53 protein-coding genes and 2 pseudogenes (1 of these 55 running past the window's edge) are annotated in these 55,685 nt (G+C 71.6%); 22 read left to right on the top strand and 33 right to left on the bottom strand.

Translation table 11 applies throughout. From position 1 onward, the window contains the following. Window positions 1-472: 472 nt before the first annotated feature. Both ABH925_RS30205 and ABH925_RS30210 read right to left on the bottom strand, forming a co-directional pair. Window positions 473-741, bottom strand: a pseudogene (locus ABH925_RS30205) (DUF255 domain-containing protein); the annotation flags it as partial. Window positions 742-1,075: 334 nt separating this feature from the next. Beyond that, complete coding sequence (locus tag ABH925_RS30210) at window positions 1,076-1,546, bottom strand: pyridoxamine 5'-phosphate oxidase family protein (RefSeq protein WP_370153194.1); 471 nt, start codon at window positions 1,544-1,546, stop codon at window positions 1,076-1,078. A 342-nt stretch (window positions 1,547-1,888) separates the two neighbouring features. On the opposite strand from ABH925_RS30210, the gene ABH925_RS30215 reads away from it, so the two are divergent. Then, on the top strand, window positions 1,889-2,095 hold the full coding sequence (locus ABH925_RS30215) for a hypothetical protein (RefSeq protein WP_370153060.1): 207 nt from the start codon (window positions 1,889-1,891) through the stop codon (window positions 2,093-2,095). A 366-nt stretch (window positions 2,096-2,461) separates the two neighbouring features. Here the strand turns inward: ABH925_RS30215 and ABH925_RS30220 are convergent, their stop codons facing one another. Then, a complete protein-coding gene (locus tag ABH925_RS30220) occupies window positions 2,462-3,091 on the bottom strand; it encodes a TetR/AcrR family transcriptional regulator (RefSeq protein ID WP_370153062.1) in 630 nt (209 codons plus the stop codon). A 119-nt stretch (window positions 3,092-3,210) separates the two neighbouring features. Here ABH925_RS30220 and ABH925_RS30225 point away from each other — a divergent pair, with 119 nt between their 5' ends. Next, window positions 3,211-3,666 carry a cupin domain-containing protein gene (locus ABH925_RS30225; protein WP_370153064.1) on the top strand — a complete coding sequence of 152 codons (456 nt, stop codon included), beginning with the start codon at window positions 3,211-3,213 and terminating at the stop codon, window positions 3,664-3,666. A 79-nt stretch (window positions 3,667-3,745) separates the two neighbouring features. Then, entirely contained in the window at window positions 3,746-4,612 is an 867-nt protein-coding gene (locus tag ABH925_RS30230; protein ID WP_370153066.1) for an LLM class F420-dependent oxidoreductase, read from the top strand. Between the two features lie 749 nt (window positions 4,613-5,361). Here ABH925_RS30230 and ABH925_RS30235 read toward each other — a convergent pair. The 4 genes from ABH925_RS30235 to ABH925_RS30250 all read right to left on the bottom strand — a co-directional run bounded on the left by ABH925_RS30235 (window position 5,362) and on the right by ABH925_RS30250 (window position 8,715). Continuing rightward, window positions 5,362-6,120: a hypothetical protein gene (locus tag ABH925_RS30235; RefSeq protein ID WP_370153068.1), complete on the bottom strand. Its 759-nt coding sequence runs from the start codon at window positions 6,118-6,120 to the stop codon at window positions 5,362-5,364. A 241-nt stretch (window positions 6,121-6,361) separates the two neighbouring features. After that, entirely contained in the window at window positions 6,362-7,255 is an 894-nt protein-coding gene (locus ABH925_RS30240; RefSeq protein WP_370153070.1) for an alpha/beta hydrolase, read from the bottom strand. A 15-nt stretch (window positions 7,256-7,270) separates the two neighbouring features. Next, the gene (locus tag ABH925_RS30245) at window positions 7,271-7,723 is read right to left on the bottom strand and encodes a nitroreductase family deazaflavin-dependent oxidoreductase (protein WP_370153072.1); all 453 of its coding nucleotides are present in this window, start codon (window positions 7,721-7,723) and stop codon (window positions 7,271-7,273) included. A gap of 56 nt (window positions 7,724-7,779) precedes the next feature. After that, window positions 7,780-8,715 (bottom strand): NADP-dependent oxidoreductase, encoded by a 936-nt coding sequence (locus ABH925_RS30250; RefSeq protein WP_370153074.1) that lies wholly within the window; start codon window positions 8,713-8,715, stop codon window positions 7,780-7,782. A gap of 87 nt (window positions 8,716-8,802) precedes the next feature. Here ABH925_RS30250 and ABH925_RS30255 point away from each other — a divergent pair, with 87 nt between their 5' ends. Then, window positions 8,803-9,315 carry a MarR family winged helix-turn-helix transcriptional regulator gene (locus tag ABH925_RS30255; RefSeq protein ID WP_370153077.1) on the top strand — a complete coding sequence of 171 codons (513 nt, stop codon included), beginning with the start codon at window positions 8,803-8,805 and terminating at the stop codon, window positions 9,313-9,315. 32 nt (window positions 9,316-9,347) lie between these two features. Here ABH925_RS30255 and ABH925_RS30260 read toward each other — a convergent pair whose 3' ends face one another. After that, complete coding sequence (locus ABH925_RS30260) at window positions 9,348-9,803, bottom strand: cupin domain-containing protein (RefSeq protein ID WP_370153079.1); 456 nt, start codon at window positions 9,801-9,803, stop codon at window positions 9,348-9,350. An 18-nt stretch (window positions 9,804-9,821) separates the two neighbouring features. Beyond that, on the bottom strand, window positions 9,822-11,447 hold the full coding sequence (locus tag ABH925_RS30265; protein WP_370153081.1) for a CocE/NonD family hydrolase: 1,626 nt from the start codon (window positions 11,445-11,447) through the stop codon (window positions 9,822-9,824). 305 nt (window positions 11,448-11,752) lie between these two features. Here ABH925_RS30265 and ABH925_RS30270 point away from each other — a divergent pair, with 305 nt between their 5' ends. Beyond that, window positions 11,753-12,367, top strand: a complete 615-nt coding sequence (locus tag ABH925_RS30270; protein ID WP_370153083.1) for a TetR/AcrR family transcriptional regulator — start codon at window positions 11,753-11,755, stop codon at window positions 12,365-12,367. On the opposite strand, the gene ABH925_RS30275 is transcribed toward ABH925_RS30270, so the two are convergent. The 8 genes and pseudogenes from ABH925_RS30275 to ABH925_RS30310 all read right to left on the bottom strand — a co-directional run bounded on the left by ABH925_RS30275 (window position 12,345) and on the right by ABH925_RS30310 (window position 18,434). Next, a complete protein-coding gene (locus tag ABH925_RS30275) occupies window positions 12,345-13,172 on the bottom strand; it encodes an alpha/beta fold hydrolase (RefSeq protein ID WP_370153085.1) in 828 nt (275 codons plus the stop codon). The two genes, ABH925_RS30270 and ABH925_RS30275, sit on opposite strands and share 23 nt — an antisense overlap. 509 nt (window positions 13,173-13,681) lie before the next feature. Continuing rightward, the gene (locus ABH925_RS30280; protein ID WP_370153087.1) at window positions 13,682-13,816 is read right to left on the bottom strand and encodes a hypothetical protein; all 135 of its coding nucleotides are present in this window, start codon (window positions 13,814-13,816) and stop codon (window positions 13,682-13,684) included. A gap of 60 nt (window positions 13,817-13,876) precedes the next feature. After that, window positions 13,877-14,032 carry a DUF255 domain-containing protein gene (locus ABH925_RS30285; RefSeq protein ID WP_370153089.1) on the bottom strand — a complete coding sequence of 52 codons (156 nt, stop codon included), beginning with the start codon at window positions 14,030-14,032 and terminating at the stop codon, window positions 13,877-13,879. 511 nt (window positions 14,033-14,543) lie between these two features. After that, window positions 14,544-15,055: pseudogene (locus ABH925_RS30290) on the bottom strand (tyrosine-type recombinase/integrase); the annotation flags it as partial. 400 nt (window positions 15,056-15,455) lie between these two features. Then, complete coding sequence (locus ABH925_RS30295) at window positions 15,456-15,866, bottom strand: PIN domain-containing protein (protein WP_370153091.1); 411 nt, start codon at window positions 15,864-15,866, stop codon at window positions 15,456-15,458. Further along, complete coding sequence (locus ABH925_RS30300) at window positions 15,863-16,084, bottom strand: type II toxin-antitoxin system VapB family antitoxin (protein ID WP_370153093.1); 222 nt, start codon at window positions 16,082-16,084, stop codon at window positions 15,863-15,865. The genes ABH925_RS30295 and ABH925_RS30300 overlap by 4 nt, the downstream gene beginning before the upstream one ends. Before the next feature lie 700 nt (window positions 16,085-16,784). Next, a complete protein-coding gene (locus ABH925_RS30305) occupies window positions 16,785-17,732 on the bottom strand; it encodes an alpha/beta fold hydrolase (RefSeq protein ID WP_370153095.1) in 948 nt (315 codons plus the stop codon). Window positions 17,733-17,981: 249 nt separating this feature from the next. Next, complete coding sequence (locus ABH925_RS30310; RefSeq protein ID WP_370153097.1) at window positions 17,982-18,434, bottom strand: MarR family winged helix-turn-helix transcriptional regulator; 453 nt, start codon at window positions 18,432-18,434, stop codon at window positions 17,982-17,984. Window positions 18,435-18,573: 139 nt separating this feature from the next. Between ABH925_RS30310 and ABH925_RS30315 the strand changes: the two genes are divergently transcribed. Further along, complete coding sequence (locus tag ABH925_RS30315) at window positions 18,574-19,113, top strand: hypothetical protein (RefSeq protein ID WP_370153099.1); 540 nt, start codon at window positions 18,574-18,576, stop codon at window positions 19,111-19,113. 90 nt (window positions 19,114-19,203) lie between these two features. Here ABH925_RS30315 and ABH925_RS30320 read toward each other — a convergent pair whose 3' ends face one another. The 3 genes from ABH925_RS30320 to ABH925_RS30330 form a co-directional block, all read right to left on the bottom strand. Then, a complete protein-coding gene (locus ABH925_RS30320) occupies window positions 19,204-20,037 on the bottom strand; it encodes a MerR family transcriptional regulator (RefSeq protein WP_370153102.1) in 834 nt (277 codons plus the stop codon). Between the two features lie 161 nt (window positions 20,038-20,198). Beyond that, window positions 20,199-20,975, bottom strand: a complete 777-nt coding sequence (gene uppS, locus ABH925_RS30325; RefSeq protein WP_370153195.1) for a polyprenyl diphosphate synthase — start codon at window positions 20,973-20,975, stop codon at window positions 20,199-20,201. A gap of 33 nt (window positions 20,976-21,008) precedes the next feature. Further along, window positions 21,009-22,085 carry a hypothetical protein gene (locus tag ABH925_RS30330; protein WP_370153104.1) on the bottom strand — a complete coding sequence of 359 codons (1,077 nt, stop codon included), beginning with the start codon at window positions 22,083-22,085 and terminating at the stop codon, window positions 21,009-21,011. Between the two features lie 162 nt (window positions 22,086-22,247). Between ABH925_RS30330 and ABH925_RS30335 the strand changes: the two genes are divergently transcribed. Next, on the top strand, window positions 22,248-22,547 hold the full coding sequence (locus ABH925_RS30335) for a PadR family transcriptional regulator (RefSeq protein ID WP_370153106.1): 300 nt from the start codon (window positions 22,248-22,250) through the stop codon (window positions 22,545-22,547). After that, on the top strand, window positions 22,544-23,323 hold the full coding sequence (locus tag ABH925_RS30340; RefSeq protein WP_370153108.1) for a hypothetical protein: 780 nt from the start codon (window positions 22,544-22,546) through the stop codon (window positions 23,321-23,323). The genes ABH925_RS30335 and ABH925_RS30340 overlap by 4 nt, the downstream gene beginning before the upstream one ends. A gap of 109 nt (window positions 23,324-23,432) precedes the next feature. On the opposite strand, the gene ABH925_RS30345 is transcribed toward ABH925_RS30340, so the two are convergent. Next, on the bottom strand, window positions 23,433-25,157 hold the full coding sequence (locus ABH925_RS30345; RefSeq protein WP_370153110.1) for a histidine decarboxylase: 1,725 nt from the start codon (window positions 25,155-25,157) through the stop codon (window positions 23,433-23,435). A 187-nt stretch (window positions 25,158-25,344) separates the two neighbouring features. Here ABH925_RS30345 and ABH925_RS30350 point away from each other — a divergent pair, with 187 nt between their 5' ends. Beyond that, window positions 25,345-25,836, top strand: a complete 492-nt coding sequence (locus tag ABH925_RS30350) for an Lrp/AsnC family transcriptional regulator (RefSeq protein WP_370153112.1) — start codon at window positions 25,345-25,347, stop codon at window positions 25,834-25,836. Window positions 25,837-25,955: 119 nt separating this feature from the next. Here the strand turns inward: ABH925_RS30350 and ABH925_RS30355 are convergent, their stop codons facing one another. Beyond that, window positions 25,956-27,812, bottom strand: a complete 1,857-nt coding sequence (locus ABH925_RS30355; RefSeq protein ID WP_370153114.1) for a SpoIIE family protein phosphatase — start codon at window positions 27,810-27,812, stop codon at window positions 25,956-25,958. 154 nt (window positions 27,813-27,966) lie between these two features. Then, the gene (locus ABH925_RS30360) at window positions 27,967-29,922 is read right to left on the bottom strand and encodes a glycoside hydrolase family 5 protein (RefSeq protein ID WP_370153116.1); all 1,956 of its coding nucleotides are present in this window, start codon (window positions 29,920-29,922) and stop codon (window positions 27,967-27,969) included. Between the two features lie 255 nt (window positions 29,923-30,177). On the opposite strand from ABH925_RS30360, the gene ABH925_RS30365 reads away from it, so the two are divergent. The 5 genes from ABH925_RS30365 (at window position 30,178) to ABH925_RS30385 (ending at window position 36,069) form a co-directional block, all read left to right on the top strand. Beyond that, window positions 30,178-31,602 carry a hypothetical protein gene (locus ABH925_RS30365; RefSeq protein WP_370153118.1) on the top strand — a complete coding sequence of 475 codons (1,425 nt, stop codon included), beginning with the start codon at window positions 30,178-30,180 and terminating at the stop codon, window positions 31,600-31,602. Next, window positions 31,599-32,207 (top strand): lysostaphin resistance A-like protein, encoded by a 609-nt coding sequence (locus tag ABH925_RS30370; protein ID WP_370153120.1) that lies wholly within the window; start codon window positions 31,599-31,601, stop codon window positions 32,205-32,207. Before ABH925_RS30365 ends, ABH925_RS30370 begins: the two co-directional genes overlap by 4 nt. Further along, complete coding sequence (locus ABH925_RS30375; protein WP_370153122.1) at window positions 32,204-32,968, top strand: hypothetical protein; 765 nt, start codon at window positions 32,204-32,206, stop codon at window positions 32,966-32,968. The genes ABH925_RS30370 and ABH925_RS30375 overlap by 4 nt, the downstream gene beginning before the upstream one ends. A gap of 167 nt (window positions 32,969-33,135) precedes the next feature. After that, a complete protein-coding gene (locus ABH925_RS30380; protein ID WP_370153124.1) occupies window positions 33,136-34,113 on the top strand; it encodes a metal ABC transporter solute-binding protein, Zn/Mn family in 978 nt (325 codons plus the stop codon). A 270-nt stretch (window positions 34,114-34,383) separates the two neighbouring features. Then, window positions 34,384-36,069 (top strand): SulP family inorganic anion transporter, encoded by a 1,686-nt coding sequence (locus ABH925_RS30385; RefSeq protein ID WP_370153126.1) that lies wholly within the window; start codon window positions 34,384-34,386, stop codon window positions 36,067-36,069. 13 nt (window positions 36,070-36,082) lie between these two features. Here ABH925_RS30385 and ABH925_RS30390 read toward each other — a convergent pair whose 3' ends face one another. The 4 genes from ABH925_RS30390 to ABH925_RS30405 all read right to left on the bottom strand — a co-directional run bounded on the left by ABH925_RS30390 (window position 36,083) and on the right by ABH925_RS30405 (window position 40,646). Further along, the gene (locus ABH925_RS30390) at window positions 36,083-36,586 is read right to left on the bottom strand and encodes a DinB family protein (RefSeq protein WP_370153129.1); all 504 of its coding nucleotides are present in this window, start codon (window positions 36,584-36,586) and stop codon (window positions 36,083-36,085) included. A 71-nt stretch (window positions 36,587-36,657) separates the two neighbouring features. Next, window positions 36,658-38,445, bottom strand: coding sequence for a SpoIIE family protein phosphatase (locus ABH925_RS30395; protein WP_370153131.1), 1,788 nt, complete (start codon window positions 38,443-38,445; stop codon window positions 36,658-36,660). Window positions 38,446-38,598: 153 nt separating this feature from the next. Continuing rightward, window positions 38,599-39,243 (bottom strand): response regulator, encoded by a 645-nt coding sequence (locus ABH925_RS30400; protein ID WP_370153133.1) that lies wholly within the window; start codon window positions 39,241-39,243, stop codon window positions 38,599-38,601. Further along, window positions 39,207-40,646 carry a histidine kinase gene (locus ABH925_RS30405; RefSeq protein ID WP_370153134.1) on the bottom strand — a complete coding sequence of 480 codons (1,440 nt, stop codon included), beginning with the start codon at window positions 40,644-40,646 and terminating at the stop codon, window positions 39,207-39,209. The genes ABH925_RS30400 and ABH925_RS30405 overlap by 37 nt, the downstream gene beginning before the upstream one ends. 236 nt (window positions 40,647-40,882) lie before the next feature. Between ABH925_RS30405 and ABH925_RS30410 the strand changes: the two genes are divergently transcribed. The 3 genes from ABH925_RS30410 to ABH925_RS30420 all read left to right on the top strand — a co-directional run bounded on the left by ABH925_RS30410 (window position 40,883) and on the right by ABH925_RS30420 (window position 44,412). Continuing rightward, window positions 40,883-41,632: an ABC transporter ATP-binding protein gene (locus ABH925_RS30410; RefSeq protein ID WP_370153135.1), complete on the top strand. Its 750-nt coding sequence runs from the start codon at window positions 40,883-40,885 to the stop codon at window positions 41,630-41,632. Next, entirely contained in the window at window positions 41,629-43,986 is a 2,358-nt protein-coding gene (locus tag ABH925_RS30415; RefSeq protein ID WP_370153137.1) for an FtsX-like permease family protein, read from the top strand. Before ABH925_RS30410 ends, ABH925_RS30415 begins: the two co-directional genes overlap by 4 nt. A gap of 138 nt (window positions 43,987-44,124) precedes the next feature. Beyond that, entirely contained in the window at window positions 44,125-44,412 is a 288-nt protein-coding gene (locus ABH925_RS30420; RefSeq protein WP_370153139.1) for a hypothetical protein, read from the top strand. A gap of 131 nt (window positions 44,413-44,543) precedes the next feature. Here ABH925_RS30420 and ABH925_RS30425 read toward each other — a convergent pair whose 3' ends face one another. Then, a complete protein-coding gene (locus ABH925_RS30425; RefSeq protein WP_370153141.1) occupies window positions 44,544-45,656 on the bottom strand; it encodes a PP2C family protein-serine/threonine phosphatase in 1,113 nt (370 codons plus the stop codon). A 152-nt stretch (window positions 45,657-45,808) separates the two neighbouring features. Here ABH925_RS30425 and ABH925_RS30430 point away from each other — a divergent pair, with 152 nt between their 5' ends. Then, complete coding sequence (locus tag ABH925_RS30430; protein ID WP_370153143.1) at window positions 45,809-46,060, top strand: hypothetical protein; 252 nt, start codon at window positions 45,809-45,811, stop codon at window positions 46,058-46,060. Between the two features lie 57 nt (window positions 46,061-46,117). On the opposite strand, the gene ABH925_RS30435 is transcribed toward ABH925_RS30430, so the two are convergent. The 3 genes from ABH925_RS30435 to ABH925_RS30445 form a co-directional block, all read right to left on the bottom strand. Beyond that, entirely contained in the window at window positions 46,118-46,861 is a 744-nt protein-coding gene (locus ABH925_RS30435) for a TIGR03943 family protein (RefSeq protein WP_370153145.1), read from the bottom strand. After that, entirely contained in the window at window positions 46,849-47,943 is a 1,095-nt protein-coding gene (locus ABH925_RS30440; RefSeq protein WP_370153147.1) for a permease, read from the bottom strand. Before ABH925_RS30440 ends, ABH925_RS30435 begins: the two co-directional genes overlap by 13 nt. A 76-nt stretch (window positions 47,944-48,019) precedes the next feature. Beyond that, on the bottom strand, window positions 48,020-49,873 hold the full coding sequence (locus ABH925_RS30445; protein ID WP_370153149.1) for an APC family permease: 1,854 nt from the start codon (window positions 49,871-49,873) through the stop codon (window positions 48,020-48,022). Between the two features lie 245 nt (window positions 49,874-50,118). Between ABH925_RS30445 and ABH925_RS30450 the strand changes: the two genes are divergently transcribed. The 3 genes from ABH925_RS30450 to ABH925_RS30460 are packed head-to-tail and all read left to right on the top strand — an operon-like array spanning window position 50,119 to window position 52,833. Further along, entirely contained in the window at window positions 50,119-50,997 is an 879-nt protein-coding gene (locus ABH925_RS30450) for a metal ABC transporter ATP-binding protein (RefSeq protein WP_370153151.1), read from the top strand. Next, window positions 50,984-51,934, top strand: a complete 951-nt coding sequence (locus tag ABH925_RS30455) for a metal ABC transporter permease (RefSeq protein ID WP_370153154.1) — start codon at window positions 50,984-50,986, stop codon at window positions 51,932-51,934. Before ABH925_RS30450 ends, ABH925_RS30455 begins: the two co-directional genes overlap by 14 nt. Then, window positions 51,931-52,833 (top strand): metal ABC transporter permease, encoded by a 903-nt coding sequence (locus ABH925_RS30460; RefSeq protein WP_370153156.1) that lies wholly within the window; start codon window positions 51,931-51,933, stop codon window positions 52,831-52,833. The genes ABH925_RS30455 and ABH925_RS30460 overlap by 4 nt, the downstream gene beginning before the upstream one ends. Here the strand turns inward: ABH925_RS30460 and ABH925_RS30465 are convergent. Next, a complete protein-coding gene (locus ABH925_RS30465; protein WP_370153158.1) occupies window positions 52,758-54,377 on the bottom strand; it encodes a PLP-dependent aminotransferase family protein in 1,620 nt (539 codons plus the stop codon). The two genes, ABH925_RS30460 and ABH925_RS30465, sit on opposite strands and share 76 nt — an antisense overlap. Window positions 54,378-54,423: 46 nt before the next feature. Here ABH925_RS30465 and ABH925_RS30470 point away from each other — a divergent pair, with 46 nt between their 5' ends. Further along, window positions 54,424-54,897, top strand: a complete 474-nt coding sequence (locus tag ABH925_RS30470) for a carboxymuconolactone decarboxylase family protein (protein ID WP_370153159.1) — start codon at window positions 54,424-54,426, stop codon at window positions 54,895-54,897. A gap of 137 nt (window positions 54,898-55,034) precedes the next feature. Here the strand turns inward: ABH925_RS30470 and ABH925_RS30475 are convergent, their stop codons facing one another. Then, window positions 55,035-55,685 carry the 3' portion of a hypothetical protein gene (locus ABH925_RS30475; RefSeq protein ID WP_370153161.1) on the bottom strand. The gene runs 543 nt beyond the window's last position, so the window shows 651 of its 1,194 coding nt (coding positions 544-1,194); the start codon falls outside the window, past its right edge — the gene reads right to left on this strand; it ends in the stop codon at window positions 55,035-55,037.

Consider the following 55,685-nt stretch of genomic DNA (forward strand, 5'->3'; position numbering starts at 1 on the left):
AAAGATCTACCCCGACCCGCACACCCCCGACGAACTACCGCCCACCGCATAACCGTTGGCATGCGACCGTTACACCACTCCAAGGGACATGACCGTGAATGGCGGGTGCAGTCGGCGGAGGAGGGCCTTGTCGTTGTGCCCAGAAGTGTCACCAGAGTCGCCCGCGCTTGGCTGGGTGTTGTCAGCGCTGTGGGCGATCCGCGCGTCGATGAGGAGCGTGTTGGATTGCTGGCGCGAGGGCTACTCGGAGTGACGGCGACGGCGACCATGACGGCGACGAGTGCGGGCAGGGCGGCTGCCAGCTGCTCTGGCGTCAACAAGGCGTAGTAGGAGCCTTCGGCGGGTCTGCAGGTGGGCGGGTCGAGGATGTCTGCGTTCGGCGCGCAGGCGAACCCGCCTCCCGGGGTGGGAAGTTCGCCGAGTGGGGGCGCAGCCGCCGCAGCCACCGCGCTTGTCGTCGAAGCTGCAGCCGAGCCCGGCCAGCGCCTGCCGCCACCTGTCGGAAGCCGGGCATACCGTGCCGGGGCTCGGCCGGGAAGTACGTCTCGAAGTAGAACGGCTCCTTCGCGGGCGTCAGGGACGCTGTCATCGGCTGCCCACCCTGCTCGCCGGCTAGCCTGCACCGCCTCCATGTACACCGCATCTACATCCGGCCGCTCCTCCCGGTCCACCTTGGCCGAGGCGAAGTGCTCGTTCAGGTTGTTGAGCGACGCCTTCGCCCTCGAAGGACTCATGCGCCATCACGTGGTGGATGCGGATCGCCCGGGATTCGAACCGACGACCGCCTGTAGCATCCCGGCTGGTCCTGCCCTGCCGTTGGGGCGTTCGGGGGTGCGGCGCTACGCCGCCGTGGTGACGGGCTGGGGCCGACGACTGGGTTCGGATTGCTCGCCTGGAGGTCAGGTGAGGAGTGGGGGTCCGTCCGCAGATCGCCGTCGAGGCCAACTGCGTCGACGCGCTCGTCGGGATCGTCCAACGCACCAGCCTCGCCACCGTGCTGCCCGACGCCATCACCACAGAACGCCGCCGCCCCCTCCTTCAGCGATCTCGAAAGGGCGGGTGGCTCGTGCGCAGTTCAGACTGTGAGTCGGCGGCCGGTGATCACTTCGGGGTAGATCCGGACCGCGAAGTCCATGGCCTGGTCCACCCACGGCTGCAGGCGCCCCCGGTAGTCGTCCAGTTCAGCCGGGTCGGTGACAAGGCGGGCATAGCCGACACCCACCACGCTCCACCCGAGGTGGGTGTCGGGATCGATGGCGTTGGCCTCGTAGGCGACCACGACACCGGGGTCGACGGTGCTGCCCTGGACGTGGGCAGCCAGGGCAGCACCTTGGTGGGTGTGCGCGACGATGTCGCTGTCGTGCACGATGCGGTTGACCGGGCGGATCGCGGGCAGGGCGTGCTGGGTGAACACGATCCGGCCCAGCGAGACGCTGCCGAGCAGCCGCAGGACCTCGTTCGCGTTCAGGTCGACGGGGCGCCGCGGCCGGGTGGTTGACGCATCGCCCGGGCCCGGCCCGGGGCCAGGGTCGTATGGCAGCGGCAGCGGGCCTGGATGGAGCTCTTCTCATGACCACGCGCACCCGCAGCCGGTACTCGGTCTTGTGGCCGTAGGCCATCTTCTTCAACCGCTCGCGCTCGGCAGCGGTCGGGAATATCGGGCGGGCCGGGGCAACGGGCATGGCAGGCGGGCCGATCGGGAGAAGTGGATCATACGGGTTGCGGCCTGCCGTATCCGCTGCCGGGACGATCCGGCCGGATGGCCGCCATGCCCACGACGCCGCAGTACACCCGGCTGTCACTCGCCCAGCGGCTGACCGAGCACGCCCGCACCGCCTGGCCGCAACTGACGGACCTGCACATCCGCCACCGCGGGTAGTTCGCCTACGTGGAAGGCGAACTGGCCGACGGCGAATGGGTCAAACTGATGCGCCTGCGCTACAGCGGCACCGCGAGCCGATGGGGCTTCGCCCTCTACTACGCCAGCAGCGACCGCTACCAGGACTCCCTGCTACCCACCGGCACCGTCGCCGGCACCCCCGAAGACGCCCTGGACTGCGCCTGCCAGCTCCACCTCGCCGGACCCGAACTCTGAATCCAGAGACACACACAACAGCGACTCCGGAGTTAACCCCCGAAGGACCTCCGGAGCCGACCACTAAGCGATCATGGAGTCGCGGCGCTAGGTGATCCGAGGAGACCCACAGTGCCGCGGCTCGAAGGGTCCGCGTTCCACCTTGACCATCCACTCGGCTGCCACCGCCGGCGCATCGGAGACCGGCTCATTGCGAGCGGCGCACCACGGTCATCGACGCGTTCCTCGGCATCGCCGAGGGATCGTCATCATGCGCAGCCTCGGGTCGGGATCTTCAGCCTCCGCGAGGCAGACCCCGACGAAGTGACCGGCATGCCCCGTCTCGCTCTGCCTCGCCGATGGGCGCGGGCCATATATGTCGAGTGGTCAGATCAGCGGTCCCGATCCGGGAGTGTGGCCGTGTACGGCGGACCTCGTGAGCGTCGTCGCGGTGCGCACGGCGCTGGCGATGGCGTCCTCGGGGGCCAGTGCGCACAGGTCGGTCAGGCAGAAGAGCGCTTCGGCGCTAACCACGACGGCGAGGTCGTTCTTGAGCTGCTGCAGGGCGGCGGCCCCGAGCGTGTCGGCCACCGGGGCCAGCGCGTGGTCGATCAGGCCGAAGCGCAGGCCGGGCCGGGCCGCGACAGTGTCGGGGCGGGTGATCGTCGCCGCGATCATCGCGCGGGTCGCCCCCTGGTAGACCAGTACAAGGCGCAGCAGGTGCTCGGTCGCGGCGGCGACGCGTTCGACCGGGTCGTGGGAGTCCGCGACCGCCGCGAGAGCCTCCTGCGGGGTGGGCATCTGCCCGGCCATCGCTTCCTGCAGCAAGCTGGCCAGGTCGGGGAAGTACCGGTAGGCCGTGGCCTCGGAGACCAGGGCGGACTTGGCGACCTCGAGCATGCTGACGTCTTGGCCGGTGCGCATCAGCTCGACCGCCGCGGCCAGGATCGCGGTGCGGGTGCGCAGCTTCTGATTGGCTCGGCCGGTCGTCGTCGATGGGGTGGTCGGTGCCGTCATCGGCTCGCCCTTCTGCGGGATCAGTATAGAAAGTGTACTCCAATGATGAGAGCAGACTTGTATCACGCGGTGCGCGCCGGATATTGTAATGAGAGTTTACTCTCACAAAGGAGCGGACCGTGAACGACGTCTCCATCGTCGCCCCGGACGGCGGCGAACTGATCGACCTGGGACCTGCGAAGGTGCGCATCCTGGAGGACGGGGCCACGACCTCGCACCGCCTGGGCATCGGGGAGATCACCCTCGCCCCGCACGGCGCCGGCCCGCCCCAGCACCGCCATGCCCAGCACGACGAGGGCTTCTATGTCGTGTCCGGCACCGCCAGGTTCACTGTCGGGCAGACCGACTACGACGCACCCCCCGGCACGCTCGTGATGGTCCCGCCAGGAGTCCCGCACACCTTCGCGAACCCCGGCGACCAGCCGGTCGTGATGGTCAACACCTTCACCCCGGACCTGTACGTGCAGTACTTCCGCGACCTGCGCGACATGATCGCCGGCGGCGAGACCATGGCCCGGGCCGCCGGCCAGGTGATGGGGCACTACGGCACCACCATCGCCGACGACCACGTCTGAGCCCAAGCGCTGAATGATTGTCAGCTCACACAAGCGCCGCCAGGACATCGCGGCCACGAGGACTCACCAGGGGGCACCGATGGACATCGGACTGCACATCTCGGAATTCACCTTTCCCGGCGGGCCGCCCCGGCTCGCCGACGATCTGACGCGAGTGGTGGTGGCCGCCGAGGACGCCGGGTTCGCGCGGGTCAGCGTCATGGACCACGTCTGGCAGATCGGCGTCCACGGCCCGCCCGAACTCGCGATGCTGGAGGCGTACACGACGCTCGGGTTCATCGCGGCGCGCACCTCGCGCGTCCAGCTGCTGGCCTGGGTCACGGCCGTCACCTACCGTGAGCCGGGAATGCTGGCGAAGCTGGTCAGCACGCTGGACGTGCTGTCGAAGGGCCGGGCCTGGCTGGGGATCGGCGCGGCCTGGAACTCCGACGAGGCCCAGGGCCTGGGCCTGCCATTCCCGGGCACGGCCGAGCGGTTCGAACGGCTGGAGGAGACGCTGCAGATCTGCGTGCAGATGTGGAGCGACAACGAAGCCCCCTACCAGGGCAAGCACTACCGGCTGGGCCGCACCCTCAACTCGCCGCAGCCGATCCGGCGCCCGCCGATCCTGATCGGCGGCGGCGGGGAGAAGAAGACCCTGCGCCTGGTCGCGCGGTACGCGCAGGCATGCAACCTGTTCGCAACCCCGGACCTCGAGCGGAAGCTCGACATCCTGCGCGCGCACTGCGAGACCGAGGGCCGCGACTACAACGACATCGAGAAGACCGTCATGACCGGCTTCGACATCGGCGAGAAGGGAGAGAAGATCGACACATTCCTCTCGCAGTTGCAGCAACTGGCCGTACTCGGCGTCACCGTGGCGCACGGCCGCGTACCCCAGGTCTGGAAACCCGGGCGGTTGGAGCTGATCGGCCGCGAGGTCATCCCAGTGGCCGCAGCGTTCTGACGTCGGAGATCAGAAGCGGACGCAACCCTGCCGTGAGCGTGCCGACGCACGAGCCCCGCGAAGGCGTCGTCGACCCGGTCCAGCGAATACGGGGCCGCGACGGGCACCTCGACGAAGCCGTCCACGCCCAGCCCGGCCGCCTCGGTCGGGAGTTCGCGCACGAGGCGCCCAGGCGACCACCTGCTCTGTCGAATTCGACAGGAGTGCCGTCCAGCCGTGTGGAACATGGCATTGACGAGCTTGCGGCCACCCATACCCCGTTGGTGAGGGCACGCCCGAACCGGCACCGGCAGCATCAACGACGCGGCCAACTTCTCCCCCGCACCGCCGGCCACCCCGCCGCACAACGTGATCCACTGGGCCGGCGACTACCCCTACCGCATCCCCGGACCGGTCGCCCCGTAGCACCGCGCCCCTGACGGCATGCGATCGCCTCCGCCGGTACCCCCGTCCGGAGGCGTTCTCACGCCCGTGGTGGCGTCCCCTCATCCGGTTCCATATGACAGGCCCTCACGGTGACCACGGTCCCAGTCGTCACGTCAGCCACTGGTGAATCCCCTCCTCCTAGCCGACCAACCGGCCGCCCGGAACACCGGATGACCTACCGTCAATCGGACCTCCCCACCACTGCCGCGAGGGAGGCAGAGGTCACCGGAGAGTGGGCAGCGCTCGCGGCGAGGCAGCCGCCCCGGCACTCTCCACCTCATCAAGCGATCGGCGTGGCGGGATCGCCGCGCAACAGCGAAACGTCAGATGGCAGCGTGGGTCGCCGGTAGCAGTGCTTTGCTCTGTCGCACCATTCTCTCGTAGGTGAGGTGATGCTCCTCATTCTCGGTCGCGAATCGCAGAAGCGAGCTGGACCAGTCGTCAAACCGCGCGAAGACCTTGTCCACCATCAGCTTTGATTCTTTGCGCTGAGCCGCATCAAGAGCCGGCAGGTTTGATTGGGCTATTTCCGGTGATTTGATGCTGTGTGACGCCTCCGCATTGTAGTGCTTTGTGCCGAAGAACTCACATTCCTGCCCGTCCTGCACGGTGATTCCTTGGCAATGCTCGAAGATCGTTATCGAGACGGCTTCGATGGACTCGACCATCGCGAAGACGACATATGTCGGCGAGCCGGACGCAAGCGCAGCCAGCTCAAGACAGAGGCGCCGGGAATGCTTGAAGTCTGCTCCCCACAGCACGCGAGCGGCGTCCGACAGCGGCATCCGACTGTCGGCACCGAGCCTGGTCAGGTCGTTCAACATCCACTGCCAGTGGAAGTCTTCTTCGTAGGTGTGGGCATTCAACAGAACCTGCAGATGGTCGATTTTGGCATCACCTTCATCCTTGCGGAAGACGTATTTATTCAGGTCGGAGTAGCCCATGATGAAAGGAACGACGCTTGGGGCCCACGCCAGACGCTTCTCTCCGGGCAGCGATTCATTGGCTAACAGCTGGGCAAAGAAATCGTGCCGCTCGTATCGCCTCCGCTGCTTTTCTATGTAATCGAGAACTTCTTGCATCTTGAACTCCGTCCGGGCTTGAAGTGGTATGCCGTAATATCAAGGATCGGCTTCAGCCTAAAATCTGGCTCGTCGGCCGACTGCCGTCCTGTCGCCTGCGGCAGATCACCGAGATTCCGTGGTTGTACTCAGTCGCTGTGGTGGCGGCGTGCGCCGGGTCACTTCTGCGGGGGTGCACGCTGGGGCGCCTTCCCCTGAGGGCGGGGGCATCGTGGTCGCGTCCGGACGTGGCGTGCGGTCGTCAGTCGGCCCAGGCGCGCTTGAGGAACGCGGCGGCAGCATTCAGGGCGCGGTCCGCGTCGTCCAAGACGGCCGCGAAGCCCTGGAAGACGTGCGGAACCTCGGGCCAGACCTGCAGCTCCACCGCAACGTCGGCGGCGGCAGCGCGGGAGGCAAGGCGGACGGCGTCGTCGAGCAGGATCTCGTGCGAGCCGACCTGGATGAGCAGCGGTGGCAGCCCGGTGAGGTCGGCAAAGATGGGGCTGGCCAGCGGCGTGGCGGTGTCGCGCTCGCCGAGGTAGTCGAGGGCGCGTCGGCGCAGGGCCTCGGGGGTGAGAGCCGGGTCGAGGGCGGCCTTGGTGGTCGCGCTGGCTCCGGACACGGTCAGATCGGCCCAGGGGGAGAAGAGCGCGGCCGAGGCGGGCTGCGGCAGGTCGGTGTCCTTGAGCGCGACGAGGGTCGCGGCGACCAGTCCGCCGCCGGCGGACTCGCCCACGAACGCGATCTTCGAGCTGGGCACGTCCTCGTCGAGCAGCGCGCGGTAGGCGGCCACCGCGTCGTCGAGGGCTGCGGGGAACGAGTGCTCGGGGGCGAGACGGTAGTCGACCGATACGACCCTGGCCCCGACACGCCGGGAGACGTCGGCGGCCAGGCCCACGGAGTCGGATGCCGAACCGAGGGCGTAGGCGCCGCCGTGGAAATAGAGCACGACGACTGACGGGTCGTTCTCAGGGGTCTGCACGGTGACGACGGGTACGCCGCCGAGTTCGCCCGGCTTGGCCGAGACGTCCGCGGGCAGGGGGATGGACGCGATCATGTCGTGGAAGACCGCGCGCTGTTCGGTGACATCGCCACCCACGTCGAGCGGGCCGTGGCGCAGGAGGTCGTCGAGGGCTTGGCGTTGCTGCTGGGACATGGCAGTGCCTTTCAGCTACTCAGGCAGGTCAGAGGCGCGGGGTACAGCCGGCCCGCCGGTCGGCATCAGGGAGACGACGGGAATGATCCGGTCGGTCTTGCGCTGGTACGCGGCGAAGCCGGGGAACCGGCGGGCCTGTTCGGCGAAGAAGCCGTCGCGCTCGGCACCGTGCAGCTCCTCGGCGTGCACGGTGAGGATCTCCTCGCCCACCTCGATCCGGGCATCGGGGTGAGCGAGGAGGTTGTAGTACCAGTCGGGGTTCCGGTCGGAGCCGGCTTTGGAGGCGAACACGAGGAAGCGTCCCCGGTCCGGTAGGTACATCATCGGATTGATCCGCGGGGCGCCGGACCGGGCGCCGACGGTGTGCAGCAGGAGCAGCGGTGCTCCGGCGAAGCCTGCGCCGACCCGCCCGTGATTGGCGCGGAACTCGGCGATCGTGCGTGCGTTGAACGAGGTTGCGTCGGGCATCGTTCACTCCGTTTCGGTCTCGCCGGGCCGTGGGATCCGGGACGGGGAAGAGGGAGTCAGGAAGCCGGGGTGAGCAGAACCTTGCCGCGGATCCGGCCGGCGGCGCTGAGTTCGTGCACAGTTGCGGCCTGCGAGAGCGGGTAGGTGGCGCTGACCTCGACGCGGAGCTCTGCGGCGTCGACCATCTTGGCGAGGTTCGCGAGCTGGTCGGCATCGGTACGCAGTTGCATGCCGACCGCGCGCACGCCGCGGTCCGGATCGCCTGCGGCGGGCGTCGCTGTGGTGACGATCACTCCTGCGTCTCGGATCAGCCCGGTCAGCGCGGCCATGTCGGACTCGCCGACCGCCACCAGGTTGAGGATGGCGTCGACGGGCTCGGCGAGCGCGTCGGCCAAGGTGGTCACGGTGTAGTCGATGATCTGGTCGGCGCCCTGGGTGCGGACGGCGTCGGCGCTGCGGGGGCTGGCGGTCGCGATGACGAACGCTCCGGCCTGCTTGGCCAGCTGCACAGCGTACCCGCCGACGCCGCCGCCCGCGCCGTTGATCAGCACCCGCTGCCCCGCGCGCAGATCGGCGTGCTCGAACAGGGCCTGCCACGCGGTCTGGGCCGCCGCGGGGAGCGCGGCCGCCTGCGTCAGCGCAATGGTCGTGGGGGCCGGCGCGAGGATCTCGGCCGGTACGGTGACGAACTCGGCTGCGGCCCCGTCGGGGACCATCGGCAGGAATCCGATCACCCGGTCCCCGACCGTCCAGCGCGTCACGCCCGCGCCGAGGGCCACGACCGTCCCGGCCACGTCGATTCCCGGGATGTGCGGGAGCGAGACCGCGAAGACCTGCCGCAGGTAGCCCGCGCGGATCCCGGCATCGACCGGGTTGAACGAGGTCGCGGCGACCTCGACGAGCACTTCGCCCTGCGCCGGCTCGGGCCGCTCGACGTCCTCGTAGCGCAGCACGCCCGGGTCGCCGTACTCGTGGAAACGGATCGCCTTCATCAGAGCCTCCAGTCATCCGTGCTTCGAATTCGAAGCACATGGCCATGCTACGCCTGCTTCGAATTCGCAGCAAGTAGACTGGTGGGTATGCCGGACGCCGCACCCCTCGAACCCGAGCAGTTGACCGCCTACTTCGCCCTGATGGAGGTCGGCAGCCTGCTCCAGCACGCCGTGGACCAGCAGCTTCGCGAGGAAGGCGGGCTGAGCTACATCCAGTTCCAGATCCTCGCCGTGATCGGGGAAAGCACTGAAGGGCGGCAGCGGATGACCGACGTCGCCGACCGGCTCGTCCACAGCCGCAGCGGACTGACCTACCAAGTCGCGCAATTGGCCGAGGCGGGCCTGGTCGCCAAGGCCCCCTCGCCCGACGACGAGCGCAGCGTCATCGTCTCCCTCACCGAGCAGGGCCGCGCCCTGCTCGGCCGGGTGATGAGCGGCCATATCCAGGTCGTGCAGCGTCTTCTGCTGGCGCCCTTGAGCAGCGAGGACGTCGCCCAGCTCGGCGACGTCCTCGGCCGTGTCCGCCAGCACATGCGCGCCGTTCCGCCCCGCTCAGCGGCTCCACGCCGCAAGCGGGGCGGGCCGACCGGGCGCGAATAGCCGCGCCCGGTCGGAAGCCCCCGGGGGGCCGGTCAGCGCGGCGGGCCCATGATGACGTTGCCGTACTTGTCGGCGAGGGCAGGATCGGGCTTCACCTGGAAGCCGGGCGGGCGTGGGGTGGACTTGTCACGGCCCGTCTCGCGGAACATCCCCTCGATGCCGGCCGGCGTGTTGATCACCAGCAGGTCGGCCTTCTTGGAGGTGATGCGGTACCCGTGCGGGATCTGCTTGGGCAGGAACACCACGCCGCCCTCGGCGAGTTCGTACTCCTGGTCGTCGCACCAGACCAGGGCGGTGCCCTTGATCAGCAGGAAGATCTCGTCCTCACGGGTGTGCAGGTGGTACGGCGGCGCCTCACCCTGGGCGACGTCGAAGCGTCCCATCATGAGCTGCCCGTCGGTGGCCTTGCCGTCGAGCAGCATCGCCAGCGTGCCGCCGTCGAGCCATTCGAGTTGCTGCTGCTGTTCGGGTTGCGCGAGATAGGCCATGCTCACAGGGGACTCCGATCAGGTGCGGGGGCGCTCGTGCAGGCGGAGCGTCGAGGGGTGCGGACGGTCGTGGTGGTAGGTGTCGGTGCCGACCTTGGTCCCGTAGAAGTGGGTCATCGGCGCATCGGTGATCAGCGAGTCCTGGTTGGTGAGCTCCAGCCGTATCCTGTCGCCCCTGCGGGCGAGGAAGGACATCGGCAGGAGTTCCACGCGCAGCTCGTAGACTTCGCCGGGCGTGAGCGGTTCCACCTGGGAGTGCTGGTGGAACGGGCGCATGTCGGAGGTCAGTTCCGGGTCCTCGGCGCGGTGTGAAGCGCGCAGCCATCCCTGGGTGACCTTGATCGGCAGCCCGGCCTCAGGGTCCGCGGACACCAGCGAGACCTTGACGAAGAGATCGAGGTCGGTCTGGTCGGTGGAGGCGTGCAGCGTCAGGACGCCGTGGCCGGTGAACTCGCGGTCGCGGTCCATCGGTGGGGAGGTGAAGGTGTTGACGCGTGCGACGTGGTCGGGGACGCCGTGCTTGTCGAAGACGGTGACGCCGGCCATCCACTTCGGATCGGGGTAGGACCATGAGGTCGAGTCCTGCTCGGAGTCCGGTTCGGTCTCGGTCAGTGAGCCGTCGTTGAGCGAGGCGACGGCGCCGCTGTGCTCGCCGGAGAGGTGGAACGCCGTCGGTGCCGCGTCCGGCGGCGGCCAGGATTCGGCCGACCGGTACGTGTCCTCGCCGTTGACGTAGAAGCGCGCCGCGGGCTGCTTCATCACCCCGTTCTCGACGCCCTTGAGGTGGTGGTCGTACCAGGGGAGCAGTTCGTCGCGGTGGAACTGTTCGTCGAAGTAGTACATCTGGGCTTCGGCGAAGCCGGACGGGTGCGCGACCAGGAGCTTCTTCGGCCCCTGGACGCGCTCGTAACCGTAGAAGTTGCCGCGCAGATGCAGCGCAGCCTTGCCCCACACGCCGATGGAGAACACCGGGATGTCCACGGAGGGCAGTTCCCAGAACGGCGACCTGCGGCGCTGCCACTCGTCGTCGAGCGGGTGGGAGAGCACGTCGTAGATGTACTCGTGCTTGTCGCCGACGTGGAAGTCGATGCCTTTGAGCTGGTGCTGGTAGAGCACGGATCCGAACAGCCAGGTGTTGAGGAACCCCTGGATCGGGATCCCGCCCTGGTACATCCAGTCGCGGTACATGTCCGTCGCGCCGTCGTAGGCCACGATCGTCTTGAGGTGCGGCGGACGGGTCCGCGCCGCGTTCCACTGGCTCCAGCAGTAGTGCGACATGCCGATCATGCCGACCGCGCCGGTACTCCACGGCAGGACGGCGACGTGCTCGATCATGTCGTGGATGGCCTCGCCCTCGGTGCGTGAGACCGGGTCCCAAGTCCCCTCGGAGCGGCCCGTGCCGGGAAGGTCCATCGCGACGTAGGCGTAGCCGCTGTCCAGGTACAGCTGGATCGGGCCGTACTCGGTGAACGGGAAGACGGGGCTGGGCGGGAGGTGACGCAGCGCCTTCTGGTAGGGAGACGCACCTAAGACGATCGGATACGGGCCCTCGCCGGACGAGGGAAGGTACACGTCGGCGCGTAACAGGTTTCCCGTGCGGCCGCGCACCTCTACTTCGAACGGCGATACGTTTACGTCGACCATTTCGTCCGATTCCTTCCGGTGAGGAATGCTGCACCGCGGTGGAGAGGAGGAATGAGGATTGCTTCGGAGGGCGCTGCCCTGGCAGACGGCTGCGCGGCTGCAGCGCAGCGGTATGGGCAGTGTCGTTGTGGGAGAGGAAACGGTCAGGCATGGCTGTCTTCGGCGCTATGGACACATACGTCCCGGTCACACCGGTTAAACGGACGCTATCGTCCGCTTGAAAGGCTGTCAATGACGTGGCTGTGGCACCGAAGAGGGCTGCAGCGGGGCTGCTGTGTTGCGGCTGTGATGCCATCATCGACGTTGTGACAGGGGCACAGTCGAACGAAGGCGTCCGGCGGCGGGAGCTGCGGCGTGACGCGGTGGACAACAGGGATCGGGTCCTGACGGCGGCGGCCGCCGCCGTCCGACGGGAGGGCGCAGCGGTGCCGATGGCGACCGTCGCGGCGGCCGCGGGAGTCGGTGTGGGCACGCTCTACCGCCACTTCCCTTCCCGCGAGGCCCTGCTCGGAGCGCTGACGCACCGCTCCTTCCAGTTCGTCCTGGACGCCGCGAACGAGGCCGCCAGGTCCGACGGGTCCGGGATCGAAGCCGTGCGCCACTTCCTCGACCGGACCATCGAACACGGGCCAGGCCTCGTGCTGCCCCTGCACGGTGGTCCGGTCGAGCTGGACCAGGACACCGTCACAGTCCAGGCCGACGTTCACCGGACGCTCGGCTTGCTGCTGAGCAGGGGCAGGGAGGACGGCACGATCCGGCACGACGTGCGCACAGCCGACCTGGTGAGCTTCGGCGCGCTGATGGCGCAGCAGCTCCCGTACGCCCCCGACTGGGATCGAACCGCGCAGCGCCTCGTCGACATCTACCTCGCCGGTATGGCACCGGTATCGCAGCCGATCAGGCTGCGGCACCCGGCTTGACGACGGTGTCGACGAAGTCGCCGATGGCCGCGAGGGTGCTGCCCAGCTGCTCGATGTGCGGGAAGTGACCGGCGTCGGGGACCGGCACGAAGTGGCCGTTGGGGAACGACTTGGCGTAGCCGCGGCCGTAGGCCGGGCGCGCTATGCCGTCCTCCTCGCCCCAGGCGACCAGCACTGGCACGGTGACGCGGTGGAGGCGACCGCGCAGCTTGGGGTCGTGCGAGAACGCCTCGCCCGCGTAGGTCGCCAGAGTGCGCTGGTTGGCGGCCATCCCGGCCCGCTGCTCGTCGCTGAACGAGGAAAAGTCGGGGCGGAAGGCCGGGTTGGCGAAGGACAGTTCGGTTATCTCGGTCGGCGCGAGCGTGCGGACGTCGAGGACCTCGTTCTCCTTCAGGTGGGCGTGGATGCCGACCGCGTTGAGCAGGGTCAGCGCCCCGATCCGGCCGCGGGTGTCGCGCAGCGCCATCTCGGCGGCGATCCAGCCGCCGAGCGAGTTGCCGACCACCATGACGCCCGTCAGGTCGAGCGTGTCGAGCAGGTCCAGGTAGGCCACGGCCAGGTCGGCGATGGTGTCGCACCACTCGGGGCGGGGCGTGCCGTCGAAGCCGGGGTGGATCGGGACGATGCCGTACACGTGCTCGGACAGCGCGGTGGCGATGCCGATCATCGAGCGGAAGCCGGCGCCGCCGTGCAGGTACAGCACGCAGCTGCCCTCGGTATTGGCGCCGAACTCATTGACGGTCAGGGACAGGCCGCCGGGGAGGTCGACGGTGCGGGAGGTACTGGCGGGAGCGAGGGCAGTCATGATGGGAAGCACCTTTCGTGGGAGCTAGCTCTCATGAAGATAGTCGTCCGCCAGAACTTATGCAAGTCAACTCTCATGATGGTGGTGGCTCCTCTCGCTCTGGCCGATTCCCTCTCAGCCTGGTGGCGATCAGCCGGTAGGGGGCGTCGTTCCGCGGGCGCCTGAGGTCGTCCAGGGTGTACTCGATGACGCGCACGACGGTCGCGTCGGCGCGCTTGCAGTCGACGCCGAGGTGACCCGCGGCAAGCCGCTGACCGCCACCCAGAAAGAGGGCAACACCTGGTCAGCCGCGAGCGCGCGGCCAACGAGCACGACTTCGCCGACCTCAAGGCATGTGCCGGCCGGTCCTGCGGGGCCAGGTGTCAGTGTCGTACAAGCAGCCATGCGCCTGCGCTTGAAACAGCGCAGACGCATGGCAGGGTAGGCGCAAAATCACGGCGGCATTAGAATTCGCAGCAAGTTACGAACTCATGCCCAGACAGAGCGGCGCGACCAAATTGCCGGTCGAATCACTCCTTGTCGCTTGGTTCCAGGAGGGCAAGAATGCTCTCCCACTTCTCCGCAGACCAAGTGGGCGAGAGGGCGATCTGCTCCTCCACCCAGGCGTCGATCTGTGCATCTCGTTCGTCACCATGGATGCTCATAACGCTGCCTTCTGACATAGCCCCAGTTCAGAGGCTCTTGCTTCTGCAAGTACAACGGCCTCAGTGGCATGCGGTGTACCCAACGCTCAGGAGGACGGGTGTGTCCCGGCTTGCCGCTTCTGATATCGCCCCCTCTCTCCACTTCCACCAGTCCACGGGATTGGTGGCGTGCCGCTGTAGATGAGGTGACTGGGTATGGACCAGTCGATTAATCATGACCTCGCTATCACAGCCGACCGGCCTTCCGTGGGGACGGTCCCATCAATACGCCGGGACCAGTCGACACACCTGAAAGCACTCGACGCCTTTGGTCACGGTCCGTGACCATCGCGATGGGGAAGGGGCTGCCGGTGCCCGTGGGTGTGCAGCGATGGCCAGCCCTGGCCGGTGCTCGGCGGGACTGCGATGCTGGTGGGTCGCCGAGGGGTCGAGCAGTACGGGCAGTCGGCGGTGGCCACGAGGCCAGCGGACCGCTTCGCGGCACGGAATCGGCACACATGGGGCCGAGAAACGCGGAGAAGCTGGGAGAGTCCCGGAGAGGCATTCTCGCTGGTCAGCAGCCAAGTGGTCAACGTTTCCGCAGGTCAGGGGCTTGGCTGCCGAAAACTTGTGAAGCGGGGGTCGTCGGTTCGAACCCGACAGGGGGCTCTCTGCTTGACCAGCCAGAACGACAACCAGAAGCCCCGGAGAGATCAAGCTCCGGGGCTTCTGACATCAGCGGTTGACATCAACGCGGGCGGCGACGCCTCTTCAGCAGCCGGTCCATGTGCCCCATGGCCTGGCGCTGCGTGTCGCTCGCGACGTGCGCGTATACGTTCATGGTCACCGCGATCTGGGAGTGCCCCAGGATCTCCATGACGACGCGCATGGGCACGCCGGCGGCGATCAGTAACGTCGCGCACCCGTGTCGGGTGTCGTGCAGTCGGATCGGCGGCAGGGCTTCGTCCGCACTGATCCGCTGGAACGAGCGGGTCAGGTTGCGCGGCTCGATGGGCCGACCGGAGCGGGTGGTGAAGACGCGGTCGGAGTCCTGCCAGTCCGCCTCAGCCTGCCGACGCAGCTCGGCCTGGCGGAGCCCTGCCAGCGAAGCGGCGCGATGCACATCGCGGGTAGCGGGATCACCCGTGCCCGCCGTGACTTCGGACTGTCCTGGTAGAGCTCACCGTCGATGCGCTGGAGCTGGGGGCGGACCGTCAGGGTGCGGGCGTCGAAGTCGATGTCCGCCCAGTGCAGGCCGAGGGTCGCCTCGGGCCCGACATTCGCACGACCCTGGAGACGGATATCGCCGGGATGTTCCGCGACGGTGCTCTGGCTGGATCCGCTGAGCGCATCACGGCCGTGGGATGACACGACTGGGCGCACTCCAATCGTTCGGGTGTGTGCTCTGCCTGCGCCCCGCTCTGAAGCGGACAGCTGCGCGGGCAGTAAGGAGCCGTACGCGGAATCGCTGAACGCTGGGGCTGTTTGATGTGCTGCCAAGTGCCGGCCGGAAACCGCGCACAGTGGATGGCCCTCTCGGAGTACGAGGAAGCCGCAGCGGGACGACGGGCCCCGCGTCGATGGACGCGGACGGCTCGGTCATGGCCCTGTGGGAGATGCGCGACGGATAACCGGTACCGGTGCTGAGTGAGAAGCAGGCTCAGGTGTGGTCGAGGATGCTGTGCTCGCTGAGATCCGGGGCATGGCGTGCCACGGTGCGGTAGTCCGCGTCATCGTGGAGCACGGTGAGTCCGTGGTGGGCGGCTGTCGCCGCAATCATGAGGTCGACGGCTGAGGCGCTCCGATGCTGGCCCGCGAGGGCCAAGCGGTGCTGGACGGTGTCGATCCATCGGCCGGCGCTCTTCGGTGCGGAGACATCCGGATAGAGGTCGGCGAACATCTCAGAGATCTCGTTGTACTCGCGACCGTCTCGGGCGCTGTAGAGGAACTCGGCGCGCTGCGGATAGCACGACGCGATCGATCCTGCGTCGATCGCGTCGTACCAGACTGACTGAAGCTTAGGGTCGCGTAGGAGCCGGAAGAGCGCCGAGGTGTCGAGCAGGTAGATCACCGGGCATCCTTCTCTGCCTGGTGCATGCGCTCAGCATGATCTACAGCCCCCCAGCGCTGCGCTCGCTCGAAGTGCCGACTGATGCGGGCCGCGCGTTCCTGCTGCTCAGCGTAGAAGCGCAGGGCGAGGTTCACCGCCTCCTTCTTAGTGCGCACGCCGGCGAGGGACATCGCTCGTTCCAGTGCTTCTTCGTCGATGTCGATCTGGGTCACGGACATCCAACACCTCCCATTGCACATGTTGGTTATGTACATCCCACTGTACTTGACCAACATGGCGATTGTGAGTGTCAACCTGAGTGGCAAGCTCCGAGGCCGCCATCGAAGGGCCCGCCCTTCTGCGGCTCCGGGGATCTGCTCAGGGGCGGATTTGGGGAGGGAGGATGTGGGCCTGCTGGGCTTCCCCAAGGGAGATACCTCCCCGTTTCGGGCGGCGGCCGCAGTCGCGCGGTGCGACGGCCGCGTGCCTATGATCGGCATCTGTCCGCTGCCCGGCGGCTCAGCGTCACGGCTACAAGCTGCCCAAGGACGAGAGCATCAGCTGTCGCATCGCCGCATGGGAGAACGGCCACACCGCCCCGGACGACTTGTACCTCCCGCTGCTCTGCGAGATCTACCAGTGCGCGCCCGAGGCACTCGTCCGCACGGCCGCCCCGGCAGCAGAACTGAACGCGGACGATGCCGAGTTGCTGCTGCGGCTGGACACCGCACGGGGCGTCGACTCCGAACCTGATCGGGATGCTGAACTCGCACACCGATCTGATCCGGATGAAGGACCGCAAGCTCGGCGCTCAAATTCGCGGTCATGCTCGACCAGCCAGGGGACCTCGTCGAGGACGACGATGCCCGGTCGGTCTGCTGGCACGGCATCACGAGTACGAGAATCCTCGCCTCTACTCGCGACGGACGTGTGGTGCTCCTATCGGACCTGGTTCACCATCGCCTGGACGGCGTTGATGACTACGTCGGGGCGGTCGACGGGGATGTCGTGTGAGCTGTGCTGGGCCACGACGAGGTTCCTGTTGGGTGCGGCGCCGGCGAACTCCTGTTGGGCTTGCCGCCACAGCTGTGCGTCGTCGGGTGTCGGGAAGGGGGTCTGGGAGGACACGATCACGGTGGCCGGGACGGTCTGGGGCCAGGAGAGCTTGTGGTAGGCGAGGTGTACGGGGCCGTAGTTGGCTGCTTCAGCGAGTAGCTGGCGGGTCGCCCGGGTCTGTGGTGCCGCCTTGAGCGCGGCGATCTGCTGCTGGTTCGCGGCGACGAGCTTGGCGGTCTCGCTGTCGGTGAAGAACTGCGGGAGGCTGGCGTCCACCAGGACCGCACCGGCGACCCAATCCGGGTGCTGGCGGACGAAGTAGGTCGCGATCTCACCGGCGAGCGAGTGGGAGACCAGGACCGCGTTCTTCGTGACCCCGAGCTGGGTCAGTCCGACCGCGAGGTCGCCGGCGGCGTCCTGCGCCTTCCAGGGGCCGGGGACGTCGTCGCTGCGGCCCTCTCCGGCGCGGTCGTAGGTGATGACCTCGGATCCGGTGTCCTTGGCCAGGGCGGGGGCGACCTTCTTCCAGTACGACGCGTCGAGTCCTCCGCCGGCGTCGAGCACGATGGCCGGGAGGTGGCCGGGTGTGACGTAGAACGCCAGCTTGTGGCCCTTGTTGGTGATCATGTGCAGCGAGGGCTGCGCGGAGGCTCCTGCGGACGCATACGCGGACGTGGACGCGGATGTGCCGGCTCCGGCTGCGACTGCTGCTGGGCGTCCATTGGCCGCGACTGCGGCGCAGGCGGTGAGGCCGCCGGTCGTGAGGGTGGCTGCGGCCAGGGCGAGTGCCGTGCACTGCGACCGTCGGCGCCGGGGAATGAGCGGGGACACGAGGAGTCCTTCCGTCAGGGAGCGCTGACCGGGCCGGATGTGAGCTACGGTCGGCTGTCCACTGGCGAGTCGGGGGTGTTCTGGCATCTCCAAGCCTCGCCATGGCCGCGCCTGGCCGCGACGGTGTACACCCCCGTTGTCAGGCGGGGGTTTGCCCTACCTCGACGGTGCCGACCACCCGCTGTTGGCCCTGCCTGCGATCGCGGGCTCGTGAGATGCGGTAGTGCGTATGGGTCGTTCGCCGGTCGTTCAGCCCGTCGGGTTGGGGAAGCGTCGCGGGGACTGGTCGCGTACCAGGAGTTGGTGCAGGCGGGTCAGGCCGGCAGTGAGGGTGGGGAGTTCGCTGGGGTTGGCACCGGCGTCGGTGAGGGTGGTGCGCAGGTTGTCGTCCGCGCGTGCGGCGCGGCGTGCGGCGGCGGCGGCGCGGATCTCGGGGGTGAGGTCGACAAGGGTACGGCGGCCGTCGTTGGGGTCGGCCTCGGTGCGCGTCCAGCCGCGGGTGGTGAGCGCGCGGACGCCGGTCGAGACCCGGCTCTGGGCCAGGCCGGTCCGCTTGGTGATGTCCGAGACGCTGCTGCGCCCGTTCAGGGTCAGGTCCTGCAGGACGAGGAACTCGCCGGGGGCGAGGTCGAGCTCGTCGGCGCCCATGTCGGCCAGGGCGATCTCGGCCAGGCGGCGGCCGAGCTGGTAGAGGTCGCTCATCTCCATCTCCTCAAGATACATCCCAGTCGATGCATCCATCTAAATGCATCTTGACAGATGCATCCTATGAGATGCATCGTTGGAGATGTAAGGGCAATCGGCCCCCGGATCCACCCCGCAGCCCGCCTCGGAGGACACCATGAGCGTCAGCGACTACCTGCTCTACACCGGCCTTTTCGTCGCGATCCTGGTCACCCAGCTCGGCACCCGCCGTCCCGACGCCAAGCGCCTGCTGCTGCCGGTCGCGATCGTCGCCGGCGTCGGTGCGAAGTACCTGCGGGCCATGCCCGGCGGCTCGATGCCGCACCTGCTGGAGGTGGCGGGTGTCGCCGCGGGCCTGCTCTTCGGCCTCGCCTCGATCGCGCTGATCAAGGTCCGCCGCGACGAGAGCGACCACCGCCTGGTCACCGTCTCCGGCTGGCCCTATGCCGCGGTGTGGACGGCCGCCCTCGCGCTGCGCCTCGGCTTCGCCTACGGCTCGACCCACTGGTTCACCCACCAGCTCGCGAGCTTCTCGATGGCCCACCACGTCCCCGCCGCCACCTACGGCACCGCCTTCGTCCTGATGGTCCTCACGATGATCACCGTCCGTACCGTCGGCGTCGTGGTCCGCGCCCGCTCCGCCCACGCCACGATCAACCTCGGTGGCGTCCGTGTCGCCCGGCGCCTCGCCCGCTGATCACCCTGACCGACGGCAACGCCCCGGACCGCTTCGGACCGGGGCGCCGCCATCTGCTTCGCACGCCGGGGCCCGGCTGCCTGTGTCCGATCAGATCGGGTAGGCGACGTCGCAGACCTCGTCGTCGGGTCCTGCGGTCATCCAGTCGGTGAAGTAGACCTCGCGGGGGGCGGCTGAGGCGGGCGTGTCCTGGTCCTTCATCCAGCGGGTGACGGTCTCGAAGGCGGACAGGATCTGTGGGAACGCGACCTGGGCCTTGGTGATGCGGACGTAGGCCTCGCGGTGGGCGGCCTCTTCGCGGGTGGGGGCGGCCAGTTGGCCGGCTGCGGCTGCTGCGGTGGGGTCCACGGGGACGCAGACCTCGACCGGGCCGTCGCTGTCGTGGTTGACCTCGCCGTGGTAGACGACGAAGGCCGGGGCGGCCGGGCCGCCGGCGGGGGCGGCGGCCCGGTGCAGCCGCTCCATCGCAGCGGCGATCCAGGCAGGCAGCTCCTCGGGGGTGACGTGGCGCTGCTCGGTGAGGACCAGTTGGGCGGGGATCTGGCGAGTGTGGACGGTGCCTGTCATGGCGATGCCTCTTTCTTCGTGGTCGGATACCAGCTCCCGTACGTGTGCCGCGAGGTGCCGCTGGGCGGCGAACCTTGCCTCTACCGCTTCCCAGTAGGCGGCGACCAGATCGGCGCGGTCGGCGGCCGGGGCCGCCAGGACCTGGGCTACGTCGGCCAGCGGCATGTCGAGCCGGCGCAGCCATACGATCAGCCGCGCGTCGGCCAGCCGGTGGGTCCGGTAGCGGCGGTAGCGGTTGGCCTCGTCGACCTCATCGGGCACCAGCAGGCCCTGCTGTTCGTACAGCCGCAGCGCCTTTGCCGACAGCCGCGAACGACGGGCGAACTCGGCGCTGGACAGCAGCAGGTCATCAGGCATACGGAATGGTGTCCTGTTCCGGTTCGGTACGAGTCGCGCGCCTCTCGCCCGGCTCTGGCTAGAGCCTCGGGCTTGCCTCTGGGGCGAGGTCAAGCAACAACTACCGGCCCGCGGAAACCTGGCCGGGGACGCAACAGCTCGATGGCGGCGGGGTGGGGCCCTCACTTTCCGTAGCGGCGCTCGCGGGCGCCGAAGCTGCGCAGCGCGCGGAGGAAGTCGATCTCGCGGAAGGCCGGCCAGTACGCCTCGCAGAAGTAGAGCTCGGCATAGGCGCTCTGCCAGAGGAGGAAGTTGGACAGCCGTTGCTCGCCGCTGGTGCGGATGACCAGGTCGGGGTCGGGCCGGCCCGCGGTGTACAGGTGCCGGGTGACGTCGTCCACGGTCAGGCCTGCGGCCAGGTCGGCCAGCGACCGCCCCGCGTCGGCGTGTTCGGCGATCAGCGCGCGCATGGCGTCGATGACCTCCTCCCGGCCGCCGTACCCGACGGCGAGGGTGACATGGGCTCCCGCGCCGCAGTCGCGGGTCGCCTCCACCGCGCGTTTCAGGGCGTGGGCGGTGGTGTCGGGGAGGAGGTCGGGCGTGCCGGCGAGGTGCACCTGCCAGCGGGCGTCCGTCCGGGCGAGTCTGGTGAGCACGACCTGCTCGATCAGCTGCATGAGGAAGGCCACTTCGCCGTCGTCCCGGCGCCGGAGGTTCTCGGTGGAGCAGACGAAGACCGTGACGTGCTTGATCCCCAGCGTCTCGCACCAGGACAGCAGGTCGTCGACGTGCTCGGCGCCGTACTTGTGGCCGAGGCTGGGGCTGGCCATACCCATCTGCCGGGCCCAGCGCCGGTTGCCGTCCATGATGAGTCCGACGTGCTCGGGCAGTGGCCCGTCCTTGACCTGGCGGCGCAGCCGGCGGGCGTACAGGGCGTAGAGGACGTCGGTGATCGGCACGGTGGTGATCGGCAGTGTGGTGATCGGCACTGTTCAGTCCTGTCGTCGGCGGGCGATGGAGACGGCGAACGTGAGGGTGCCGGTCAGCAGGGCGCCGGCGAGGACGAGCCAGGCCAGTTGGGTGGCTGAGTCGGTCCGGTCGCCCTGGCCGATCAGCGACCGGACGGGGTCGCGCAGGGCTCCCGACAGCGGGATGGCGAGTGCTGCCGCGGTGATGGCGTGGCGTGTCGCGCGACGTCGGCTGGGGGTGCCGGGGCTCGGGCCGTCGACGGAGCGGGGGACGGCGATCCGCAGGACGGCGTTGCAGAGCATGCAGAAGGCGAAGAATCCGCCCGCGTGGACCGACATTTCGATGAGGAACAGGAGTGGGCCCGGCCAGCCTTCGCCGACCGCCTGCCCGCCGGCCAGCGCGAGACCGGCCGAGAGACTGGCTGTCGCGGCAAGGGCGACGATGTGGGTACGCGCGAACCCGGCCGCGGCCCGGCTGTCGAGCAGCGAGGCCGACCGGCGAATCGGGTCCGGCAGACGCGCCGTCAGCGCGTCCACCGCGAGCGCCAGGTCGTCGAGCCAGTCGCCGTCGGGCCGGTGACTGGCGGGCCGGTGGCCGTCGGGCCGGTGACGGTCCGTGGACGGCAGGCGGCGGAACGCCCGTCGCTCCAGCGTCAACCCCGCAACGGCCGCCGCGGTGACCGGGATCAGCGCCGTGATCAGCCATGGCGTGCCGTCGTTCCAGAGCCCGCGGTCCGCTCGCACGGCCACCGCCGCCCAGTCGGTGAGCACCGTCGCCGCGACCAGCGAGGTGGCGAGGACCGCGGCTCGTAGCAACTGATCGACCCGGTACACCGGCTGTGGCCCACGACGCCGGTACAGGACCGCCCGTACCGCTGTCAGCCCGGCCAGCGCCGGCACCAGGAACAGGGTGAACGACACCACGGCGTCGTACGGATCGTCCTGCCAGGGACTGCCGGCGCGTACCGCGTGCAGCTGGGTCGTGACGTAGGCGAACACCGTGAAGACGACGGCGGTGGCGAGGGAGAACCGCAGCGCCAGGGCGGCGGACGGCCGGGCGGGATGGTCTGCGGGGAGGAGCCCCGGCTGCTGTTCGGCCATGACGCTAGCTCCTGACATCGCGGCGGACGATTCCGAGACGCTTCGTCAAGTCACTGGCGGCCGCGGCGGTTTCGTTCTTCGGCATGGCGGAATAGTACACACCGCGTACTACTTGTCGCGTAGTAGGGTGAGGCGGTGGATCCGGGGAAGGAGTGAGTCGGGATGCAGGCGAACGACGCCCAGACGCTGGTGCTCTGCGTGCTGGCCGACGGGCCGCTGCACGGCTATGCCATCAACGCGGCGATCGAGGAACTGGTCGGTGAACGGCTGGGGCCCGGGAGCCTGTACGGGGCGCTGGCCCGGCTGGAGGCCAAGCAGCTGATCGAACCGGCCGAGGAGCAGGGCCGGCAACGGCCGGTCCGGCTGACTCCCCAGGGCCGTCAGGTACTGGAGCAGGAGCTGCGGTCCATGGCCAGGGTCGCCACGGCGGGGCTGCGCAGCCTGGGGGTGAACCCGGCGTGAGGCTTCATCGTGGCCTGGTCAGGCTGTACCCCGCCGCGTTCCGGGACCGCTGGGGGGCCGCTCTGGTGGAAGAGGCCCAGGCGGCCGGGTGGCGTGCCTGGCCCAACCTGCTGGCGGGCATCGCGGACATGTGGCTGCACCCGGCGGTCTGGCCCGCCGAGTCCCGCGCCCAGCGCCGCGAACGGGCGGCGGCACTGGCCATCACCGTCGCCGTGCTCGCCGGCCTGTTCGGCTACGTCGCCGGTGAACAGGGCGTCCCGCTCAGCTCGGCCCCCGGCGGCGGATGGACGGGGAAGGCCTGCACCGTCCTGCTCCTGCTCGGCCTCGCACTGGTCGCGCCGTTGCCCAGGCCGACGCGAGCGGCCGTCACGGTCCTGCTGGCCCGGGCGGTCCGTCGGCTGGGCGGCCCGGCTGTGCTCGTGGCGGGCCTGGTGGCCGCGATGCACCTCGCTCCGCGCGAGGTGGCGGCGGCTCCCTGGCACGGACTCGTGGTCGCCTACTGGTGGACCGTCCTCGCCGTCGGGGCCGTCCAGCTCAGCCGGATCTTCGCCGGCCTCGGCGGAACCGTGATCGTCGCGCCCCGGTCCGGGAGGCTCCTCGCGGGCATGTGGAGCCTCACCGCTACCAGCGTGCTGGTCGGATCGATCGTCCTCGGCACTTCGGCCGCCCGCCCGGCCCCCGACCGCATCGCCGTGGCTGCGGGGGCCGCGCTGGTGCTGCTGGCCTGGGCCCTGACGACCACCCTGCGCGACCTCCGGTCCGTGACGGCCGACTGACCGCCACCGACGACCGCGACCGACTGACCGCGACCGACCGGCCGCCGCCGACGGACCGTGACTGCCGGGTGCTGGGCCGGTGTCGCGGATGCGGCCGGGCGGCCGAGGGTCACCGGCGGGCGGTGGTGCGGATGACGGGGTCGTGGGCGAGGTCCTGCAGCAGGGCGTCCAGCTTGGAGCGGTCGACCGACGACATCAGGAAGACGTGGACGTAGCTGCGCCGGGTGGTCTCGTCGCCCGGGACCAGCAGCACGTCCTGCGAGGACAGCGACCACTTCGCCACCAGCTCGGGGCTGGGCTTGCGGAACCGCACCGTGATGGCGCCCGGGGTGCGGGCCGGCCACAGCTCGATGTCCTTCTCCTGCTCCAGGAGCCGGAGTTGCTGCTCCAGGTAGGCGGCCAACTGCTGCGCCCTGCGGATCCGGTCGACCTGGTCCTGGTAGGAGTGCCGGGACAGGTGGTCCCAGAGCACCAGCGGCGAGAAGCCGTTGCGGGATCCGGCGAACGTGGTGTCGGGAGCGCCGATGTACTCCGGCTGGGACGGCGGCGCGATCTGGTATTTGACCTTCGTCATGTAGATGCCGCACGGCCACGGTGCGCCAGGCCACTTGTGGCCGCTCATGGCGATCGAGGAGACCATGTCGACGTCGCCGAACTCCTCGGTCGGCAGTGTGACGCCGAAGTCGAACTCCGGGATGCCGGTGTCGGGCGTCCAGCCGAACCGGGCCGGGTCCGCGGCGGCCAACCGCATGAAGGGCGCGTACCCGGCACCGAGGGCGCCGTCGACGTGGATCCAGAAGCGCCGGCGCCGGTCGACCAGCGGCTCGCCGGTGCTGGGGTCGTTGCCGTACACCACCTCGCCCTGGATCAGCCCGTGCTCCTCGAAGATCGGCAGCAGGCGCTCGCAGACCTGCCGGACGTCGTCATGGGCGCCCTTGAAGGTGCTGCCGAGGTTGAGGTTGACGAAGACCGGGTGCCCCTTCGCGGCGAAGAACTCCACCAGCACCGCCAGGGCGTCGATGTCGATCTCGCCGGTGCCGTCCCACGAGTGACCGGACGGGCCGCTGCGGGAGGGCACCTCGGTGGGCCATCCGTGCGGCTCCGTCGCGGGTCCGGCCAGCGGGCACTCGTCCGGGTACTGCTCCATGCCCACGGCGTGGAACGTCTCCACGCCCAGCACCTGCACCGCCTTGGCGAACGAGTAGTGGGTGTCCTCGGAGTAGAAGGCCACCGGGCGGTAGGCGTTGGGGTTGCCCGGCTCGGACCGGGCCCGGACGTACCGCGAGGCGCCGGACGTACCGGTCGGCGACTGGATCAGCGCCTTGCCGCTCAGGTAGTCCCTGGCGTTCCAGAGCGCGTACATGTTGCCCTCGGTCGAGCCCATCGACAGCACGTACCCCCAGTACGACTCGGGGTCGTCCGCGTCGTACGGCCGCTCGGCGTGCCACAGGGCGGCGTAGTAGTCGAGGACCGCGCGCTCGACGACCTTGGTGTTCGGCTTGTAGCCGCCGCTCTGGAACGGGTCGCCGAGGTTGTTGATGTTGTGCTGCAGGAAGCGGCCGAGGTCGAAGGCGCTGCCGCCCATCTCCTGGGTGGCCTGGTAGCCGAGCAGGTACCGGCGCTTGCTCGTCAGGTACGCGTTCATGGCGTCGAGGGCGCGCAGGCGCTGCTCCTCGTCCACCCCACCGGCCGGCAGCTCGAAGTCGTGGACGTCCGGCTCCTCGACCGGGGCCTGCGGTCTGCGGACCGGCACGTCCACGTGCGGTATCCGGAAGCCCGGCCGCGGCGGCTCGTCGTGGCCGACGGGAACGGTCAGGGTGTCGGTTCGGCTCATGGCACTGCACTCCCGGTTCGCTGGGTCGGAGGACCCGCCGGGCAACGCCGGTGGGGTGGCGATGGCCGATCCGATCGGTAGCCAGGATGGAACCTCTGACGTCGAAAGGGGAAGGAGTCCGCAGAAAATTCGGAATCATGGTCCGCCTGCTTGCGAATCATCGGAACTGGCGGGGATCCTGGGTGTCGTGCCGAATTATTCTCACGCGCGGCGGGAGCCCATCGACGACGTGGACCGGGCGATCCTGCGCATCCTCGCGGACGACGCCCGCACGCCGAACAACGCCCTCGCGGACGCGGTGGGCATCGCTCCCTCGACCTGTCTGGCCCGGGTGCGTGCGCTGCGCGAGCGCGGGGTGATCCGCGCGTTCCGGGCCGACATCGCCCCCGCCGCGATCGGACTGCCGCTGCAGGCGATGATCTCGGTCCGGCTCCGGGCCCACACCCGGGAACAGAACGAGAGCTTCCGCGCCACGGCCCCCGACATGCCCGGCGTCGTGGCGGTGTTCCACATGGCCGGATCCGACGACTACCTGCTCCACGTCGCGCTCGCGTCCCCCGACGCCCTGCGCGACTTCGTGGTGGACCACCTCACCACCCATCCGGCGGTGGCACAGACCCGGACCAACCTGATCTTCGAGCAGATCGCCGGCCGCCGGCACCTGACCCCAGGCCTGTGACGCCGGGCCTGTGACGCCGGGCCTGTGGCGCCGGGCCCGGGGGCCAGACCGTGACGCCGGGCCCGTGACGATGCGAGCATCCTGCGCGGTACGCGGCCGTGCCGCCGTCCGGGGAGGGGTCAGGCCGGCGCCGGCGGGGCGGGCAGCGGCTGTTCGGCCCAGATGATCTTGTGGGTGGGGGCGTACCGCGTGCCCCAGCGCTCGGCGAGCTGGGCGACGAGGAAGAGACCGCGTCCGCCCTCGTCCGTGGTGGCCGCGTAGCGCAGGTGGGGGGAGGTGCTGCTGGTGTCCCAGACCTCGCAGATCAGGCTGCGGTCGTGGACCAGGCGTACATGGATGGGGCCGGTGGCGTAGCGGATGGCATTGGTGATCAGCTCGCTGAGGATGAGCTCGGTGGTGAACACCAGGTCGTCCAGCCCCCACGTGGTCAGCTGCAGGCTGGCGTTCGCCCGCGAGCCGGCTACTGCGGCGGGGTCGTGCGGCACGTCCCACTGGGCGATCCGCTCGTCGGGCAGAGCGCGGGTGCGGGCGACGAGGAGGGCGATGTCGTCCTTGGGCTGGGCGGGCAGCAGGGCGTCGAGCACCAGGTCGCAGGTTTCCTGCGGGGTGCGGTGGGGGCCGGTCAGGGCTCTGCGCAGGCGTTCGAGCCCGTGGTCGATGTCATGGTCGCGGTCCTCGACCAGCCCGTCGGTGTAGAGGACCAGCTGGCTGCCCTGGGGCAGTTGCCGCTGGACCGACTCGAAGGGCAGCCCGCCCAGGCCCAGCGGCGGCCCGGCGGGGAGGTCCAGGTACTCCACGGCGCCTTCCGGATGGACCAGGGCGGGCGGGAGGTGGCCCGCGCGGGCCAGCTGGCAGATGCGGGAGACCGGGTCGTAGATCGCGTACAGGCAGGTCGCCCCGGTGACCGAGGCGTCGCCGCCCGCACCGGACTCGTCCTTGTCGATACGGGCGACCAGTTCGTCCAGGTGCGCCAGGAGGTCGTCGGGGGGCAGGTCCAGCATGGAGAAGTTGTGCACGGCGGTACGCAGGCGCCCCATCGTGGCGGCGGCGTGCATGCCGTGCCCGACGATGTCCCCGACCACCAGTGCGACCCGGGCGCCGGGCAGCGGGATGACGTCGAACCAGTCCCCGCCGACCGCGCCCTGGGCGGGCAGGTAACGGTAGGCGACGTCGAGGGCGTCCTGCTCCGGCAGCCCGCGTGGCAGCAGGCTCTGCTGCAGGGTCGTGGCCATCGCATGGCTGCCGGTGATGGCCGCGGTGACCTGTTCCTGGGTGGCGTACTTGGTGTCGAAGGTCCCGGCGACGCGGCCCAGGCGCAGCACGGTGGCCCGGTCCGCGATCGCCCGCACGCTCTCCAGGTCGGGGCTGACCAGGAGGATTCCGAGCCCCTGGTCGCGCAGCTGCGAGATGAGGGTGAGCAGCAGCCCGGTCTGCGCGACGTCGAGGGCCGCGGTGGGCTCGTCCAGGACCAGCAGCTCGGGGTTGCCGATCAGCGCCCGGGCGATGGCGACGATCTGGCGCTGGTCGCCGGTGAGTGAGCCGACGGCGACGCGCACGTTGGGAATGCAGGTGGACAGGGTGCCGAGCAGCCTGCGGGCGCGCTTCTCCATCTCGACCTCGTCGAGGAAGAGACGGAACCTGCGGAGTTCGCGGCCGAGGAAGAGGTTGCCGACGGTGTCGAGGTTCTCGCACAGCGACAGGTCCTGGTGGACGGTGGCGATGCCCAGTCGCTGTGCGGCGAGGGGGCTGCGCAGGTCGGCCGGCCGGCCCTTCCACTCGATCAGCCCGCTGTCCGGCTGCATCACCCCGGCGATCGTCTTGACCAGGGTGGACTTGCCGGCGCCGTTGTCCCCGACCAGGGCGACAACCTCGCCCTCGCCGATCCGCAGGTCGACGTCGCACAGAGCCTGCACGGCGCCGAACCGTGCGGCGACCCCGTGCAGGGCCAGCAGGGGAACCCGTGCCACCGACACCACCTCCGTACCTAGGTAGTGTCCCGTGATCCTCTTCGTACCGCCTCTGTGTTGCCCGCCCTGCTCGCCTGTTCCGCAGAAGTGGTGCCCGCGCCTCCGGATTTCGCGGGTCCGGAGGCGCGGGCACAGTGGGGGTGCGGCGGTGCAGCGGGAGGGGTCAGCTCAGGGGGCGGCACAGCAGGGCGTCGGGGACGCCGCCGTCGTTCCAGTTCCAGGTGTAGGCGACGCCGGCCACGTACTCGTTGTCGGCGCACTGGCCCTTGTAGTACCCGGGCGCCCAGTCGCTGGCGGTCGACCCGCCACTGCTGGGGCGGTTGTCGCCGTGGTCGAACCAGAGGTCCCGGCCGGTCGTCGGCAGCGGCGCGGCCGACGGCGCGCAGAGCAGCGAGGACATGGCGTTCCCGCGCACGCTGTAGCCGACGGCGAAGGTGTTGTCCGGGCACTGCAGCTTGTTGTACCCGTAGGCCCAGTCGCCCTCGGTGACGTAGCGCTCATCGGTGACCACGGTGTACGCACTGCCGGACTTCTGCGGCGCGCCGGAGTCCGTGCACAGCCCGCGGCTGTCGCTGCGGCCCAGGCCGGTCAGGCGCTCGGTGTCGGGGCAGGCGCCCTTGCGTGCGCCGGAGTCCCAGTCGGGGAGCGCGAGCATGGTGCTGGAGACGATGTAGTCGGCGTGGTCGAGGTTGAGCATGTTCCAGCGCGGGGTCGCCGGGACCTGGCCGGTCAGGGCGGGTGCGGTGATCAGCTTGTTCCAGTCGGCGGCGCGCCAGTCGCCCGGGTCCTCGATGCTCTGCTGGACGCCGTTCGCGTCGTAGGAGAGCAGCGACCAGTTGTCGAGCGGGGCGCCGTTCTGGGTCCAGCCGACCAGCGGCCAGACGGCGAAGTCGGTGTCGTTGGAGGCGAGGATGGTCGTGAAGGAGTCGAACCAGGCCTGCTCCTTGGCGTCGGTCGAGCCGCGCCCGGCCGCGCCGAACTCGCTGACCCAGACCGGCGCGGTGAAGTGCTGGCCCGACTGTGTCACGAAGAGCGCCTCCTGGCTGACCACCTGGGCCAGTTGGGCGGGGGTGAAGTCCTCGTAGCGCGGGTCGTTGGTGACGCCGAGGCCGCTGGTCGCACCGCTGTTGGCAGGGCCGGTGTAGGCGTAGAAGTGGGCCGAGTAGACCAGTTTGTTCGACTCGATCAGGGTGTTGGACAGGTTCTGGACCGGCGTCAGCATCGGTCGGCCGTGCGGCAGTCCGTTGAGCGGGATGCCGTACCAGTTGATGCCCTCCATGATGATCAGCAGGTCGGGATCGGCCTGCAGGATCAGGTTGCCCGCCTCCTCGAAGGCGGCGTTCTCGTCGTGGCTGTCGCCCCAGCCCCAGTTGGGGTCGTCCGTGATGTCCCGCCGCACCTCGTTGCGCAGGTCCGCGCCGACCACGCGCTTGTTGGCGGCGTAGCGCTTGACCATGAAGACCCAGTCGGCCTCCCACTGCTGGGTGCTCTGGCCGCTGTTCCAGCGCTCGTTCCCGTCCAGGCCGCAGCACCACCGCGCGGTGGTGGTGTGGTTGTTGAGGATCACCGCGAAACCGTCCCCGGTGAGCGCGGCCACCACGGCGTCGTAGGCCTGCAGCGGGGTGTCGCCGCGCAGTTGCGGGTTGGCGGCGACGGCGGAGTCCGGGGCCGGCGTGGTGTCGTGGATCATGGCGTTGGAGAAGGGCAGCCGGATGCTGTTGATGCCCAGCGAGTGGAATCCGGCGAGGATCTCGGCGATCGGGGCCCGGTCCAGTCCCAGCGGCATGCTGGACGAGGGCTCTCCGTGCTCGTTCTGGGCCGGGTCGTCGACGGCGCCGCTGCCCAGCCAGGTGCCCTGCGCGCCTTCCCAGTTGCCGGACTGGAGCTTGAAGCGATTGCCGTTGGCGTCGACGACGTAGCGGCCGCGGGTGCTCAGCGGTCCGGTCCAGGACGCCGCCAGCTGTGCGCCGGTCAGGGCCACCGGGGCGGCGGCCGCGGCCCTCGCGGGGCCCGCGGTGGCGGCTCCGGCGCCGGCGGCCTGGGCGACGGTGCCCAGGAGCAGGGCGGCGACGGCGGCGGTCGCCGCGATCGCGCGGTGGAGCAGCCTTCTGCGTGTCACGTTCTCTCCCTCTGCGGACGGGGATTCCACGAGCGTGGCGTTGGCTTCTCCTGACGCCTCGGTAACCTTGGCGGTCCTGTCGGTTTTTGACAAGGGTGCGGACAGCATCCAACGTGATCGCACAACCCGGCCGCGCGCTGCGGCGTCCAGTCCTGCGTAGCACCGCTCGGCGGTGGCGTTTGCCGGATCGTGGCGGGGGTCTGCGATAGTGCCCTCGCATGTCGTGCGCAGGGAGCGCGCGGGGAGGGGATCCGGATGTTGTTCCTGGCACACGCCTTCGGCAAGCGGTATGAACTGCCGCTGCCGCTGATCTTCTTCGTGCTGGGCGCTGCGGTGGTGGTGTTCCTCTCCTTCCTGGTGGTGCTGCCGCGCCGGGTCGAGGGCGACGCGGGTGGTCAGGACCAGGACGGGAGCGCGCCCGCCCGAGGCGGGCTGCTGCTGCCGGCGGCCGGGGTGCTGGGGCTGGCGCTGCTGGCCCTCGCCGGGATCGTGGGTTCGCAGGAGGTCGCCGAGAACATCGTGCCCACGGTGTTCTGGCTGGTGGTGTGGATCGCGGTGCCGCTGTCCTGCGGCGTGATCGGCGACTGGACCGCGCGGCTCAACCCCTTCGCCGCGCTCGCCCGGATCGGCGACTCCGACCGGGCCCGGCGGATGCTGCTCGGCGGCGCCCGCCCGGTCGGCTGGCCGTCCTGGCTGGGCTGGTGGCCCGCGACGGTGGCGTTCTTCGCGGTCGCCTGCGGCGAGCTGATCTTCAACCAGACGGCGACACTGCCCGCGGTGACCGCCTACGGGCTGCTGGCGCAGGCGGCGCTGTCGCTGGTCGCGGGCTTCTTCTTCGGCGCGGACGCCTGGCTCGGCCGGGGTGAACTGTTCTCGGTGCTGTTCGCGACCTGGGGGCGGCTGGGCTGGTTCCGCTTCGGCGCCCCGGGGCGGCGCGGCTTCGGCGGCGGGCTGAGCACGGCGTTCGAGGCGGTGCCGAGCAGGCTGGCCTTCGTGCTGATGCTGCTGGTGTCGGTCTCCTTCGACGGCCTGCTGGCCACCCCGTTCTGGTCCTCGGTGCGGCTGCGGCTGCTGCACGCGACCACCGCTCCCCAGCCGGCGGTGGAGTGGGAGACGGTCGCCGCCTTCGTCCTGCTGGGCCTGGCCACCTTGCTGGTCTTCGGGGCGTTCGCCCGGGTGGTGGCCATGGTCGGCGGCCACGGCCACGGTTCGGGAGGCCGGGGTTCGGGCGTGCGCGCGCTCACCGGCCTGCTGCCCTCGCTGCTCCCCATCGCGTTCGGCTACCTGCTCGCCCACAACCTGCAGTACCTGCTGGTCAACGGCCAGTTGCTGATCCCGCTCGCGGGCAATCCGACCGGCCTGGCGGGCGGTCAGTGGCTGCCCGCGCCGTTCGACGACAGCTACGAGGTGCATCCGGCCTTCCTGCCCAGCGCCTTCTACTGGTACGTGGCGGTGGCGGTGATCGTCGCCGTCCACATCGCCGCGGTCGTGATAGCGCACCGCCATCTCGCCCGTGAGGGTGGTGCCGAACTGCCGGACCGGGCCCGTGCGCGGGCCTCGGAGTGGCCGTGGATCGTGGCCATGGTCGCCTACACGATGGTCAGCCTGGTGCTGCTGGCGCAGCCGCTGGTGAAGGAGGGGCCGGCCACCCCCGCTCCCGCGCCGGTGGCCCAGCGATGAGCACCGGCGCGGTGCGGGCGACGGCGGTCGTCCGGGCCACCGCACACCCGGCCTGGACGACGACGGCCGCTCTGGGCGGCCTGGCACTCGCGGTGGCGCTGCGGGTCACGCTCGCCGGGCCGGTCGGCGCCGCGTCCATCCCGGCCGGGTTGGCCTTCGGTACGGCGCTCACACTGGTCGCCGTGGCCTGCGGTCTCTCCCGTCCCACGGTGACGGTGCGGCAGCTGGCCTGGGGGGCCGGGGCTGCCGCGGTGATGTGCGCGCTACCGGCCGTCCACCGCCTCGCGGACGGGGGCGTGGGCGAACCCGCCGGGGTGCTGCCGGTGTGGGCGGCGGTGGTCTGCTTCGTCGCGGTGGCCGAGGAACTGCTGCTGCGCGGGGCGCTGTTCGAGGCCGCCCGGGCCTGGCGCGGGCCGTATGCCGCCCTCGCCGTCAGCAGCATCGCCTTCGCGCTGCTCCATGTCCCCGTGTACGGCTGGCGGGTGCTGCCGCTGGACCTGGCGGTCGGCTGCTGCCTCGGCGCGCTGCGCCTGGTCACCGGCTCGGTCACCGCCCCTGCCGCCGCCCACACCCTCGCCGACCTCGCCGGATGGTGGCTCCGATGACCCTTCGCTCCGACCGCCCGAGGCGAGTTCCGCTGCTGGTGGGCTGCCTGGTCCTGCTCTCGCTGGCCTGGCTGGTCACCCCGCAGTCCTCGACCCCGCCCCTCTACGACGGGGTCGGCTTCCCCGACCAGCCGTACCTCTACCTCGTCCCGCCGCCCGGCTATGCCACCAAGGGTGCGCCCTCGGTGGCCGAGGACGACGAGCCGGTGTACCACGGGACCGTCTCTGACCTGCTGCCGATCAGTCAGGAGTCCGGCCCGCAGGCCCAGATGGAGATCCCCGCCGCCCGGCTGGCGATGCCGCCCGGCACCACCCAGGTGGTGGCGAAGGCGACGCCGGTTCCGCTCGGTACCGGACCCGGCGACGGCACGGTCTGGGGCAACGTCTACCGGCTCACCGTCACCAGCGACCGGGGCCCGGTCGTCCTGCGCGACGGCCAGAGCCCGTTGAGCCAGGTGATCCTGCGGGCGCCCACCGCGGCCCAGCCCGGGCCGACCATGGAGTACCGGCCGCCGGGCGGAGCGTGGCAGCAACTGCACACCACCCGGGCCGGCAACGACATCTACCAGTCGGGGCTGCCCGGTCTCGGCGACTACGCCCTGGTGCGGCTCGCGGCGCCGGGCAAGGCGGCGCCCCGCTCCGGCGGGACGAACCCGCTGGTCTGGGTACTCGGCGGCGCCGTGGTCGCGCTGGCGGCGGCCGTCCTCGCGGTACGCAGGCGGCGCAGCCGCGAGGACGAGCCGGTGGAGGACGGCGAGTAGCGGCTGCGGCGGGTGGCGCGCGGCGGGTAGCGGGTGGCGCGCTGCGGGTGGATCAAGATTTGGTCATGGTTTTCATTACTGGGGTCATTCGAGGTGGTGGTGAAAACCGTTTCCATCTACTCTGGTGCTCGTCCCGCAGAACTGTCCTGCCCAAGGAGATTCGCGCCATGAACGCCATACCGTCCCGTACCGCCGGGCACAGAGTCCTCCGGTTCGCGCTCGGTGCCGCGGGCGTGGTGGCGCTCGCGGCCACCAGCGCCTGCTCCACCACCGCTCCGAGCGCGTCCACCGCGAACGCCTCGGGCAGTGCGAGTGCCGGTGGTGGCACGGTGATCCAGGTGGTGGCGGCGGAGAACTTCTGGGGCAGTATCGCCACCCAGCTCGGCGGCAGCCACGCCCACGTGGCCAGCATCATCACCAACCCGGACACCGACCCGCACTCCTACGAGCCCACGGCCGGCGACGCCCGCACGGTGACCACCGCGCAGTACGTGATCGTCAACGGGATCGGCTACGACGGCTGGGCGGACAAGCTGCTGTCCACCAACCCCGGCAGCGGCCGCACCGAACTGAAGGTCGGCGACCTGGTCGGGATCCAGCCCGGCGGCAACCCGCACCGCTGGTACTCCCCGGACAACGTGCACCAGGTCATCGAGCGGATCACCGCCGACTACAAGAAGATCGACCCGGCCGACGCCGCCTACTTCGACCAGCGGAAGACCACCTTCGAGACCCAGACGCTGGCCCCGTACAACCAGCTGATCAGCGACATCAGGGCGAAGTACGCGGGCACCCCGATCGGCGCCTCCGAGTCCATCGTGACCCCGCTGGCCGAGGGGCTGGGGCTGAAGATGCTGACCCCGGAGACCTTCCTGGACGCGATGAGCGAGGGCACCGACCCCACCGCCGCCGACAAGGCCACCATCGACCAGCAGATCAGGACCAAGCAGATCAAGGTCTACGTCTACAACAGCCAGAACTCCACCCCCGACGTGGTCGCCCAGGTCAACCTCGCCAAGTCCGAGGGCATCCCGGTCACCACCGTCACCGAGACCCTCGCCCCGGCCAGTGCCACCTTCCAGCAGTGGCAGACCACCGAACTGCAGGGCATCGAAGCCGCCCTGGCCAAGGCCACCGGGAAGTAACACCGCCGAACCCTCGGCGCGCGGATGCGGGGACAACGGGGGCGGGTGAGGCTGGAGGCATACCAGCCGGTGGTGCGCGCGGAGATGAGGGTGTGTGAGCGAGGACGTGGCATCGCGGTCCGCCGACCCGCCCGGACCGCTGTGCCGTTCCCGCCACGGCCGCGCCGGTCGGGGCCGACCGGCGCGGGTGAGGTCACGTGCGCCGGCCGGGCGCGGCCGCGCCCGTGGGGCCGGGACGCCTCACCCGCCTGGCCGAATTCCGGAGGGCCGGTGACCGGGGGCGGCTCGACGACGGCTGTGGTGGCCGGCTGGGCGAAGGGCTACCGGCGGGACTGGCTGCGCGGCGACGCCCTGGGTGCCCTGACCGCCTGGGCGCTGATCGTGCCGGAGTCCGTCGCGTACGCGCAGATCGCCGGGGTGCCGCCGCAGAACGCGTTCTACGCGGCTCCCGTGGCGCTGCTGGCGTACGCGCTGCTGGGCCGGTCCCGGTTCCTGATCGTGGGGGCGACCTCCGCGGCAGCGGTGCTGTCCGCCGCCACCGTGGCGGGTGTCAGCGCCGACCCGAAGGCCGCAGTGGGGCTGTCGGCCGCGCTCGCGGTGATCGTCGGCGCGATCCTGGTGGCCGCGGGTGTCGCGCGGCTCGGCTTCGTCACCGGCTTCCTGGCCGAACCCGCCCTGACGGGCTTCCTGTTCGGGATGGCACTGACGATCGTCGTGCGCCAGCTGGCCGAACTCGTCGGGGTCTCCAGCGGGGACGGGAGCTTCTTCGAACGGGCCTGGCATCTGTTGCGCCAGGTGTCCGACTGGTCCTGGACCGCTCTCGCGGTCGGGGTCATCGCGCTGCTGCTGCTGTTCGTGCTGGAAAGCCTGATGCCCCGACTGCCCGCCTCGCTGGTCGTGCTCGCGCTGGGACTGCTGCTCTCGGCCGCGTTCGGGCTCAAGGACCACGGTGTCGCGATCGTCGGGACCATCCCGTCCGCGGTCCCGGTGCCGCGGCTGCCGGGCATTCCGGCCGGGGACTGGCTGAAGCTCGCAGGCGGCGCCCTCGGCGTGGCCCTGGTGGTCTTCGCCGAGACGTTCGGCGTCGCCGACCGATTCGCCCGCGAGCACGGCGACGAGGCCGACGCCGACCGCGAGATGATCTCGGTCGGGGCGAGCAACCTCGTCGTGGGCTTCGTCCGGGGTTTCGCCGTCTCCGGCAGCGCCTCCCGCAGCGCGGCGGCGGCGGGTGCCGGCAGCCGGTCACCGATGACCTCGCTGATCGCCGCAGCGCTGGTGCTGGTGACCGCGGCCTTCCTGACGCCGCTCCTCACCGACCTGCCCGAGCCGGTGCTCGGCGCCATTGTGATCATGGCGGTGCGCGGCTTCCTCAAGGTCGGCGAGCTGCGCCGCTACGCACGCCTGGACCGGCCCGGCCTGTGGGTGGCGCTGACGGCGCTGTTCGGGGTGCTGCTCTTCGACCTGCTGCCGGGCCTGCTGCTGGCCGTCGCACTGTCCCTGGTGCTGTTCATCGCCGCCGCCAGTAGGCCGCGACTGGCGGTGCTCGGCCGACTGCCCGGCAGCTCCCGGTACGGGGACACCGAGCAGCACCCCGACGCGGTGCCCCCTTCCGGCGTGCTGGTGGTGCGCCCCGACGGCGGCCTGTTCTTCGGCAACATCACCCGCACCCGGCTCGCCCTGCTGGAGCTGATCAGGTCGGGCGAGTCCACGCCACGTGCCGTCGTGCTGGACCTCACCGCCAGCCACCACCTCGGCCTGCCCGTCCTGGACGCCCTCGACGAGCTGTGCGACGAACTCGGCCGGCGCGGCGCCCCGCTCCACCTCGCCCGGCTGCGCGCCCGGGCCCGGCAGGAGCTCGACCGGCACCCGCTGGCCGCCCGTCTGGGCCCCTCGGCGATCCATCCCACCGTCGAAGCCGCCGTCGCCGCTCTGGGCGGGGCGGCTGACGGACGGTGACCGGGCGTTCGGGTCAGCTCCGGTTGTGGTCGCCGGTCGAGCCGTCGAGGAGTTCGCGGAGGATGTCGACATGGCCCGCGTGCCGCGCGGTCTCGGTGGTCATGTGAATGAGCACCCAGCGCAGCGACACGGTGTTGCCGGACCAGGACGTGCCGAGGTCGTCGAGGCCGAGCTCGCCGATCGCCGCGTCGGCGGCGGCCCTGGCGCGGGCGTAGAAGGCCAGGACGTCCTCGGTGGACTCGTGCGGCTCAACCCGCATGTCGGAGCTCTCGTCGAGGTCGAGGTCGAACGGCAGCGGCCCGGTGTCGCGGCCGAAGGTCTCGCAGAACCAGCCGAGTTCCGCGCCGGCCAGGTGCTTGACCAGACCCAGCAGATTGGTGCCCGAGGGAGTCATCGGGCGCCGCAACCGCTCGTCGTCCAGGCCCTCCAGCTTCCACAGCACCGCGTCACGATGCCGGTCGAGGGCAACGTGCAGACTCTCCTTCTCGCCACCGGTGAATGGCACCCGCTTCGTCATGCCCGGACGGTAGCAGCGACGCCCGGACCGCGGCGAACCACCCGGCCGGGCCCGCTGCACGCCGGGCCCCGCTACAGGGTGCGGGCGGCGAGGACGGCGATGTCGTCGTCCGGGACGGCGGGCTTGACGGTGGCCAGCACGTGGTCGAGGAGGTCGTCCAGGCTCGCCGACGGGTGCGGGAAGCCGAGGCGGGTGAGCCGGGCGAGCGAGGTGTCGATGTCCTCGGTACGGCGTTCGACCAGGCCGTCGGTGTAGAGCAGCAGCGCCTGGTCCGGAAGGAGCGGGTGGACGGCGGCGTGGTAGTCGCCGAGCCCGGTGCCCAGCGGCGGGCCGGTGGGCACGGAGACCAGCCGGGTCGGCCGGTCGGCCGAGATCAGCGCCGGGGGCAGGTGGCCGGCGCTGGCGTAGGTGCAGCGGTGCCGGGCCGGTTCCACCAGCGCGAGCAGGCAGGTGGCCGGGCGGGTGGCGTCGTTCTGCGAGGTGAGCCGGTCCAGCTGGCGCAGGATCCGGTGCGGCGGCAGGTCGGTCGCGGCCACGTACCGGAGCAGCGAGCGGTAGGAGCTCATGTCGACCGCGGCCTCCACGCCGTGGCCCATCACGTCGCCGATGACCAGCAGGGTGCGGCCGAAGGAGAGCCGGATGGTCTCGAACCAGTCGCCGCCGACCATCGCGGACGTCCCGCAGGGCAGGTAGCGGGAGGCGAGCTCCAGGTTGGCGTGCGGGTTGCCCGGTTCGGCCAGCAGCGCGCGCTGCAGTTCCAGGGTGAGGTCCTGGGAGAGCGAGAAGTGCCGGGCGTTGTCGATGCTGACCGCGGCCCGGTCGGCGAGTTCCTGGATCAGCGCCGTCTCGTCACGGCCGAAGGGTGCCGACGCCGCGGTCCTGACCAGCGTCAGCGCGCCGATGAGGTGACCCCGGGCCCGCAGCGGGACGACCAGGACCGGGCCGAAGCCGGTCGGTTCGCAGCTCAGGCCGTACACCCGGTGGCCGGGCCGCCCGTCGTCGGCCACCGCGCGGCCGGTGCCCAGGCAGTGGCTGGTCGCGCACTCGTCCTCGTGCCGCACCCACTGGCCGGGGGGCAGCGGGCCGCCCCGGCGGCCCCGGAGCGCCGGGACCGCCTCCAGCGCGGTCCGCAGTGCCCGGATCGGCCCACCGCGCACGGTCTCGCCCGGCTGGACCGCCTCGGGCGGAAGGATCTCCACGCCCGCCAGCTGGGCGAACCGGGGGACGACGAAGCGGGCCAGTTCCGCGGAGGTGGCCTCGACGTCGAGCTTGCTGCCGATCCGTTCGGAGGCCTCGTTGAGCAGGGCCAGCCGGGCCCGGTCGGTGGCCAGCTCGCGGAGCGGGCCCTCGGCGCCGAGGTCGGTCAGCTCCACGACCACGGCCGCCGCCCGGTCCGCCAGCTCCAGCCGGCGGAAGCGGCAGAGCCAGGCGGCCGGCATGCCCGGCGGCGGGGCTGCGGGCGGGCCGCCGTCGCACTCCCGGGGGATGCCGTCGGCGAGCACCTGCCGCGCCGTGGCCACTGCCCCGGGGAGCGCGGCCAGGACCTCGGCCAGGCTCCGTTCCCGCTGCCCGTCGGCCCCCGTCGCCCGGGCGAAGGCGGCGTTGGCGTAGCGGCAGCGGAGGTCGCCGTCGAAGACCGCGATCCCGCTCCGGGCGTCGGCCACGACCTCGCGCAGGACGTCCTCGCTGCCCGGGGCCAGCGCCGCGACCAGGTCGACCATGCCGGCACCACCGAGGCCGCCATCCCCGAGGTCGCCGCCACCGAGGCCGCCGCTCAGGCTGCCGCTCGGGTCGCTGCCGGGGTCCTCGGACACCGCGATCGCCTCCCGCGCCTGACCCCCGCCATGCCGCAGAGCCATCTTCTGACCCTTCAGTCTCACGCGCACCCCGGCACCGCGTCGCGGTATCGGCTACTGGGCCGAAGCATAAGGCCGATGGGCCTCACCGCTCGCGTCTGCCCCGGGGCGGGTTGCGGGCCGGGAGGGCGGCATTTCCGGGGCACGGCCGGCCGGTCAGCCGTTGAGGTAGGCCAGGACGGCGCGGACGCGGCGGTTGTCGTCGTCGGAGGGCTGCAGGCCGAGCTTGAGGAAGATGGACGCCGTGTGCTTGGAGACGGCCCGCTCCGTGATCACCATCCGCTGGGCGATGGCCGCGTTCGAGCGGCCCTCGGCCATCAGCGTGAGCACCTCGTGCTCGCGCGGGCTGAGCCCGGCGACGGCGCTGTTGCCGGAGTTGTGGGTGAGCAGCCGCGCGATCACCTCCGGGTCCATCGCGGTGCCGCCGACGGCGACCTGCCGTACCGCCTCGACGAACCGGGCGCTGTCCAGCACCCGGTCCTTGAGCAGGTAGCCGATGCCTCCGGTGCCACCGGCCAGCAACTCCCGTGCGTAGAGCTGCTCGACGTACTGCGACAGCACCAGCACCGGTAGCCCGGGCAGCTGCTGACGGGCCGCCAGCGCGGCCCGCAGTCCCTCGTCGGTGAAGCCGGGTGGCAGCCGGATGTCCACGATGGCGATGTCCGGCCGGTGTTCGGCGACGGCGGCGAGCAGATCCGGACCGGTGTCGACGCCCGCGACGACCTCCAGGCCGTGCGCCTGGAGCATCCGGGTCAGGCCGTCCCTCAGCAGGAAGAGGTCTTCGGCGATGACAACACGCACGGGATCTCCAGGTTCACCAGGGTGGGTCCGCCCGGCGGGCTGCTGACGGCGAGGACCCCGTCGAAGGCGGCGAGCCGCCGTTCCAGACCCCGCAGTCCGCTCCCGTCGGCGGGGTCGGCGCCGCCGCGTCCGTCATCGGTGACGGTGACCCGCAGCGTGCCGTCAGTATGGCCGATCTCGATCCAGATCCGGTCCGCCCCGGCATGCTTGACCGCGTTGGCCAGCAGCTCGCTGACGGCGAAGTAGGCCGCCGACTCGACCGCCGCCGGTGCGCGGCCGGGCAGTTCGCCGCTGAACCGTGTCGGCAGCGGCAGGTCCAGCGTCAGCGCGTGCACCGCGTCGGCCAGGCCGCGGTCGGCCAGCACCGGCGGATGGATGCCGCGGACCAGGTCGCGCAGTTCGGCCAGCGCCTTGACCGATGCGGCCATGGCCTCGGCCAGCAGGGCCCGCGCCGCCTGCGGGTTGCTCTCCACCAGCTGGTCGGCGGCGCTGATGGTCATGCCCATCGCCACCAGCCGGGCCTGTGCCCCGTCGTGCAGATCCCGCTCGATCCGGCGCAGCTCGGCCGCGCCGCTGTCGATGGTGTCGGTCCGGGTCGCGGCCAGATGCCGTACCCGAAGCGCCAGTTCGGCCTGCCGGGTCGGCCCCAGCAGGGCCCGGGCGGCGGTGCCGTAGCCGGTCAGCAGCCGCGGACCGACCAGCAGGCCGAGCGCCGCCGCGCCCAGAACGGCGGTGAGCGTCGCGGTGACGCCGATCTGGTGCGAGGGCACGGCGAGCCAGTGGGTGATGTCGTGGCTGAAGGCGTACTTGTTCCCGGACCCGATCCCCCCGGGCGGCAGCGGGGGCGCGGTCGGCGGGATCAGCCCCGGCTGCGCGGCACGGTGCTTCTCCGCGATGCCCAGGACGGCCAGCCCCAACGCGGCCGGAAGCGCCGCCGCCATGGCGATGACCAGGCCGTTGAGCCCGCTCCAGAGCAGGTCCCGCCAGGTGGCCGGATCGGTGAGCAGCCACCGGGTCCAGCGCCGGAGCCGGAATGCCGGGCCGCCGACCGGTCCGCCCTGAGGCACCGGCCGGTACGGGGTGGCGATCGTCACCCCGCACCACCGCGCGGCCAGCAGCCTGGTCAGCCAGGCGCTGGCCCGGGTGCCCAGCACCGCCAGCGGCAGGGCCGGAACCAGCAGGAGCAGCAGGAGCAGCCAAACGGTGGAGCGGCCGGGGATCGGCGTCGTGGACGTCGTCAGGAACAGCACCGCCGCCACCACCGCCGGTGCGGCCAGCAGCAGCGCGGAGCCGGTCAGTGCCACCGCGGCGAGCACCGGCGCGCGGACGGCGGTGGCGATCCGTCGGCCGGTCCAGGACGGGATCCCGAGCGTTGCGGGGACCGGGGTGGTGCTGCCGCTCACGGGTGATCTCCTCGGTCGGGTCGGATGGGTCGGTCGGGTTGGTCTGTTCGGTCGGTGCCGTCCCTCAGTGTGCGGGGGCGGTGGCCTGGGCGGCAGGTGCGCTGGGCCCCGAAACCGGGGTGTAGCCAGCTACACCCCGTGGACGCCGCTCAGCCGTATGTCCGGCCAGGCCGGGCCGCTCCTAGCGTCATGGCCGTACCCAGTGCCGCAGCCGGCACCGATCAGTGGAGGACCAGATGACCGCGCCGATCATCCAGATCCGCGATGTGAGCAAGACCTACGACGTGGGGCTGCCGGCCCTGGCCGGGCTGAGCCTGGAGGTCCGCGCCGGGGAGGCGCTGGCCGTGCTCGGGCCGTCCGGCAGTGGCAAGTCGACCCTGCTCAACCTGGTGGCCGGGCTGGACCGGCCGAGCGAGGGCGGTGTCACCGTGGACGGCGTGCGCCTGGACGGGATGACCGAGGCCGGACTGGCGCGGTACCGGCGGGAGCGGGTCGGCATGGTGTTCCAGTTCTTCAATCTGCTGGACGACCTGACCGTCGAGGACAATGTGCTGCTGCCCGCCCAGCTGGCCGGTCTGCCGCGGACCCAGGCCTGGGAGCGGGCGCGGGAGTTGCTGGAGCGGCTCGGTATCGACCGGCACGCCCGCGCCCATCCGGGGCGGCTGTCCGGCGGTGAGCGTCAACGCGTCGCGGTGGCACGGGCGCTGATGAACCGTCCGCCGCTGCTGCTGGCCGACGAGCCGACCGGCGCGCTGGACAGCGCCTCCGCCGCGGACGTACGGGATCTGCTGGCGGGGCTGAGCCGGGACGGCCAGAGCATCGTGCTGGTCACCCATGACACCGCGCTGGCGCGGTCCTGCGCCACCAGGACCATCGAGCTGGTCGACGGCGTGATCGCGCGCGACAGCGAGGTCCCAGGTGCGGTACCGGCCGGGGCGACCGGCACGGTCACCGGTATCGGCGAGGCCCGGGCGGCGGTCCGATGAGCGCGCTGGGCACGGTGGTCAGGGCCGGGGTGAGCCGGCGCCGGGTGCAGACCCTGGTGATGACGCTGACCACGATGATGGCGGTGACCGCGTCGGTGCTGGCCGCCGGTCTGCTGGTGGTGTCACAGGGGCCGTTCGACCATGCCTTCGCGGCGCAGCGCGGCGCCCAGCTGACCGTCCGTTTCGACCCGGGCAGGGTCGGTGCCGCGCAGGTCGCGGCCACCGCCCGGGTGCCGGGAGTGACCTCGGCGGCCGGGCCGTACCCGGTGCTCTCGCTGGCCCCTCGGATCGGCGCGAACCGCACCGGGATGCCGGTGGGCGCCCCGGTGCCGCCGCTGACGGTGGTCGGACGGTCCGGCACCGGCGGTCCGGTGGACGACCTGCGGCTCACCCAGGGCCGCTGGGCCACCGGCAGCGGCGAGATCGTGCTGGGCCTCGGCGACAACGACCCGGTCGGGGTGGGCGACCGGATCACCCTTCCCGACCTGCCCGGCAGGCCGACGCTGACCGTGGTCGGTCTGGCCGCGTCGGTGGGCCGGAGCGCCGACGCCTGGGTGTCGCCGGCCGAGGCGGCGGCGCTGACGGCGCCCGGCAGCACCGCCGGCTACCAGATGCTCTACCGCTTCAGCAGCGCCGGCACCGACGCCCAGGTCGCCGCGGACCGCGACGCGATCGCCGCCGCGGTCCCCGCCGGAGCGATCGGCGAGGCGGCCTCGTACCTGCCGGTCAGGCAGGCCGCGGCGAGGAACTCGGCGACCTATGTGCCGTTCGTGGTGGCCTTCGGGGTGCTCGGGCTGGTGATGTCGGTGCTGATCATCGGCATCGTGGTCAGCGGCGCCGTGGGGGCCGCGACCCGGCGGATCGGGATCCTGAAGTCGCTGGGCTTCGCCCCGGCGCAGATCGTCCGCGGCTACGTCGGGCAGGCGCTGATCCCGGCGACGGCCGGCAGCGTGCTGGGCGTCGCGTTCGGCAACCTGCTGGCGATCCCGGTGCTGCACCAGGAGGGCGGCGCCCTGGGCATCGGGGCGCCGGGCATCCCGCTCTGGGTCGACCTGGCCGTCCCGGCCGCCGTGCTCGCCACCGCCGCCGCCACCGCGCTGGTTCCCGCCCTGCGGGCCGGCCGGCTGTCGACCACCGAGGCGCTCGCGGTCGGCCGCACCCCACGGGCCGGCCGCGGCCGCGCGGTCCGGCGGCTGCTGGGACGGGCTCCGCTGCCGCGTCCGCTGAGCCTGGGCCTGGCCCACCCGTTCGCCCGGCCCGGACGGTCGGCGACCATGGTCGCCGCGGTGCTCCTCGGCACCGTCGGCGCCACCTTCGGGGTCGGCCTGGCGCTGTCGCTGGGCGACGTGGAGAACGGCATCGGCCGGGACAACGCGGGCGCGGTGACGGTGCCGGACTTCAGCTTCTCCGACAACCCGGGCGCGGTGATGAGGACGGCCGACCCCAACGCCGTCGCCGCCGTGATCGGCGCGCAGCACGGCACCCGGAGCTGGTTCGGCACCACCATGACCCAGGTCGGGGTGGCCGGTCTGGCCGGCGCGACCCAGGTGTTCTCGTTCCAGGGCGACTCGTCCTGGGCCGGGTACCAGATGGTCTCCGGGCACTGGATCGACGGACCGGGCCAGGTGGTCGCCCCGGCCGGCCTGCTGTCCGCCACCGGCACCCGGGTCGGCGACACCGTCACCCTCACCGACAACCGGCACCGCGTCCCGGTGCGGATCGTCGGCGAGGTGCTGTCGCTGCACCAGTCCCTCTACACCGAGCAGGCCACGCTGGCCGGGCTCGACGCCTTCGTCCTGCCGGGCTCGACGCAGTACAGTGTCGACCTCACCCCGGGTACCGACGGCGTCGCCTACCTGGCCTCGCTCAACCGGGCGCTGAGCCCGCTCGGCATCACCGCGCTGCCCACCCAGCAGCGGATCAGCCCGACGATCATCGCCATGGACGGGCTGGCCGCGATGCTCACCGCGATGCTGGTCGCGGTGGCCGGACTCGGCGTGCTCAACACGGTGCTGCTGGACACCCGCGAACGGGTCCACGACTTCGGGGTGCTCAAGGCGCTCGGGATGGCCCCGCGGCAGACCGTCGCCATGGTGGTCACCTCGGTCTCCGGCATCGGCCTGCTGGCCGGTGCGGTCGGGGTCCCGATCGGCATCGCGGTGCACCACTCCGTGCTGCCGGTGATGGGCCGCGCGGCGGGCACCGGGATCCCGGCGGTGGACCTCTCGGTCTACCGGCTGCCGCTGCTGGTACCGCTGTTGCTGGGCGGGCTGGTCATCGCCACCGCCGGCGCGCTGCTCCCGGCCGGCTGGGCCGCGCGGGCCCGGACGGCGACGGCGCTGCGCACCGAGTAGCGCGGACCGGGCCGGCCGTCACACGTTCAGCCGTCCGGGCGGGCGGTCGGGCGCCGCGCCGCCCAGCATGGGGGTGTTACCGGGGGGCAGTCAGCACGCAGAGCCAGAACACACAGTCAGCACAGCGAGGAGCATCACGTGCGCACTCTCATGACCGTCCGCATCGACGCCGCGGCGGGAAGCCGTGCCCTGAAGGCCGGTCGGCTGCAGGTGGTCCTGCAGAACCTGGCGGAGCAGATCAAGCCCGAGACGGCGTTCTTCACGTCGGTCGACGGCGACCGCACCGCGTTCTTCGTGTTCGACATGAAGGACACCTCCGACATCCCGCGCCTGGCCGAGCCGGCGTTCCAGGAACTCGACGCCAAGGTGAGCTTCGCGCCGGTGATGAACCAGGACGACCTGATGGCCGGCCTGGCCAAGCTGTAGCGCGGCTGACCGCAGGCCCCGCAGCGGCGCCGTGCCGCCGACCACGCCGTACCGGGTACGCCGTACCGGTACGTGGCCGGCGGCACGGCGCCGCTGTCGGCGTTCGGGGGGTGGTCGCCGGTGGCGGGGGATCAGGCGGCGTCGCGCTGGACGGCGATGAGGGCGATGTCGTCGTCCGGGGTGCTGCCGATGTGGTCCACCAGGTCGGCCCAGAGGCGTTCGAGGAAGCGGGCGGGGGCCTGGCCGCTCCAGCGGGCGGCGCGCTCGGGGAGCGGGTAGAACGCGCCGTGGTGGTCGCGGGCCTCGATCAGTCCGTCGGTGTAGAGCAGCAGCAGGTCGCCGGCCTGGAACGGGAAGGTGACGGCGTCGTACCGGGTGTCCGACAGCGAGCCCAGGCCGAGCGGCGGGGCGGGCCGGTCGACCTGCAGGGGGACGGCGCCGCGGCGCGGGTTCAGCAGCAGCGGCGGCGGGTGTCCGCAGGTGATCAGGTGCAGCACCGGCTCGTCGTCGGGGATGTCCAGGATCAGCGCGGTGACGAAGCGTTCGCCGATGTCGCCCTCGCCCTCGGTGAACTCGCTGAGGCCCCAGCAGACGCTGCCCTCCAGGTAGGCGACCAGCTCCGGCAGCGCCGACTGCCGGTGCGCGGCGGCACGGAAGGCACCGGTGAGCATCGCGGTGGCGCCCAGCGTCACCAGGCCCTTGCCGCGGACGTCGCCGATGATCAGGCGGGTGCTGCTGGAGGTGCGGGCCAGGGCGTAGAGGTCGCCGCCGACGGTGGTGCCCGCCTCGGCCGAGCGGTAGACGGAGGCCAGCCGCAACGGCCCCGCCTCCTCGGGCAGCGGCGGCAGCAGCACCCGCTGGGTGGCCTCGGACACGAACCTGACCCGGGTCATCTCGCCCTCGTGGCGTTCCCGTACCTGGCAGAAGACCACCAGCAGCAGCGAGAGCGCGACCAGCGAGCTGATCTGCACGATCAGGTTCTCGGTGCCGATCACCCCCCGGGCCAGGCCGATGCTCACCAGGGTGAGCACCGACAGCAATCCCAGCAGCCCGGTCAGCCGGGGACCGGCGAACGCGGCGGTGAAGGCCGGGGCGACCACGAGCAGCGGCCCCAGATGGACGTCCGGCGGCGAGAGGATGTCGACCACCGCGATCAGCGCGATCGCGGCCAGCGGAATGGCGACCAGGCCGTTGCCCGGCCGCCAGGGGGCCCGTTCCCCGACCATCCGCTCCCGCGTGTCCATCTCCCCTGCTTACACCCGCTGCGAGCGGGCCGCATGCGGTGCCGCCCGCGTCGCCGGGACACGCCGTAGCAGGGGGGAATTCGCGGGCTGTTCGCGCGCGTCTGGGCCAGTTCCGCGAGCGGTGGCGGCGGCCGGGCCGAAGTCTGGGGGGTATGAACGAGACCTCCATGGCGGCTTCGGGGACGCAGGACCAGGTCCGTCGGGCGCACATCGTCGTCCACGGGCTCGGCATCGAGGAGGATCCGCCGTACCGGCGGGTGGAGATCGGCGGGATATCCGTGGGGAAGGCCTACGCGCTGGAGGACGTCGCGGAGTTCGTCGGCCGCGCGGGGATCGAGGCCGCCGACCTCACCGACCCGAAGACGGTCTGGTGGGACGGCGGCGGCCCCGACCACTGGGGGTGACCGCCATGGGGTCCGGCCCTCACGCCAGTTGAAGGAGTGTCGGCGGCCTGTGCCGGTTCAACCGGCCGGCGGGAGGTCCCGATAGGGATTCTTCGGGGCCGGGACGACGCGGAGCGCGGTCACGTCGAGGGTGGGGGCCGTCGATCCGGGATCCCAGCTGCCGGTCACCACGACCCAGGTGTTGTCCGGGGGTGCGGCCGGGCCGTGGACGGTGACCGCGACCGCGCGGGCGTCGGCGGCGCAGCAGCTGACGATGATGCGGCTGAGCCGCCAGGAGCCGGCCCCGCCCGGGGTGACGAAGCCGGTGAGCCGGACGGTCCTGCTCCGGAGCGACTCGGCCGGGTCCCAGACGGCGCGCGCGGCGAACTCGCTGAGGCTCAGTGAGAGGGTGCCGTGCGGCGGCAGCCGGGGGAAGTCGACCTGTCGGGCGATGGTCCCCGAGCCGTCGCGGGCGACGATGAACGACCCGAGCGCGGGCGGCGCGGCGAGCAGCAGCAACAGCGCGGGCACGGCCAGCAGCCAGGCGCTCCGCGGCCCCCGGTGCGGGCGGGCTCCGCCGTGGGTGTGGGTGTGGCCGGGGTCGGGCCGGTGCTCCCGGCGGGGGCGGCGGTGGGGGAGCAGGGCGGAGAGACCGAGCAGGACCAGCACCACTCCGGCGATCACCAGCAGCGGCCGCAGCCCCTCCTTGACGTAGCGCAGGTACAGCTCGCTGAACAGGCTGATCCGCAGCAGCGCGGCGCCCACCGCGGTCAGCAGCAGCGCGGACCCGTGCCGTCGGAGCAGGCCCCTCACAGCAGCCACCCGCCGACCACCGCGCTGCACAGCACGCCGATGACGAAGGTCGCGGCCGAGAAGCGGGCGGCGAAGGCCCAGCCGAAGGTCCCGGCCTGGAGGGCGATCAGCTTGAGGTCCACCGTCGGCCCCACCACGACGAAGGCCAGCCGCGCGGTCATCGAGAACCCGCTGAGCGAGGCGGCCACGAAGGCGTCCGCCTCGGAGCAGATCGACAGCACCACGGCCAGCGCTCCCAGCAGCGGCACCGAGAGCCACGGATGCGCGGAGAAGAGCTGCAGCAGGCTCGGCGGTACCGCGATGTTGAAGGTGGCGGCCGCCGCCGCCCCGGCCACCATGAACCCGCCGGCGTGCAGGAAGTCGTGCCGCAGGGTGCTCAGGAAGGTGTCCCAGCGGTGGCCGGGCTCCGCGTCGTCCGCCGGGGACGGCGGCAGCCGCAGCCACTCCGGGCGACCGAGCCGGAGCCACAGCCAGCCCATCGCCAGCGACGCGCCCAGCGAGGCGAGCAGCCGGGCGAGCACCATCTCCGGCCGGCCGGGGAAGGCGATCGAGGTGGCCACCAGCACCACCGGGTTGATCGCGGGCGCCGACAGCAGGAAGGCCAGTGCGGCGGCCGGCGCCACCCCGCGCCGCATCAGCCCGGCGGCGACGGGCACCGACGCGCACTCGCAGCCGGGCAGCAGCGCCCCGGCCGCCCCGGCCACCGGCACGGCCAGCACCGGGTTCGCCGGCAGCACCCGGGTCAGCAGCCGGGCCGGGACGAACGCGCTGATCGCGGCGGACACCACCGTGCCGAGCAGCAGGAAGGGCATGCCCTGGATCGCCACCGCCACCAGCACGGTGCGCCAGGCCTCGAACCCGGGCTGGTCCAGCCACTCCACCAGGAACGGGCCGAGCAGCAGCGTCCCGACGCCGATGATCAGCGCCGCGAACCCGCCCAGCACGGTCAGCCCGCAGACCCGAATCAGCAGCCGCAGCACCCGCCCGGCCCCGGCTCCGACCCGAACCTCTGCGCCGGGCAGCGGCAGGCCGGCGGCCGGGCGCGGTGGCAGCTGCTCCAGCCGCGCCGCGCCGCTGCTCTCCTCGATCACGCCCACTCGATCCGTCGGCCCGCCAGTCGGTCGCGGGAAGCGTAACCGGCCGCCCGGCAAGCCCGGTGCGGGTGGGTCAGACGGCGTCCAGCCGCAGCCGCAGCCGGCAGACCGACGCCTGGGTCCGGCGGCGCACCGCGCGGGAGATCAGCGCGCCGCGCTGGTTGTGCAGCGGCCACTGCCACCAGTGGGCCGGCTCGACCTCGGGTATCAGCACGGTGATCCGGTCGTAGGCGTGCTCGGTCGCCAGCTCGCGCAGGTAGCCGACCAGCGGGCGGGCCAGCTCCCGGCGCGGGGACGGGATGTCGACCAGCGGGACGCTCGGCGCCCACAGCTCCCAGTCCCGGCGCAGCGACTCCGCCGCCGCGCGGTCCTCGGCGTCGGTGTCCTCGGGGACCACGGTGACCGCGATCACCTCGTCGCCCAGCGACACGGCGGCGGACAGGGCCTCCGAGGTCAGCCGGGACAGCGTGCCGACCGGGACCACCACCAGCGAGTGCTGCCGACGCGGCGTCCGCGGGACGGCGCCGAGGCCGAGCTGCCTGCCGATGCGCTCGTACGAGCGGCGGATCCCGGCGAACAGCCAGACCAGCGCGGGCAGGGTGAGGCAGATGATCCACGCGCCCTCGGTGAACTTGGTGACGGTCTCCACCACCGTCGCGGCGGCGGTGAGCAGCGCGCCGAACCCGTTCAGCGCGGCCTTCCCCTTCCAGCCGGGGACCCTGCAGCCGTACCAGTGCCGGACCATGCCGACCTGGCAGATGGTGAAGCCGACGAACACCCCGATGGCGAACAGCGGGACCAGCATGTTCACATCGCCGCCGGAGGCCACCAGCAGCACGGTGGAGGCCAGTGCGAGCGCGACCACGCCGTGCCGGTAGACCTGGTGGTCCGAGCGCAGCGCGAACACATGCGGCAGGTGGTTGTCCCGGGCCAGCAGCCGCAGCAGCACCGGCAGCCCGCCGAAGGAGGTGTTGGCGGCCAGCGCGAGCAGCAGCATGGTCACGAACTGCACCAGGTAGAACCCGAAGCCGTGGCCCAGCGAGGCGTCGGTGAGCTGCGCCAGCACGGTGACCCCGTCGACCGGCTGCAGGTGGAACCGGCCGATGAGGACGGCGAGGCCGATCAGCATGACGCCGAGCAGCGCGCCGAGGGCCACCTCGGTGTGCTGGGCCCGCTTGACCCGGGGCGTGCGGAAGGAGGGGACGGCGTTGGCGATGGCCTCCACGCCGGTCAGCGCCGAGCAGCCGGAGGCGAACGCCCTGAGCAGCAGCAGGACGCCCACCGAGCCGGCGTCACCGGCGAGCTGGGCGTGCCCGGTGGCGAGCACCCCGGCCGGGGTGCTGCGGAGCAGGCCGACCACGATTACGGCCAGGATCGACAGCACGAACACGGCGGTGGGGATCATGAAGACCCGGGCCGACTCGGCGATCCCGCGCAGGTTGATCGCGGTCACCAGGGCCAGCACCAGCAGGCACAGCAGCAGCCGGTCCGGGTAGAGCGAGGGGAAGGCGGAGGTCAGTGCCGCCACCCCGGCGGTGACCGAGACGGCCACGTTGAGCACGTAGTCGATGACCAGCGAGGCGGCCGCGACCAGCGCGGTCCGCCGACCGAGGTGCGTCTTCGCGACGGCGTAGGAGCCGCCGCCGTCCGGGAACGCCGCGATGACCTGGCGGTACGAGAAGGTCAGCACGCCCAGCAGGACCGCGATGGCGACGGTGACCGGGAGGGTGAAGCCGAGCCCGCGCGCCCCGACGGTGGCGAGCACCAGGACGATGGCCTCCGGGCCGTAGGCGACGGAGGCCATGGCGTCCAGTGAGAGGGCGGCCAGGCCGCCGAGCGCGGAGAGCTTGTCCCGCCCCTCGTGCCGATCCGGCGGCTCGGGAACCGCCGGATCGTCGCGTTCCTCGTCGGTGATCTCCGTGACCATGTCCGTCCGCCCCTCGTGCCTCTGCTGAATCCGCGCCCGCTCATGCTGGGGCAGCGGTGGCCTGATCCCGTCGTTTCCTGACGGGTCCTTAGCGCCGGGCCGGACGGTCTTGGCGCGCCCTTGATGGGAGGAGGCGGCCGAGGTCAAGATTCGGTAATGATTGTCATCGTTACCCCGATTGGACTAGTGATGAAAACCGTTTCCAACTAGCCTGGTACTCGTTCCACCGACCCGGGAAGTGATGCATGACCAATCCGCGTACCGTCGACCGTGCACTCGACGACATATCCCAGCGCACCGCGCGGCCCGTGCCGCAGCCGGTGGCGGAGCTGCGCGGAGCCGCCGTGCGCGGCGGCGGGCGGACGCTGTGGTCGGGCGTCGACCTGACGGTCCGGGCCGGGGAGTTCGTGGCGGTGCTCGGGCCCAACGGGGTCGGCAAGTCCACCATGGTCAAGGTGCTGCTGGGCGTGATGGAACCGTCCGCCGGTGAGGTCAGGACCCTGGGCGGGCGGCCCGGGCAGCACAACGCCCGGATCGGCTACCTGCCGCAGCGCCGCAGCTTCGACGCCAACCTGCGAATCCGGGGCGTCGACGTGGTCCGGCTCGGCCTGGACGGGGACCGCTGGGGCGTGCCGCTGCCCGGCCGCCGCCGGCGCGCCGACCAGGCGGTCGTCGACGAGGCCGTCGAGCTGGTCGGCGCGGGCGCCTACGCGCACCGCCCGATCGGCCAGTGCTCCGGCGGCGAGCAGCAGCGGTTGCTGATCGCCCAGGCACTGGTGCGCCGCCCGGAGCTGCTGCTGCTGGACGAGCCGCTGGACAGCCTCGACCTGCCCAACCAGAGCGCGGTGGCCGCGCTGATCGGACGGATCTGCCATGAGCAGGGGGTGGCCGTGGTGATGGTCGCCCACGACGTCAACCCGATCCTGCACCACCTGGACCGGGTGGTGTACCTCGCCGAGGGCGGTGCCGTGGCCGGCACCCCGGCCGAGGTGATCACCGCCGAGACGCTGACCCGGCTGTACGGCACCCCGATCGAGGTGCTGCGCACCAGCGACGGCCGGCTGGTCGTCGTCGGCCAGCCGGAGCCGCCGCAGCAGCACGGGAGCCGTCATGCTGCTGGCTGAGGCAGGGTCGGCGCCCTGGTCCTGGAACCTGCTCAACGACTTCCAGGAGATGTGGTCCTACCCGTTCATGGTCAACGCCTTCCGCGCCGGCGCGGTGGTCGCCGTGGTCGCGGGGGCCATCGGCTGGTTCATGGTGCTCCGGCGGCAGACCTTCGCCGGGCACACGCTCTCGGTGGTCGCCTTCCCGGGCGCGTCCTTCGCCACTCTGGTCGGGATCGGCGTCGGCTTCGGCTACTTCGGCTTCTGCATCGCCGCGGCGCTGGTCATCGCCCTGCTGCAGCGCGGTTCGCGGGCCGACCGGCGACGCGGCGTGGCGGGCGGTCAGGTCGGCGGGGCCCAGGAGGCCGCCGTCACCGGCACCGTCCAGGCCTTCCTGCTGGCCTGCGGCTACCTCTTCGTCGCCCTCTACAAGGGCCTGCTGTCCGGCCCCGAGTCGATGCTGTTCGGCAGCTTCCTGGGGATCACCACCGGCCAGGTCGCCGTGCTCGCCGCGGTCGCCGCGGCGGTGCTGCTGGTCCTCGCGCTGATCGGCCGCCCGCTGCTGTTCGCCTCGGTCGACCCGCAGGTCGCCGCCGGACGCGGAGTGCCGGTGCGGCTGCTGTCGACGGTCTTCCTGGTCCTGCTCGGCGCGGCGACCGCCGAGGCCGCCCAGATCACCGGCGCGCTGCTGGTGTTCGCGCTGATGGTGCTGCCCGCCGCCACCGCCCAGGTGCTCACCGCCCGCCCCGGGCTCAGCCTGGCGCTGACCGTGCTGATCGGACTGGCCGTCACCTGGGCGGGTCTGACCGCCGCGTTCTACTGGGACTACCCGCTGGGATTCTTCGTGACCAGCTTCGCCTTCGCCGCCTTCCTGGGGGCGCAAGCCGTCCGCCTGCTGCGCGCCTCGGCCCGGGGTTCCGCTGCCGGGTCGGCCCGGGTCTCGGGAGGTCTGGCATGACCGACCTGCTCGCCGCCGGCGCCGCCGGGGCCGTCTGGTCCCAGGGCTTCTTCCACAACGCGCTGCTCGCCGGCACCGTGATCGCGCTCGCCTCCGGCCTGGTCGGGTACTTCCTGGTGCTGCGCGCCCAGGTGTTCACCGGGGACGCGCTGAGCCATGTCGCCTTCACCGCCTCGATGGCCGCCCTGGCCGGAGGCTACGACCTGCGGCTGGGCCTGTTCGTCGGCTGCGTCGGCGGCGGGCTGCTGCTGGCCGGCATCGGCCGGGCCGGGCGCGCCGACGACGTGGTCATCGGCAGCGCCTTCGCCTGGATCCTCGGCCTGGGCTCGTTCTTCCTCACCGTCTACACCACCTCGCGCAGCGGTGCGGTCGGCGGCGCCGGGACGAGCGTGCTGTTCGGCTCGATCTTCGGCCTCGACGGCAGCCAGACCCTGGTCGCGGTGCTGGTCGGGGCGGCGATCTGCGTGCTGCTGCTGCTGATCGCCAGGCCGCTGCTGTTCGCCACCCTGGACGAGGCCGTCGCCGCCGCGCGGGGCGTCCCGGTGCGCGCGCTGGGCCTGGGCTTCCTGGCCCTGGTCGGCGCCTGCGCCGGGGAGGCCACCCAGGCGGTCGGCTCGCTGCTGCTGCTCGGCCTGCTCGCCGCACCGGCCGGTGCGGCGCTGCGGCTGACCAGCCGTCCGTTCCACGGTCTGGCGCTGTCGGCGGGGCTGGCGGTGGCGGAGATGTGGATCGGCCTGGCCGCCAGCGCGGTGTTCCCCAGCGTCCCGCCGAGCTTCGCCATCATGGCCGCGGCGACGGCCGTCTACGGCGTCACCTTCCTGGTTCAGCCGAGGGCGTCCAGGAGCTGGCAGAGCGAGTCCAGCGCGCCGGAGAAGGCGTGGTCCGGCGGGGTGCCGTAGCCGACGACCAGCCCGTCCGGGTACGCGGCGGGGCTGCCCGGGTAGCGGAAGTCGTCCAGGCCCTGGACCGCCAGACCCATCCAGCCGGCGCCGTTGACCGCCTCGCGCTCGGTGCCCGGCGGCAGCCGGAGCACCGCGTGCAGACCGGCGGCGATACCGCTGACCTGGACCGAGGGCGCGCGGTCGGCGAGCTCGGCGACCAGCCGGTCCCGGCGGCGGCGGTAGCGCAGCCGCATCGCGCGCAGATGCCGGTCGTAGCCGCCGGAGCCGATGAACTCGGCCAGGGTGAGCTGGTCCACCACGGCGGGGTGGCGTTCGTCGGCGTTCTTGGCCGCCACGACGCGGTCCACCAGCCGCTCGGGCAGCGCCATCCAGCCGAGCCGCAGCCCGGGGGCGAGGCTCTTGCTGGCGGTGCCGAGGTAGACCACCCGCTCGGGGTCCAGCCCCTGCAGCGCGCCCACCGGTTGCCGGTCGTAGCGGAACTCGCCGTCGTAGTCGTCCTCCAGCACCAGACCGCCGGTCGCGCGGGCCCAGTCGACGACGGCCGCGCGCCGGTCCGGGTGCAGCGGGACCCCGGTGGGGAACTGGTGCGCGGGGGTGAGCAGCACCGCGCGGCACCGTGGCAGCTGCGCCAGGTCGTCGACCCGGGCGCCGTGCCGGTCGACCGTCAGCGGGTCGGTGTGCAGTCCGGCCGCGGTGATCAGGTTCCGGTGGTGGGCAAGCCCGTAGCCCTCCACGGCGAGCCGTCGGGCTCCGTCCGCCCGCAGCACCCGGCTCAGCAGTGACAGCCCCTGGACGAACCCGGCGCAGACCACGATCCGGTCCGGGTCGGTGCGGACCCCGCGGGCGCGGGCCAGGTAGTCGGCCAGTGCGTGGCGCAGCTCGACCCGGCCGCGCGGGTCGCCGTAGCCGAAGGCCTCGCTGGGGGCCCGGGTGAGTGCCCGGCGGGTGGCCGCGATCCAGGCGGAGCGGGGGAAGGCCGAGACGTCGGGCGAGCCCGCGTACAGGCTGTGGGTGATCCCGTCCCCGGCGGCGAAGGGGCTGCGCCCCCACCCGCCCGTGGGCGCGCCGCCGCGCGCGTCGGCCGAGCCGCCGGGGACCGTGCCGGCGCGGGCTTGAGCGGTACGGGCCTGAGCGGTGTCGGCCTGGGCGCTGCGGGACGTCGCGGTGCCGGCCTGAGCGGCGCGGGGCGCAGTGCCGCGGGCCGAGCCGCCGCGGGGCGGGGTGCTGCGGGTGGTGGCGGGCGCGGTGCGTGGGGCGACCCGGGTGCCGGAGCCCTGGCGGGCGGTCAGCCAGCCCTCGGCGACCAGTTCCCCGTATGCGTCGGCGACGGTGTTGCGGGCGACGCCGAGGTCGACCGCGAGCGTCCGCGACGGCGGCAGCCGCGTCCCCGGCGCGAGCCGCCCGCTGCGGACGGCGTCCCGCAGTGCCCGGATCAGGGAGCTCCTGATCCCCTCAGGGCCGCTGAGATCCAGGTCGAGGTACAGGTCGCGGCCGCCGGGCGGGGCGGGTTCCGGACGTCGATTGGCCCACTGTTCTGCCATAGGAATGGACCATACTCCTGTGGTACTTGAACCCTAGGGTGGTCCTATGACGACAGAGAACCACAGCCACATGGACGGCCACCGGATCAACCTGGCCAAGCTCGCCCCCGAGGTCTACCGGGCCATGGTCGCCCTCGACCGGGCCGCCCAGAAGGGCCTCGACCCGACCCTCGCCGAGCTGGTCAAGATCCGCGCCTCGCAGCTGAACCACTGCGCGTTCTGCCTGGACATGCACACCCGCGACGCCCGCAGGGGCGGGGAGCGCGAGGAGCGGATCTACCTGCTCAGCGCCTGGGAGGAGGCCGGCGCGGTCTTCACCGAGAAGGAGCAGGCGGCGCTGGCGCTGACCGAGGCGATCACCGTGCTGACCGACGGCTTCGTCCCGGACGAGGTCTACGACCGCGCGGCGAAGCACTTCGAGGAGGCCGAGCTGGCCCAGCTGATCGCGGCGATCCTCACCATCAACTCCTGGAACCGCATCGCCGTCAGCACCCGGATGACCCCCACCCTCGGCGCCTGACGGAGTACGGCCGCGTGCTCCAGGGCGGCCGAGTGCTCCGAAGCGGCCGAGTGCTCCGAAGCGGCTGCGTGCCCCGGGACGGCTGTGGGCCCCGAAGCGGATTCGCCTCGGGGCCCACAGTCGCGGGTGACGTCCGGTCAGCTCCGGCGGGCGCGGCGCTTGAGGCCGGCCATCAGGGCCAGACCGGCGCCGACGAAGGCGAGCGCGCCGCCGAGGAGAACACCGGTGTCGCTGCCGCCGCCGGTGTGCGCCAGCGAGGCGCCGGCGGGGACCTGCGAGGCGGGCGCGGAGGCGGCGCCGGACGGGGACGCGGACGCGGACGTGCTCGGGGTGGTGGCGCCGTGTGTGGGCGCCGGAGTGGTGGTGCCGCCGCCGGGCGTCCCCGGCTGGGCCGTGCGGTAGACCGTCAGGGTCCGGGAGGCGCCGTCGATCGGGTAGCCGATGCCGCTCTCGAAGCTGAGGGTGGTCTTCACCGAGGACTGCGCGGCGTGGTAGCCGGTGGCGGTGATCCGGAGCTTGTACGTCGCGGTCGCGCCGTCGGCGAGGCCGGCCGGGATGGCGGGCAGGGGGGCGCCGCCGTGGGTGAGGGGGACCCAGTGCCCGGCGGTCCACACCTCGTACCCGAGATCCACCCCGGGGGTGATCGCGCCGTCCAGGTAGCTGTTCCACGGCGAGGCGATGGCCGCGCCGGTCCGGTTGGTGACGCTGAGGGTCTCCACGAGCGGCTGGCCGGGGGCCAGGGTGGTGCCGCCGCTCAGGGTCTCGACGACCGGGCCGCCGGTGTGCCC

Source organism: Streptacidiphilus sp. EB129 (assembly GCF_041262645.1).
Taxonomy (GTDB): domain Bacteria; phylum Actinomycetota; class Actinomycetes; order Streptomycetales; family Streptomycetaceae; genus Streptacidiphilus.

Coding starts and splice junctions, on each gene's coding strand:
- ABH925_RS30220 (WP_370153062.1), bottom strand. CDS start 3,091: ATGACGGCACCGACCACCCCATCGACGACGACCGGCCGAGCCAATCAG.
- ABH925_RS30230 (WP_370153066.1), top strand. CDS start 3,746: ATGGACATCGGACTGCACATCTCGGAATTCACCTTTCCCGGCGGGCCG.
- ABH925_RS30235 (WP_370153068.1), bottom strand. CDS start 6,120: ATGCAAGAAGTTCTCGATTACATAGAAAAGCAGCGGAGGCGATACGAG.
- ABH925_RS30240 (WP_370153070.1), bottom strand. CDS start 7,255: ATGTCCCAGCAGCAACGCCAAGCCCTCGACGACCTCCTGCGCCACGGC.
- ABH925_RS30245 (WP_370153072.1), bottom strand. CDS start 7,723: ATGCCCGACGCAACCTCGTTCAACGCACGCACGATCGCCGAGTTCCGC.
- ABH925_RS30250 (WP_370153074.1), bottom strand. CDS start 8,715: ATGAAGGCGATCCGTTTCCACGAGTACGGCGACCCGGGCGTGCTGCGC.
- ABH925_RS30255 (WP_370153077.1), top strand. CDS start 8,803: ATGCCGGACGCCGCACCCCTCGAACCCGAGCAGTTGACCGCCTACTTC.
- ABH925_RS30260 (WP_370153079.1), bottom strand. CDS start 9,803: ATGGCCTATCTCGCGCAACCCGAACAGCAGCAGCAACTCGAATGGCTC.
- ABH925_RS30265 (WP_370153081.1), bottom strand. CDS start 11,447: ATGGTCGACGTAAACGTATCGCCGTTCGAAGTAGAGGTGCGCGGCCGC.
- ABH925_RS30275 (WP_370153085.1), bottom strand. CDS start 13,172: ATGACTGCCCTCGCTCCCGCCAGTACCTCCCGCACCGTCGACCTCCCC.
- ABH925_RS30280 (WP_370153087.1), bottom strand. CDS start 13,816: ATGAGCATCCATGGTGACGAACGAGATGCACAGATCGACGCCTGGGTG.
- ABH925_RS30285 (WP_370153089.1), bottom strand. CDS start 14,032: ATGATTAATCGACTGGTCCATACCCAGTCACCTCATCTACAGCGGCAC.
- ABH925_RS30300 (WP_370153093.1), bottom strand. CDS start 16,084: ATGTCCGTGACCCAGATCGACATCGACGAAGAAGCACTGGAACGAGCG.
- ABH925_RS30310 (WP_370153097.1), bottom strand. CDS start 18,434: ATGAGCGACCTCTACCAGCTCGGCCGCCGCCTGGCCGAGATCGCCCTG.
- ABH925_RS30315 (WP_370153099.1), top strand. CDS start 18,574: ATGAGCGTCAGCGACTACCTGCTCTACACCGGCCTTTTCGTCGCGATC.
- ABH925_RS30320 (WP_370153102.1), bottom strand. CDS start 20,037: ATGCCTGATGACCTGCTGCTGTCCAGCGCCGAGTTCGCCCGTCGTTCG.
- ABH925_RS30330 (WP_370153104.1), bottom strand. CDS start 22,085: ATGGCCGAACAGCAGCCGGGGCTCCTCCCCGCAGACCATCCCGCCCGG.
- ABH925_RS30335 (WP_370153106.1), top strand. CDS start 22,248: ATGCAGGCGAACGACGCCCAGACGCTGGTGCTCTGCGTGCTGGCCGAC.
- ABH925_RS30345 (WP_370153110.1), bottom strand. CDS start 25,157: ATGAGCCGAACCGACACCCTGACCGTTCCCGTCGGCCACGACGAGCCG.
- ABH925_RS30365 (WP_370153118.1), top strand. CDS start 30,178: ATGTTGTTCCTGGCACACGCCTTCGGCAAGCGGTATGAACTGCCGCTG.
- ABH925_RS30370 (WP_370153120.1), top strand. CDS start 31,599: ATGAGCACCGGCGCGGTGCGGGCGACGGCGGTCGTCCGGGCCACCGCA.
- ABH925_RS30375 (WP_370153122.1), top strand. CDS start 32,204: ATGACCCTTCGCTCCGACCGCCCGAGGCGAGTTCCGCTGCTGGTGGGC.
- ABH925_RS30380 (WP_370153124.1), top strand. CDS start 33,136: ATGAACGCCATACCGTCCCGTACCGCCGGGCACAGAGTCCTCCGGTTC.
- ABH925_RS30390 (WP_370153129.1), bottom strand. CDS start 36,586: ATGACGAAGCGGGTGCCATTCACCGGTGGCGAGAAGGAGAGTCTGCAC.
- ABH925_RS30395 (WP_370153131.1), bottom strand. CDS start 38,445: ATGGCTCTGCGGCATGGCGGGGGTCAGGCGCGGGAGGCGATCGCGGTG.
- ABH925_RS30410 (WP_370153135.1), top strand. CDS start 40,883: ATGACCGCGCCGATCATCCAGATCCGCGATGTGAGCAAGACCTACGAC.
- ABH925_RS30415 (WP_370153137.1), top strand. CDS start 41,629: ATGAGCGCGCTGGGCACGGTGGTCAGGGCCGGGGTGAGCCGGCGCCGG.
- ABH925_RS30425 (WP_370153141.1), bottom strand. CDS start 45,656: ATGGACACGCGGGAGCGGATGGTCGGGGAACGGGCCCCCTGGCGGCCG.
- ABH925_RS30430 (WP_370153143.1), top strand. CDS start 45,809: ATGAACGAGACCTCCATGGCGGCTTCGGGGACGCAGGACCAGGTCCGT.
- ABH925_RS30445 (WP_370153149.1), bottom strand. CDS start 49,873: ATGGTCACGGAGATCACCGACGAGGAACGCGACGATCCGGCGGTTCCC.
- ABH925_RS30450 (WP_370153151.1), top strand. CDS start 50,119: ATGACCAATCCGCGTACCGTCGACCGTGCACTCGACGACATATCCCAG.
- ABH925_RS30455 (WP_370153154.1), top strand. CDS start 50,984: ATGCTGCTGGCTGAGGCAGGGTCGGCGCCCTGGTCCTGGAACCTGCTC.
- ABH925_RS30460 (WP_370153156.1), top strand. CDS start 51,931: ATGACCGACCTGCTCGCCGCCGGCGCCGCCGGGGCCGTCTGGTCCCAG.
- ABH925_RS30465 (WP_370153158.1), bottom strand. CDS start 54,377: ATGGCAGAACAGTGGGCCAATCGACGTCCGGAACCCGCCCCGCCCGGC.
- ABH925_RS30470 (WP_370153159.1), top strand. CDS start 54,424: ATGACGACAGAGAACCACAGCCACATGGACGGCCACCGGATCAACCTG.